The following is a 55845-nucleotide window of genomic DNA, read 5'->3' as shown; positions in this document are numbered from 1 at the left end:
CTTTGCCTTCCCTGGGCTCGAATTCTGAAAATAAAGATCGAGCGATCCATCGGCGTTATAGACGAACGGCATCCAACTGCTCACCGCGAAGCGATTGAGGTTGTTGCCGACCTGGAAGCCTTCGGAATCATAGAGCGTGATCGACCAGAATGCGCTGACGGGTGGCAGCTCCTCCTTCTCGAAGTGAAGCGTGTAATTGTTGGCGCCCGATAGCGGATTTCCCTTTTCGTCGCCCAGGTTCAACGGATAGATCGCATCCTCCGGCAGGTTGGCTCCCAAGCCCAACTGCGCCACGATGGCACGCTTGAGGTAGTAGTTGCCGTAGACGCCCATCGTGTCGGTGTTCATCGACCAGCCATCGACGACGCGCGCCAGCGTCGGCACCTTCCACTCCATGAGTTTCTGCGCCCCCTGCGGCGCACCCTGCACCGCCTTGGCGACAGCGGGTGAAAGCTTGGCGATATCGAAACTCTTACCCGGTTCGATACCGATCCGCTTCATCTGCGCGACGATCGGCTGGTCCGTTATATGCGGCGGATTGACTTTCAGGAGCTCGGCGGCATAAGCGAAAAATTCCTCCCCCGTCATGCCGTCCACCGTCTTCTTCGGCGGCGTCTTCATGTCGATCTTGGGATTGATGGTGACCTTTGCGGGCGCCGCGGCCTTGCCCCACTGCGATAGCGGCGTGATCGTGTATCCCGCCTGGATCTTGTGCACGGCGTCATAATCGTCAGGCCCGTCCGTCTTCGTGCGGCCGACGACCCATACGAACGGTGTCGGCGCATCGATGCGCTCCAGCCCCTCCGGCAGATCCTTTCCCTTCCACGAAGGCGGCACAACAACAAAGCTGATCTTTTCCGTGCCCGTCGTCCTCGAGCCGGGCGACGCGAAGACGTCTGACCACATGTCCAGCATGGGAAGCAGGTAGAAGCGGCCACTGGTATCGGGTGCGGAAACCACCATCGGCTCCTCGCTCATATCAAGCCAGGCGACCGAATAAAGCGTATCGAAATTCGGCCGCACGACATCGCGGAAATCCGCCGTCGGAAAGGCCGACACGTTGGTGAACTGGTTGGCCGGTCCACGGCCCGTAACCTTGCCCGCTTCGACATTGGTCGCCTGCGCGCGCGTCACGTCCATCGTGACGAGTGGATAAAGATAGACGTAGGCATCGGCACCGATCGCCGCTGCCGCTTCTTCCGTAAGATCATCCGCGGCCAGCAAACCTGTCGGCGAAGAGCCGGCCAGCAGCAAGGTTGTTGCCAGGATTTTCAATCGCATGTTCATGATCGCTCCCCCAAGAGGGTCGGCACAACAGGTGTCGGCCCTTCAACGCATGCCCTGCCGGCAACCTTGGTTCCGATGCTGATTGCGATCGCCTGGATGACGCGCCGGCGTCCCACCCCTGCGAGGCATGAAGCGTGAGCGCCGCTAATCCTTGACGACCTCCCATTTGTCGTCGGGATTGAACGTGCGGATTCCTTCCGCGATTTTCGTGGTGTCCTCACCGAGATCCGCCTGATAGGCGACCCCGTCGCGGCTGATGAGGAAGGTGTTGACCCCGGTCACGCCGTATTCGACGGGCCAAGCCACCGCCGCGAAGCCGGCGATCATGTTGCCGTTGATTATGTAATCGTATTTGCCGCCGGCGATGTTATCGCCCTGCCCGGTCAGCACCCGATAGTGATAGCCGAAATAGCCCTGCCCGGCCTTGGCCTTGGCCAGAACCGCACCGTCGGCAAGAGCGGCGCCGGCGGGGCTTTCCTCGCCGTCGCCCTGTTCGGTCGGCCAGTAGAGGCCGTCCTGCTTGCCTTCACTGCTGATGATCTTCTGCGCGAATTCCAGCACGCCGTCGCCGTCATGATCCTCCAGCGCGTAATCGTTCTGAGCATCGACATAGGCACGCATCGTATCGATGGTCTCGAGCTCGTTCTGTCCGATCAGCCGGTCCGCGATCTCATCCAGCCCTGCGAAAGTATCGAACGCCCATTTCCCGTCCTTGTCCTTGCTGATCGGAAACGGCAGCGGCCAGAGATCGTCGCCGATCTCCAGCACCTTGCTGCCGTCGACATCCTCGATCAGCAGCTTCTTCTTCAGTCCCGCCTGGATGTCGGCATAGGTATCCATCACACCGTCACTGGCCTTGGTAGTGGCCGCATCAAGACCAAGAAGATCGGCGAGCTTGTCGAAATCGCCCGTCGCGACCGTTGTCTTGAACGCCTCGATCGCCTGCTCGGCGGTGTCGAATGTGGGCGGCATCTTCTCCGACACATAAGCCTCGAGCGGCCGGTGGGTCTTGTCGGCGGCGGCGCCCGTTCCGGGCACCGCAATCGAAACGCTTGCCGAGAGCGCACCGAGCAGGAGCATTTTCGCAATGACGTTTGCCATGTCCGTTCTCCCTCTCGCCTCTCAACGCCGACCGCCGCCGCGATGACCACCACCGCGACCGCCGCCCCCGCCGCCGTGACGCGGCGGTGGGCGATGCATCTGCCTTCCACCACCGCCACGATTGCCACCCATGGACTGACGTCCGCGATTGGATTGCATATGCGTTACCTTGCCGCTCTGGACCCGGCCGAGCGCCGAGGGGTTCCTGCCGCCGCCGCGATCGATCTTGCCGCCGGGCTTGGGTTTGCCAGCTGGTCTGTTGGCGTTTGTGTTCCGGGCCTTGTTGGCGACATTGGCATTGCCCGCCTTCGGTCGCGCCTGCTGCCCGCCGCCGCGATTCCCTACATTGGCAGCCTGTCCCCTGTTGCCCGCTCCTGCCTGTGCTGGCCTGTCGCGTTTGGCGGCGGCATCGATCTTGCTCTTGCGCACATCGTCGACCGACACCTTGCCGGGACGATTTCCGCCGACACCGGCAGCCGGTCGGTCGGCGCGAATATCCTTCGCCCGGTTGGCGATGTTGTTGTCCTTGTTGGCGCGGAAATCGTTCTTGAACTTGTCGCGGTCGAGATTGGCGAACTGGTTCTTGTCGAACTTGATCTTGCTGCGGTCGACATTCTTCCAGTCGACGTCGTTCAGATTGATCTTGCCGTTGAAGTCGATGTTGTTGAAGCACTTGTTGCAGTCGATATCGACATCGCCGCCGTTCCAGCGTCCGCCCCAGACGCCCCAATCGTCCCAATCGACGGCCGCCGCCCAGATCGCGCCGGTCACCGCGCCGGCGAAGAAAGCAGCGGTCGGATAATAGTAGTAGGGATAGGGGTCCGGATAGTAGCTGATTGGCACCGGCTCATAGGCCGGATCATAGAGCATCTGCGGCTCGTATCTCGGCACATAGACAGTCTCGGTGCTCGCCGAGGAGATGACGATGTTGTCGTTCTTGGTCTCGACCTTCATCTTGTCGTCGGTCTTGATGACGCCATCGGCCACGGCCTTCTCGCGAAGCTCCTGGATGGCGATCAGCACATCCTTCTGCTGATAGGCGAGCGCGCTGCCGAGCTGTTGCGTCCAGTCCAGATCCTCGCTCATCATCTTGACGATATCCGGATAGTTCAGGAGCGAGATGACGCTGCCGTCCCAGCTGCTCTTCGGCTTGAGATCGGCATTCGTCTTCTGCTCTTCGAGGAAACGCGCCGCCTCGACGATCTGCAGCGGATAGAGAGACGCCGAGGTTACCACCGCCACCAGTTCATCAGGATAGAGCGCGATGCGGGCAACGAGGATTTGCAGCTCTTCCTCGCTGAGCGGCGCCGGCGTATCGTCGTCATCGGCCGTCGCATCGGCGGCCGGAGCGGCCTGTTGTGCAATGACGGAAAAAGGCTGCCCGACGGTGAACGGAATGATCAGGCTCATGGCCAACGCCACGGCACGCGCCTGCAAGAACGTCACCTTGCTCATCGCTCGCTCTCCCTGTCGGGCAAGGCGGCGCAAGCCGCTTCGCCCGTGACCTATCCGGTTCTTCTTGGTCTGGACCCGCCTTGGCGGGAGCGACCTAGGGAGACATAGCAACGCTGAAAATGTAAGTACTTTACGGTAACATACAGGTAGCCCGAGGCCGGCCGAAGCCAGCCTCTACGAAGGACGCACTGGTGAAACGGATCAGTTCTGCCCGGCCTTCAGGACGCGGTGCGTGCTGTCATCCAGCGCATTGCCCATCTGCCGGCCGTCGCGGGCTAGGCCGTTGGCGGTATTGGCGCAGGAGGAAAGCGCCAGCATCGATGTGAGCGCAATGGCGACGGCAAATCGTGTCATGAAAATCTCCAATATGATCGGCCGGAGCGGCACGCAGAGCCTTAAATAGCGCCGACCGCTCCCCATTCAACGGCGGTGAAATACGGCCGAAACAGAAAAACCCGGCACAGTCGCCTGCGCCGGGTCTCTTCACATCTTCCCTGGGAGGAAAGCTCAATCGACAGCAAATACGAGCGGCTTGGCCTGTCGGATTGCGGGGTTGGCCGTCAATTTTCCAAGCACGTCGTCACTGACAGGTCCGTCGACGTAAAGCAGCGCGATCGCGTCGCCGCCCTGCTCGCCGCGACCGAGCTGGAAGTTGGCGATGTTGACGCCAGCTGCACCCAGCGTCGTACCGATGAAGCCGATCATGCCGGGAACGTCGGTGTTGGAGATGTAGACCATGTTCGCGCCGACATCGCCGTCGAGATTGATACCCTTGATCTGGATGAAGCGCGGCTTGCCATCGGAGAAGACCGTGCCGGCAACCGAGCGCGTCTGCTTGTCGGTCGTCACCGTGAGCTTGATGTAGCCGTCGTAGACACCGGTCTTGTCGCGCTTGACCTCGGAGAGCACGATGCCCTTTTCCTTGATCATGATCGGCGCCGAAACCATGTTGACGTCGGCGACCTGGTTGCGGATGAGGCCCGCCAGCAGCGCAGACGTCAGCGCCTTGGTGTTCATCGTGGCCGTCGCGCCATCGTACAGGATCTCGATTTCCTTGATCGGATCTTCCGAAACCTGGCCGACGAAGGCGCCGAGAACGTCGGCGAGCTTGATGAACGGCTTCAGGATAGGCGCTTCTTCAGCGGTGATCGACGGCATGTTGATGGCGTTGGAGACGGCACCCTTGACGAGGTAGTCCGACATCTGCTCGGCAACCTGCAGGGCAACGTTTTCCTGGGCTTCCGTGGTCGATGCACCGAGATGCGGCGTGCAGACGACGTTGGGCAGGCCGAACAGCGGGCTTTCCTTGGCGGGCTCGACCTCGAACACGTCGAAGCCGGCGCCGGCAACGTGGCCGGACTTGATGGCTTCGGCGAGCGCTGCCTCGTCAACAAGGCCGCCACGGGCACAGTTGATGATGCGAACGCCGGGCTTGGTCTTGGCGAGGTTTTCCTTGCCGAGGATGCCGCGGGTCTTGTCGGTCATCGGCACGTGCAGCGTGATGAAATCCGCCTTCGCCAGCAGCTCTTCGAGCTCGACCTTGGTGACGCCCATTTCCTGGGCGCGCTCGGCCGAGAGGAAGGGATCGTAGGCCAGAACATGCATGCCGAGGCCGATGGCCTTCTTGCAGACGATGCCGCCGATATTGCCGGCGCCGATGACGCCGAGCGTCTTGCCGGTGATTTCTACACCCATGAACTTCGACTTTTCCCACTTGCCGGCCTGCGTCGAGGCATCGGCCTGCGGCAGCTGGCGGGCAACGGCGAACATCAGAGCGATCGCGTGTTCGGCTGTCGTGATCGAGTTGCCGAACGGGGTGTTCATGACGATGATGCCGCGCTTCGACGCAGCCGGGATATCAACGTTGTCGACGCCGATGCCGGCGCGGCCGATGACCTTGAGGTTGGTCGCGGCGGCGATCAGCTTTTCCGTCGCCTTGGTGGCCGAGCGGATGGCGAGACCATCATAGTTGCCGATGATTTCGGCAAGCTTGTCCTTGTCCTTGCCGAGCTGCGGCTGGAAATCGACTTCGACGCCGCGATCGCGAAAGATCTGGACGGCGGTTTCCGACAGTTCGTCGGATACGAGAACGCGAGGTGCCATTGGGGGCTTCCTTCAAAAGGTTCAACGATGGATGAAATCAGGGATGCGAGGCTCCGCCACCTGGGCGGAGCCGGATGCGATCAACTCAGGCAGCAGCCTGGGAAAGCGTTGCCTTCTGGGTCTCGAAAGCCCAGGAGAGCCACGGCATCAGCTTCTGCATGTCAGAAGTTTCGATGGTGGCACCTGCCCAGATGCGAAGGCCCGACGGCGCGTCGCGGTAGTGGCCGATGTCGTAGGCAACACCTTCCTTGTCGAGCAGGCTGACGATGCCCTTGGCGAAGTTCGCCTGGCCGTCGGCGTCGAGTGCCGCAACGTCCTTGTCCGTGATCTTCAGGCAGACCGAAGTATTCGAAGCCGTTTCTGCCTTCACCGCCAGGTTGGCGATCCAGTCATTGGCGGCGACGAAGTCGGCGATGACCTTGGCGTTGGCATCGGCGCGAGCCATCAGACCCTTGAGGCCGCCGACCTGCTTAGACCACAGCAGCGCATCGATATAGTCCTCGACGCAGAGCATCGACGGCGTGTTGATGGTTTCGCCGGTGAAGATGCCCTCGATTAGCTTGCCGCCCGAGGTCATGCGGAAGATTTTCGGCAGCGGCCAGGCCGGTGCGTAGGTCGTCAGACGCTCGACGGCGCGCGGCGACAGGATGATGACGCCATGAGCGCCCTCGCCGCCGAGAACCTTCTGCCAGGAAAAGGTGACGACATCGAGCTTGGCGAAATCGAGGTTCTGCGCGAAGGCGGCGGACGTCGCGTCGCAGATCGTCAGACCCTTGCGGTCGGCAGGAATGAAGTCGCCGTTCGGAACGCGAACGCCCGAGGTGGTGCCGTTCCAGGTGAAGACGACGTCACGGTCGAAATCGATGGTCGAGAGATCAGGCAGTTCGCCGTAACCGGCTTCGATCTTGCGGACGTCCTTCAGCTTCAGCTGCTTGACGACGTCGGTGACCCAACCGGCGCCAAAGCTTTCCCAGGCGACCATGTCGACGCCGCGCTCGCCGAGCAGCGACCAGAGCGCCATTTCGACGGCGCCGGTATCGGAAGCGGGCACGATACCGATGCGGTAATCCGCGGGCACTTCGAGAACTTCGCGAGTGAGATCAATGGCCTGCTTGAGCTTCGTCTTTCCGACTTTCGCGCGATGCGAGCGGCCGAGCGGCGCGTCGGAAAGGGCTTCGAGCGACCAACCGGGGCGCTTCGAGCAAGGGCCAGAAGAAAAATGGGTGTTCTGCGGACGTACGTCCGGCTTTGCGGTGGCATTGGCCATATCTATACCCTTCCAGGTAATTAGCCTCTCGTTGGGGAGAGGTGTCCCGCCGCCGTAAATACAGATGTGGCCTTTTGGCGTCAACGAACAAATGTCGCGACCGGAAGATTTTTTGACGCAGGTGCGACCCACTTGACGAATGACGATCGCCAGAAACGAGGAAAGCCGCCCTGACGGGCGGCTTTCCAATCTTTATGCAGTTTGCTTACTTGTAGACGATAGGCGCCGGAGGCGGCTCGTAGGGAGCCGTGGCGCAACCGCCGAAGAGGTAGCGGGCGCCGATGCGGGCTTCGTGGACGTTGAGCCCCTTGTCGCGGCCCGGACCACCGTTGCTGGCGTAGCCGAACATGTCGCCGCCATCGATATGCAGATAGCGATAGCCGATATCGGCCTTGACGTTGCAGGTGACGTCGATGGACGCGCCGGCCATCAGAGCGTAAGCGAAGCGCCAGCTGCCCTTGCCGCCATGCGAGACTTCACCGTCGCAGCCGCTGCCATCGTCGGCGCAGGAGAGGTTGTTGAGGTTCTTCCACTTCACGTAGCTGCCGCCGATACCGGCGCCGACGTAGGGCGTGAAGTAACCGTAGGTGCCGAGATCGACATAGGCGTTGGCGAGCAGCGTCCATGCGGTCAGCGAGGAGATATCGCGCGAGGTGCACGACAACGTGGGATCGAAGCCGCAATCGCCGCGCGTCGAGCCGCGGAAATCGGCCTTCGCGAGGTAATCGAGCGTCAGGTCGGTGCGAAGGTAGCTGTTGACCTGATAACCGACACCGCCACCGACGGTGAGGGCGTCGCGCAGGTCCGCGGTCGTGAAGTTCACTTCATCGGCGTTGCTACCCTGAAAATACTTGGCGCCGCGCAGATCGGTGAAGCCGTAGCCGACATCGCCGCGCAGGTACCAGCCGGTAGCCTCGGTCACGGTGACCTCTGGCGGCATTTCCGGAACCGGCTCCTGCGGCGCGAGATCCGCTGCATAAACGTTCGATGCGACAAGCAGTGCGGCAAAGATGCCGGACAGGCTTCTTTTCATGACCCTCTCCAAACTTCACGGGATCGGCCCGGCACAGTCGCCGCCAATCGGATAGCTTTGGACATGGATAATGAACCGGAAACGTTAAAACCTGCTTAACTACAAATGTTTACCACGTTCTGGCAGTTGTTCCTCGTGCACCACAGCAGCGCGCAAGCAAAAGCCGGCGCTTGTGACGCCGGCCTCTGGCTTGTTACTTGCAGTTTGCTCAGGCCGCCGAGCGGACGCTTGAAATCATGCCGATCAGATCGTTCACGATCCGCTCGATCTGGCTGCGGTCATCACCCTCCGCCATGACGCGGATCAGCGGCTCGGTGCCGGACGGGCGGATAACGAGACGACCGCTGTTGGCGAGCTCGGCTTCCGCTTCGGCGATCGCCTTCTGCACCTGGATATCCTCCAGCGGCTTGCCGCCGGAGATGCGCACGTTACGCAGCAGCTGTGGCACCGGCTCGAAGCGGCGGCAAATCTCGCTCACCGTCTTGCCGGTGCGCTTCACGGCAGCGAGGATCTGAAGCGCTGCGACAAGGCCGTCGCCCGTCGTGCCGTAATCGGACAGCACGATATGGCCGGACTGCTCGCCGCCGACATTGTAGTTGTTGTTGCGCATGTGTTCGACGACATAGCGGTCGCCGACGGCCGTGCGCACGAGATCGAGCCCCTTGTTCTGCAGGAAGCGTTCGAGGCCGAGGTTAGACATCACGGTGGCGACGATGCCGCCGCCGCGAAGCTGCTGGCTCTCGGCATAGCTTTCGGCGATGACAGCCATCAGCTGGTCGCCGTCCACCACGGCGCCGTTCTCGTCGACGATGATGACGCGGTCGGCGTCGCCATCGAGCGCAATGCCGATATCGGCGCGCACTTCGTCGACCTTCTTCTGCAGCGCGACAGGACTGGTGGAGCCGCAATTGAGGTTGATGTTGGTACCGTTGGGCTCGTTGCCGATCGTCACCACGTCCGCCCCGAGCTCCCAGAGAACGGCCGGAGCCACCTTGTAGGCAGCACCGTTGGCGCAATCGATGGCGATCCTCAGGCCCTGCAGCGTCACGTCGCGTGGCAGCGTACGCTTGGCGTGTTCGATATAGCGGTCGTGGACGCCGTCGACGCGCTTGGCGCGGCCGATGTCGTCGGACTTGGCAAGCTGCGTGGAAAGATCCCGGTCCAGGAGATCCTCGATCTGCGCTTCCAGATCGTCTGACAGCTTGTAGCCATCGGGGCCGAAAAGCTTGATGCCGTTGTCTTCATAAGGATTGTGCGAAGCCGAGATCATCACCCCGATATCGGCGCGTAGCGAGCGGGTCAGCATGGCGACGGCGGGTGTCGGGATCGGGCCGAGAACGAAGGCATCGACGCCGGCGGCGGTGAAACCGGCCACCATGGCGTTTTCAAGCATGTAACCGGACAGGCGCGTGTCCTTGCCGATGACGACCCGGTGACGGTGGCTTCCACGGCGGAAGATGGTTCCGACTGCGATACCGACCCGCATTGCGAGATCCGGTGTCATCGGGAATACGTTGGACTGACCGCGAATGCCATCCGTGCCGAAATAACGTCTTTTCATATGCACCCCTGTGCCTTGGGCGCGCCATCAGGCCGCGCAGTATCAAGTCTGCAAACCAACGCCGCCAAACGCGTTACTTCGCTACAAAAGCCCTCAATGAGGCCTGCTCATGTCAGCGGCATGCCATAAATCGGCGCCACCATCACTTAAATTACCGAGAAAACTGATTATATCCCGTTACCAACGAGAAAGGCCGGAACCCTTTGGTGGATTCCGGCCTTTTTGCTTACTCCTTAAGGAGATTAATGCGGCTGCGGCTCCAGGCCGCCCTCGGCTTCGTCGCCCTTGGAAGCCGGACGGGTGCCGGCCTTCGGCACGGCGGAGCCGCGCGTCGGGGTTGAATCGTCGCCGAGATCGCGCGAAGGCTTCTCACCACGAATCAGCGCCTTGATCTCGTCCCCGGTCAGCGTCTCGTATTCGAGCAGACCTTCCGCGATCGCCACGAAGGCATCGTGATGGTCGGTGAGGATGCGGCGCGCCTCCGTATAGGCTTCGTCGATCAGGCGGCGCACTTCGGTATCGATCTTTTGCGCGGTCGATTCCGAGACGTTCTTCGACTGCGAGACCGAGTGACCCAGGAACACTTCCTGCTGGTTCTCACCATAAGCGACCTGGCCGAGCACGTCGGAGAAGCCCCACTGCGTGACCATGGCACGGGCAAGCTTGGTGGCCTGCTCGATGTCGGAGGACGCACCCGAGGTGATGTTCTCCTTGCCGAAGGTCAGCTCTTCCGCGACGCGGCCACCCATCATGATTACGAGGCGCGAGACCATCCACTTGTAGCTCATCGAGTAGCGGTCGCCCTCGGGAAGCTGCATGACCATGCCGAGTGCACGGCCGCGCGGAATGATCGTTGCCTTGTGCAGCGGATCGGCCACCGGAACCTGCAGCGCCGTGATGGCGTGGCCGGCTTCGTGGTAGGCGGTCAGCTTCTTTTCAGCTTCGGTCATGGCGGACGAACGGCGTTCCGCGCCCATCATGATCTTGTCCTTGGCGTCTTCGAATTCCTGCATGGTGACGACGCGTTTGTTGCGACGCGCGGCCATGAGGGCTGCTTCGTTGACGAGGTTCATCAGATCGGCACCGGAGAAACCGGGCGTGCCGCGGGCCAGAACCTTGAGATCGACATTCGGCGCCAGCGGCACGTTGCGGGCGTGAACCTTGAGGATACGCTCGCGACCGACGATATCGGGGTTCGGAACGACGACCTGACGGTCGAAACGGCCCGGACGCAGCAGCGCCGGATCGAGAACGTCGGGACGGTTGGTGGCCGCGATCAGGATGATGCCTTCGTTCGCTTCGAAGCCGTCCATCTCGACCAGCAGCTGGTTCAGCGTCTGCTCGCGTTCGTCGTTACCGCCGCCGAGACCGGCGCCACGATGGCGGCCGACGGCGTCGATTTCGTCGATGAAGATGATGCAAGGCGCGTTCTTCTTGGCCTGCTCGAACATGTCGCGGACGCGGCTCGCGCCGACACCGACGAACATTTCAACGAAGTCGGAACCCGAGATCGTGAAGAACGGAACATTGGCTTCGCCTGCAACGGAGCGGGCGAGCAGCGTCTTGCCGGTGCCGGGAGGGCCGACCAGCAGCACGCCGCGCGGGATCTTGCCGCCGAGACGCTGGAACTTCTGCGGATCGCGGAGGAATTCGACGATCTCCTCGAGGTCCTGCTTGGCTTCGTCCACGCCGGCGACGTCGTCGAAGGTGACGCGGCCATGCGCTTCGGTCAAAAGCTTCGCCTTGGACTTGCCGAAGCCCATCGCGCCACGCGACCCACCCTGCATCTGCCGCATGAAGAACAGCCAGACGCCGAGGATGAGAAGCATCGGCAGCAGCGTGCCGAGATAGCTCAGGAAACCGGAAGAACCGTCGGTTTCGGGACGAGCCGAAACCAGGACGTTCTTGCTCTGCAGGCGATCGAGCAGGTTGTCGTCGACCACAGGCGTATAGGTTTGGAAGGTGGTGCCATTTTCAACATAGCTGCCGGAGACGCGGTTACCCGTGACGACGACTTCCTTGACGCGGCCCGCATCCACTTCACGCAGGAACTGCGAATAAGGGATATCGCGGGAGCTGGTCTGCGCCGGCGACGTCTGGAACATACTGAAGAGGGCAATCAGCAAAAGCGCTATGATTGCCCACAAGGCGAAATTACGTAAGTTAGGGTTCATCGAACTCCCCAGCACTGGAACGACCGCCTCATGGCGACCGTCTTTATTTGGCTTCTAACATAGGATTGCGTCCGGCGGTTGCCAAGGCAAACCCATCAGTTAGATGGTTTTTCCGTCAATAAGACCTAAAGGCGGTTTTGGATAGGGGCGTGTTCCAAAGGCTGCCGCGAGGCTGGCCGCGAACTTGACGTCCAATCGTGTCAAAAAACGGTCGAAGGGCGCGAAATAAGGCGCGATCTCAATCTGGTTTCCGCGATCGTCCGAAGCCTCGATCGAGACGATGCGCGGTTGCGCCGCAAGCGCCCGGGCGACAGCGCTTTTCAGCAGGCGTGTGTGGTCCGGCAGCACCTCAGCCGTGTCTCCACCTGCCCCCTGCGCGGACACGACGACTTCACTCCCGGTCCGGTTTTCAATGGCATATCGCCCGTCCCAGACGCCGCGCGCGCCGGCCGCAATCGTCAGCGGCAGCATGCCGCGGCTCTCGCGCGCCAGAAAAAGCCCGTCCCGCCTCAGATCGAACACCACCCGCCCCGCGGTCACGCGACCCGGCCTGCCCGCTGCAAGAAAATCGAGAACCCCGGCCATCGCCTTCGAACCAAGCGCAAAAGCCTGCCCCCCAAGCACCGCCGCCAGCCGCGCCAGCCCGTGGGCGAGCAGGGATCGGTCCGCCGTAAGCCCGGCAGTATCCACCTGCGCCAACATGCCGCCGTGTACGCGCACATGCGCGTCGAGCCATGCCGCGGCGTCTTCATCCAGTGCCTGCCGCGCCGCCGTCATTGCCTCGATCTCGTCGACCGAGACGCCCTCCCCCGCCAGAGACTGGCGCGTTCGCACCCGCTCGTATTTCGGATCCTCGTTGCTCGGATCGTCGGACCAGCCGACGCCACGCTGGTCAAGCATGACGCGAATATCCGCCCGCAGCGAAAGCAGCAGCGGCCGCGCGACCCAGATGCGCCGATCGAACAGCACCGCATCCGAGATGCCGGTGACATTGGCGGCCGAGCGCAACCCGCGCATCGCGAATGTCTCGCGCTGATCATCGAGCGTATGGGCGGTCACGATAATGTCAGCGCCGAACTCCCGGGCCGCCTCGGCCAGAAGCGCGTAGCGCGCGTCGCGGGCAGCCGCCATGATCCCGGCCTTGGGCTTTTCGCCGCGCCAGACCTTGGTGACATGTGCAAGGGAAAAGGTTGCACACAAAGCGGCGACCGCGCGCGCTTCATCCGCCGATTGAGGACGCAATGCGTGATCGATGGTTGCGGCGCAAAGAGAAATCTCGAGATGAGGTTCGGCCTTCAGCGCATCGGATAGCGCGACAAGCAGGCCGGTTGAATCGCTGCCGCCGGAGATCGCGACGAGAATGCGCGTGGGCTGGCCGAGCGAAAGGAGAAAGCGACGCGTCGCCGTCTCAAGAGAGAGAATGCCGTCCGGGCGCAAGACCGGAAGACCTTAGCAGGCCAGGCGCTTCTGCTCGCTGGCGACCTTGCTTATGACAGCACGCGAAGCCTTGGGATAGCGCTTCGTGACTTCCTTGAGCGTGGCACAGGCCGTATCCGTATTGTCGAGCGCGGCAAGCGACATGCCGAGCTTCAGAAGCATCTCAGGCGCCTTCTCCGAGCTGCCGTACTTCTGGTGCGCGTTCAGGAACGTCTTGGCGGCTTCGTTGTATTTTCCCTGCGAGTAATAGGCCTCGCCAAGCCAGAAGTTGGCATCGGCGGCGCGTGCGCTGCTCGGATACTGGGCGATATACTGCGTGAATTCCTGCTGCGCGGTCGAGTAGTCGCCGGAGAGCACATGGCCGTAGGCCGCCTTGTACTGGTCGGCCTCGCTGCCGAGGGAAGCCGTCTGCGACGAACTGCCGGCATCGACGCCGGGAAGCGGGGCGGAGCCGCGGCTGGCATTCTCGTTGACCGATCCACCGATCGGATTTCCGTTCTGGTCGAACTCCACCGAGCCGAGCTGCTGCGGCGGCTGGCCGAGGCCTTCGTTCGAAGGCACGTCGGGAGTGGGAGCCGTTTCGGCTCCCTGCGGTGCTTGGATCACACGGGCGACATCGTCTCCGCCCGACTGACCGGATGATGCCGGAGGCGTGGCCTCGCTCTTCTTCATCGGCTTCGACGCGCCGGCGCTGCCGCCGCCGCCGCCCTTTTCAAGCTCCTGGAAGCGGAATTCATTGTCTTCCTGGGCCTTGCGGATGGTTTCCTGCATCTGCAGAAGCTGGAAGCTCATCTCCTCGATACGGCCGTTCAGCTGGCGCAGCTGGTCCTCGAGCTGCTGGATGCGCACTTCCGCGCCGCCTGCCTGCACGTTGACGATGGGTGCCTGCTGCTGCGGCTGGCTTGTGGCCTTGTTGCCGAGATGCCAGCCGAATAGCGACGTCGCGTTCGCCGATTGGCCCGCCCCGGCCACCGTTGCGAGGCAGAGCATGCCCGCCACGACAAATTTCTTCATATGGTTCGTCCTGTCCCAGTGATTCTTCGCACCTCGATGGCACGAACAGGAGATTTTTCCAATTGCTTTCAAAAAGCAACGGAGTTCGGCCAAAGTGTGTTCAAAAAGAAAAGGCGGCCCGCGATGGAGCCGCCTTTCCAATTTGTAATAAAACCCGGCAAATTCGCTGCCGGATCGGCAATTACATGCCGGCGCCGCCGAGAACGGTAACGGCGCGGCGGTTCTGCGACCAGCAGGAGATGTCGTCGCAAACGGCGACCGGACGTTCCTTGCCGTAGGAGATCGTCTTCATGCGCTGGGCCGGAACGCCGCGCGAAGCGAGGTAGTCCTTGGCGGCAGCCGCACGGCGTGCGCCGAGAGCGAGGTTGTATTCGCGCGTGCCGCGTTCGTCGGCATGGCCTTCGACGGTGATTGCATACTTCGGATAACGGGCAAGCCACTGAGCCTGACGGTCGAGCGTCTGCTGGGCGTCCGCACGGATCGAGGTGCTGTCGGTGTCGAAGAAGATGCGGTCGCCAACGTTGACGGTGAAGTCCTGGGCCGAACCCGGCGTTGCGGCGCCGGCGCCGAGGCCTAAGTCACCGGCGCTGTTGGCCATGTTCTTCTTGTTGGCGCAGCCGGCGAGTGCCAGACCGGCGACGAGCGCGATCATGACCGGGTTGCGGGCGAAGTTCTGCATGCGGCTCATTGCCGGGGTATGAATTCGGCTCATGGCCGGTCTCCTTGCGACTTGATTAAGGTTGCCGGACTGTAACCGTTCTCGGTTAATCGGCTTTCAAGAACTATGGTTAACGAATGGTTGATTTGGCCCTCTGTCGCCCCATTCGTAGATTTTTGAGGCGACAAGAAGGCAGGCTTGTGGACTTCCCTACTCCAGAAGCGGCGACCAGGCCGGGTCCGAAGCGTATGCGGGGGTCTTGATCATCTGCTCGTTATAGCCGCTCAGATCGATCGAATAGAGCTGCGGGCCACCTGCACCCGCCGCCTGGCGGAAGAACATGATGACGCGACCGTTCGGTGCCCAGGTCGGGCCTTCATTGTGGAAGCCCGTGGTCAGGATGCGCTCGCCCGAACCATCCGGCTTCATCACGCCGATCGAGAACTTGCCGCCCGACTGTTTGGTGAAGGCGATGAGATCGCCACGCGGAGACCAGACCGGCGTGGAGTAGGAACCGTCGCCGAAGGAGATACGCGTCTGGCCGGAACCATCGGCGCTCATCTTGTAGAGCTGCTGGCGTCCGCCACGGTCGCTTTCGAACACGATCTGGCTGCCATCAGGCGAATAGGACGGCGAAGTGTCGATGGCGGCCGTGGACGTCAGGCGGGTCGTCGTGCGCGAACGCAGGTCCATCGTGTAGATGTTGGCGTTGCCTTCCTGCTGCAGGCTCATCACCACTTTCTGGCCGTCAGGCGAGAAGCGCGGCGAGAACGTCATGCCCGGGAAGTTGCCGACCACCTCGCGCTGTCCGGTCTCCAGCTGCAGCAGGTAGACGCGCGGCTGCTGGTTGGCGAAGGACATGTAGGTGACTTCCTGCCGGTTCGGCGAGAAGCGCGGCGTCAGCACGAGGTCGCTGCCGTTGGTCAGCATGCGCACATTGAAACCGTCCTGGTCCATGATCGCCAGCTGGCGCTTGCGCTGCTGCTTGGTGCCGGATTCAGACACGAAGACGACGCGCGTATCGAAGTAGCCTTCTTCACCGGTGATCTGCTTGTAGATCGCATCGGCGATGATGTGGGCGACGCGGCGCCAGTTTTCCGGCTGCGTGTAGAACTGCTGGCCGGTCATCTGGCTGCCGGCGAACGTGTCCCAAAGACGGAACTCGGCGCGCAGACGGCCGTCGGCCTCCTGCGTGACGCGACCGGTGACCAGCGCCTGCGCGTTGATGACCTTCCAGTCCTCGAAGCGCGGAGCGGCATCGGGGTTGGAGATCTTCTCGATGAAGGCGTTCTTGGCGATCGGCTTGAACAGGCCCGAGCGCTGGAGGTCGGCCGCGATCACCTGCGATACCTGCGCACCCATGTCTCCCTGAAGGAAATCGGTGACGGCGATCGGTAGGGGCTCGACATTGCCCTTGTTGATGTTGATTTCAACGAGCGCGTTCGCGGGCGTCGCGATCACGGCGGTTGCTATCATGCCGACCGCAACCATAAGGCTGCGGAAAAGAGAACACTTGGACATAGAGGACAAGCCTTTCAGCATTTTAAAGGGCTAGATCGCTGGGGTCGAAATTGACGATGACTTCGCCCCAAGCGTCGTATTTGTCTTTCGGAAGGGTCGTGAACGGCGCCGACTTCATCACCGCGCGCTTGGCGCCGCTGGTGAGTGCTATGCGCGTTGCCTCGTTCGTGCCGCCGATCGCTTCGACTTCGGGCGAGCCGATGATATTGCCATCGGGATCAAGCTTCATGTGCACCTTGATGCGGACTTCGCTGGCGCCTTCCATGCCCGGAATAACCGACCAGTTGCCGGCGATCGCACTGCGCAGCGCATCCATCTCGCTCATCGACAGCTTGGAACCGCCGGTTGCCTTCTTGGCGCCGAGCGAGGCCACTTCCTGCGAGCTCTTGGCGCCGCCGTTCGACGGATCCTGCTTGTTGAGCAGGGCCGCGATGTCGTCGGCGTTGAAATCGCTCTTCTGAGAGGACGAGGCCTTGGCCTTTTCCTGCTTCTTGTCGGATTTCTTCTTGTCCGAAGGCTTCTCGTCGTTCTGCGCTTTGTCTTCGGTCTTCTTCTCAGGCGGCTTTTCGGCCGGCTTCTGTTCCGGAGGCTTCGGCTGGGGCTTCACGACTGGAGTCGGCACCTTGTCCGGCAGCGCTTCGGCGTCCGGCTTCGGCGGTTCGGGCATGTCCTGCGGTTTTTCCTCGGCCTTGGGGGGCGTCGGAGTCGGCTGGATTTCCGGCTTCGGCGGCGTGATCGACGCCACCTGGCTGGGCTCGACCACCGTGTCCTCCTTCATGATCTCCTTCACCTCGTTGGGCACGGGATCATTCTCGGGAAGCGGCTTTTCGGATGCCTTGGGGGCCGCGGCCGACTCGTTGTTGTTGGGCTTGGCGTTCGGGATCGGCGGCGTCTTCAGGTCGACCTTGTTCTCGCCCATGTTCTCGGCATTGGCCACATTGGTCGGCTTGGTCGTCGGCTTGGGGGCCGGCTTTTCGCTCGGCTTGGCCGTCTTGTCGCCCTGTTGCATCTGCGTCATTTCTTCAACAGGGACGAGGTCGACCGGCATCGCTTCGAAATCTTCCACCTTGAACTGCTCCGGGGAGCCGATCGAAATCAGCGCCCAGGCGAGCAGTGCACAGTGCAGAGCAGCAGATGAGACGATACTGGCCTTCATAGGGTCTACTACGGGCCCTTCTTCTCTTGCGTGACGAGACCGATGTTCTTGAAGCCCGCACCCTGGATGCGCGCCATGACGTCGGCGATCACGCCGTAAGGCGAGGTCGCGTCGCCGCGAACGAAGATGCGTTCATTGTAGCCGGTGGTGGCGATCGCCTCGAGCTTGGCCGCGATTTCCTCGACCGGGATCGGCGTCTCCTGCAGGAACACTTCGCCGTCGTTCTTGACGGAGATCGTGATCGGCTGCGTTTCGGAATTCAGCGCCTTGGCCTGCGTTTCCGGCAGGTCGATCGGCACGCCGACGGTCATCATCGGTGCGGCGACCATGAAGATGATCAGAAGCACCAGCATGACGTCGACGAGCGGCGTCACGTTGATTTCGGAGATCGCACCGCCTCGATGGCCGCCGCGACGACGACGCCGGTTTCCACCGCCGCCTCCGCCACCGCTTGGAGCACCCATACCCATATCGTCTACTCCGTTTCCGTCGATTACTGCGCGGCCTGGCGCGGCTGCAGCTTCTCGTCAATTTGGCGCGAAAGGATGGCGGAGAATTCGTCCGCGAAGCCTTCCATGCGACCCGAGAGCTTGCCGGCGTCAGCGGAGAACTTGTTGTATGCGATAACCGCCGGGATAGCGGCGACAAGGCCGATCGCGGTGGCGAGCAGCGCTTCGGCGATACCGGGTGCCACGACCGCGAGGTTGGTGGACTTCGAACCGGCGATCGCCTGGAACGAGGTCATGATACCGACGACCGTGCCGAACAAACCGATGAACGGACCGGCGGAACCGATCGTCGCCAGCGAGCCGAGGCGGGCCGAGAGATATTCGGATTCACGGGCAAGCGTGACGTCCATGGCGCGATCGATACGCATCTGCAGGCCGATCGGCGAACGAGCGCCGCGCTCGAAGGACTTCTTCCACTCGCGCATGGCGGCGACGAAGATCGAGGCAAGGCCGGTGTTGTTGCGTTCCGACAGCGAGCGGTAGAGCTCTTCCAGCGACTGGCCCGACCAGAACACCTGCTCGAACTTGTCGAACTGGCGCCGCGCGCGGCCGAAGGCCAGATATTTGTCGATGACGATCGCCCAGGTCCAGACCGAGGCCGCGATAAGCCCGAGCATGACCAGTTTGACGACGAGACCCGCCTGCATGAAGAGCGACCAGAGACTGACGTCCGTGTGAGCCGCTGCCAATCCTACTTGTTCCATTGATCCAAAATCCCCGAATCCAAACGCCCGGCACTTGACCGGGCGGCACAAAGTGATCTCGCAAGAAGTGTCTGGCGGCCGCCGCCCAAAGCCCTGGTCAAGCTTCCAAGCTCTATCCGCCTTCCTTGCCGTCAAATTTGGTCAAAGGAAGGCGTGCACCGCACAAACTCTGACAATCCGAGTAAGACACTATTATCGTTAATAGTTGGTTAGCATCGGACGATGACGGCGCGTCAAGCCGGAATAATTATCCCTTGGATTACTTGGTCAGAGCTAACTTCGATGACCAAAACAGCGCTCATCTTGCGCGCGGCAATTCCTTCACACGAAAGTCATGTTTTTGCAAGGGGCGTTTTCACAAGGCAGCTATGTCCTCGGGCGACATGAATGGAACGCCCAATGGCGCGAAATGCCGTATGTTCAGCGTCACGACGGTCAGATCGTTCGTCGATGCCGTCGCGGCAATCAGGACGTCTGCCAGCCCGGGCCGTTGGCCCCGGCTTTCCGCGTCCTCCTCGATCGAGCCCGCGGCCATCGCGACTGCCGCATCGACGGGAAGTATCCGGCTGTCGAACTGCGCAACGAGCCCGGAAAGCCACTGCGTCAGTTTCCTCGCCTTTTCAGTGGAGCCCTTGCGCGCGAGCTTGCTGATGCCCCGTTGAATTTCGCCTGCCGTGATGGCCGAGATATAAAGCGCATCATTGGCGCTCTCCTGGCGTATCCATTCCTGCAATGGCAGGGAGACTGGTTGCTTGTCCGGCGCGAACATCGAAATGACATTGGTGTCGAGCAGGTAGCCGCTCAAAGGTCGATGTCTCGCATCGGAGATTCATTGCGCTCAAGATCCAGGCCACCCGGAAACGACATCAGATAGTCACCGAAATCGGATCTGGATTTGTTGAGTGCCTTCTTCGCTTCTTCCGCGGCCTCAAGCGAAACGATGGCCGCCACCGGCTTGCCGTGACGCGTAATCGTCACGAACTCGCCGCTCATCGCCTCATCGACCAGCGAGGAGAAGGTTGCCTTTGCATCGCGAAGTGTAACTGTCGTCATGAAAGCCTCGCTGTGACCACATGTGACTACATAGCAGTTCGCTTGCGAAAATTCAACGAACGCGCCTCACACCTCGATCATCATCTGCTTCGCCAGCCCCTCCGGCAGGCGCCGCGGCCGGCCGCTGGCATTGATGACGGCGATGATGACCTTGGCGGCGATCAAAAGCGTCTCGTCACGGCGGATCTCCTGCGTCAGCACCATCTTTGCGCCACCGGCCTTTTCGGTGCGGGTGGTCACGGTCAGGATATCGTCCATGCGCGCCGGCGACTTGAAATCGATCTCCATGCGGTGGACGACGAAGACCAGTCCCTCCTCGTCGGCACTGATCAGTTCCCGCTGCTCGACGCCGAGGCAGCGCAGGTAGTCGGTGCGTCCGCGCTCGAGGAAGTGAAGGTAGCGGGCGTGGTAGACGAGGCCGGAAAAATCGGTGTCCTCGTAGTAGACGCGCTGCAGCAGCCGGTGGCCGGCTTCCGTGAGCTCACCCGAAATCGAAAAAACGCTATCCGCCATCACAGTCTCCAAGGTCAAGCGCCCTCTTTGGCCGAAGACATTCCGCCTTGCAAGCATTGAACAATTGTCACGGTTCCTAAGTAATCCTCGGAGATACGCACGCGAGCAGGAGATGACGCCATGAAGATAGCAGTGATGGGCGGGGATGGATTTATCGGCTGGCCAACATCACTGCATCTCTCTGACGTCGGACACGAGATCCACATCCTCGACAACCTCTCAAGGCGCTGGATCGATACCGAACTCGGCGTGCAATCGCTGACACCAATGGATTCGATCCAGGAGCGCACCCGCATCTGGCACGCCGAGACCGGCCGCCGCATCCATTTCAATCTGATCGATCTCGCCAAGGACTACGAGCTCCTGAAGAAATGGCTCGCCGAGAACCGGCCCGACGCCATCATCCATTTCGCCGAGCAGCGCGCCGCGCCCTATTCGATGAAGAGCGACCGGCACAAGAACTACACCGTCAACAACAACATCAACGCCACGCACAACCTCTTGAATGCGCTCGTCGAGCTGCAGCTCGATGCGCACCTCATCCATCTCGGCACCATGGGCGTCTATGGCTATTCCACCGTCGGCGCCGCCATCCCCGAGGGCTACCTGCCCGTCGGCATCGAGACGACCTCAGGCGAAACAGTCAGCCAGGAAATCCTCTACCCGGCCAATCCCGGCTCGATCTACCATATGACGAAGTGCCTGGATCAGACGCTCTTCCATTTCTACGCCAAGAACGATGGTGTGAGAATCACCGACCTTCACCAGGGCATCGTCTGGGGCACCCATACCGAACAGACGCGACGGCACGAGCAACTGGTGAACCGTTTCGATTATGACGGCGACTACGGCACGGTCTTGAACCGTTTCCTCATCCAGGCAGCGATCGGCTACCCGCTGACCGTCCACGGCACCGGCGGCCAGACCCGCGCCTTCATCCACATCCAGGATTCCGTCCGCTGCATCGAGCTGGCGCTGAAAAACCCGCCGGCCCGCGGCGCCCGCGTCGAAATCTTCAACCAGATGACGGAAACCCATCGCGTCCGCGATCTGGCCGAAATGATCTCGAAGATATCAGGAGCCGAGATCGCCTGGTTGCCCAATCCCCGCAAGGAAGCGCCGGAAAACGAGCTGATCGTGAAGAACGAAAAGTTCCTGAAGCTCGGCCTCGATCCCATCACGCTGAAAACGGGACTGATGAGCGAGATCGTCGATGTCGCGAAGAAATTCGCCTATCGCGTCGACCGCAACCGCGTCCCGGCCGTCTCGGCTTGGACCCGGGACATCGCCCCCATGATCAACCACGATCCAGAGGGCAAGCGGCTGAAATCGGTTTCGTGAGGGACTTGTCGCGGCCATGCCCTCCCCTCACGCCTACGTCACGCTTGTCACCAATGCCGATTACGCGATGGGCGCCACGGCGCTTGTCCGCTCGCTGAGACTGACGAAGACGGCCGCCGACATCGTCGTTCTCCACACCGGCGGCGTCGAACTGCCCGCCCTGCAGCCGCTACTCGATCTCGACTGCCGCCTCGTAGCCGTCCATCACCTGCCGTTGTCGGATGCCTTCAACGAGCGCCATGCCCGCAGGAGGCTGCACGCGGCAGCCCCCTTCACCAAGGGACGCAAGCCGGAGTTCCACTCACCGCTCGACAATTTCTGCAAGCTGCGGCTCTGGGAACTGACAGAATACGAAAGCTGCGTCTTCCTCGATGCCGATACGGTCGTGCTGCGCAACATTGACCGGCTATTCGCCTATCCGGAGTTCTCGGCTGCGCCGAATGTCTACGAGACGCTTGCCGATTTCCATCGCATGAACTCCGGCGTTTTCGTCGCTAGGCCGTCGGCTGATACGTTCCGGCGCATGCTGGAGCGGCTCGACCAACCGGATGTGTTCTGGAAACGCACGGATCAGACTTTTCTGGAAAGCTTCTTCCCGGATTGGCACGGCCTGCCTGTCTATTTCAACATGCTGCAGTATGTATGGTTCACCATGCCCGATCTTTGGGACTGGAAGAGCATTTCCGTCCTGCACTACCAGTACGAAAAGCCGTGGGAGCCGAATCATCCCAAGGCCGCCAAATTGCGGCCTCTGATCGACCTGTGGCATGCATTCTATTCCGGCGATGACGTGCCGGATATCGCGGCGATGGCCAATCCGGAAGAGGCGGCATGAAGGTACTGGTATCGGGCGGGACGGGCCTCGTCGGCCGCTACATCGTCGAGGAACTGCTTGATGCCGGCTATTCCGTGATCATCGGCGGCAGGCATGCGCCGCTGCCACGCGCCTTTTCCCGCCCCGTCGATTTCGCGCCGCTGTCGCTCGATCCCGCGCGCGACCACATAGAAGCCTTCGACGACGCCTATTTCTTCGTTCACGCCGCCTTTCATCACCTGCCTGGCAAATATCGCGGCGGTGAAGGCGACGATCCAGAAACCTTCAGCCGCCTCAATCTCGACGGCACCATCAGGCTCTTCGAAGCTGCCAAGCGCGCCGGCACCCGCCGTGCGATCTTCATCTCCAGCCGCGCCGCCTACGGCGAGCATCCGCCCGGCACCGTGCTCAGCGAAACCATGCCGGAAAAGCCCGAGACGCTGTACGGCCAGGTAAAGCTCGACGCCGAGCGCGGCATCGCGCATCTGGCAGCGCCGGGATTTGCTACCGCGAGCCTGCGCCTCACAGGCGTCTACGGTGACCTCAGCCCCAACAAGTGGGACAGGTTGATCGACGACTACATGACCGGCCGGCCGCTACCGTCGCGCGCCGGAACAGAGGTACACGGCCGCGATGTCGGCCAGGCTGTGCGCCTGATGCTGGAAGCCGAGACCGCGCGCATATCGGGCGAGGTCTTCAACGTCTCCGACGTCGCGCTCGACACCTGGGACATTCTGGAGCCGGTGCGCTGGGAACGCGACTGCGCCAACCGATTGCCGCTCGCATCAGACAAATCGCAGCTGACGCCGATGGATACGGCAAAGATCCAGGCGCTTGGCTGGACACCTGGCGGCATGCCGCTGTTCCAGGAGACGATCCACGCGCTTGCCATTGCCGGCTTGGCCAAAAGGTCGGGGCAAGCCTGACGTTGCAAAATCCCTCCATGCGCAATCCTGGAGGATCCCATGCAGGCGATCGCAAGCTCGGCATTCAACATTCTGCGCGGCACCTACACCGCGAGTAGCCTGAACACGTCGACAGACAATGCGGGGACGGCGCGGCTGCGCCTGCTGCAGAACTCGACCAAGGCCCTGGAGACGTTGCGCGAGCAGATGACGACATCGGCCGAGGCCGCCAAGGAGCGTGCCGCGCGCAAGCTGGAGGAAGCCAAGCAGGAACTGCAGATGCTGAAAAGCGGCAGCTACCCGCCCGAAGTCGTGGCGCGCCTTGCAGCCGAACTCGCCCACAAGATCGGCGCCGCCGCCGCCGAATTCGCATCCGCGGTCGCCTTGAGCGCCGGCAACGTCGCGCCCGCGACGTCAACGGATGCAACCGCGACCGCTGCGGCCACCGGCGGCACCAATACGACGGCTGCCGCCACGAATGAAACCGCGACAGAAGACGCAAACACCTCGACAGCAGACGCAAGCGCCGACACCAGCGAGGATACGGATGATGCGACGGTAGCGCGGAACGCCTACCAAAGCGTGATGGACGACGGTAAGCAGGCGTCGCAGGGTATCTCCGCCGACGACCGCGACATGCTTCGCCAGTTCCAGGAACTCCTGCAGGAAGTCCGCCAGGTCATGGACAAGGCAATGCGCGACCTGCGGGCGGGCCGCAATTCGAACGGTGCTGCGGCTCCGCTTTCCGCGCAAACGGCAGCCGCGCCGATCCCGACGAGCCTCACCATCTGATCTTCCGGGCCATCGGATGCCGCATTCCCACGTTGCAAAGAACGGTCGGCCCTTTATGGTTTGGCCGAAGGCAAGGTGATGAACGGCATGACATCGAGAGAATTGAAGGCACAACTGCGCGCCGAACGGCTGGCGCTTCGCGATGCCATCCCTGAGGAAGCGCGGATCGAGATGAGCCTCGCCATGGCCGAGCATGCCGGCGAAGCCATTGCGTTTGATCCCGGCACGATCATCTCAGGCTTCCTGCCGATCCGCTCCGAGGCCGACCTTCGCCCGCTGATGGCGCGATTTCAGGCGCGCGGCGCGCGGCTCTGCGTGCCCGCCATCCTCGACCGCCAGACCATCGTCTTTCGCGAACTCGTGCGCGGCGCACCTCTCGTATCCACCGGTTTCGGCACCTCCGGTCCAGGGCCAGACGCCCCGATCCTCGATCCCGAGATCCTGCTCGTCCCGCTCTCCGTCTTCGACAAGCGCGGCCACCGGATCGGCTACGGCGCCGGCCATTACGACCGCGCGATCGATCGCCTGAAGCAAAAAGGCATGCATCCGAAACTCATCGGCATTGCATTCGACTGCCAGGAAGTGGCACATGTGCCCGACGAGCCGCACGATGTAAGCCTGGATGCCATCCTGACAGAAAGCGGCCTGCGCTTTTTTGCCTCTTGGATTGGATAGCAATGCGACTGCTTTTTTTGGGTGACATGGTCGGCAAGACGGGACGCACGGCGGTGTGGGATCGCCTCCCCGGCCTGATATCGGACCTGAAGCTCGATTTCGTCGTCGTCAACGGCGAGAACGCCGCTGGCGGCTTCGGCATCACCGAGGACATCTTTCTCGAGACCATCAATGCCGGCGCCGATGTCGTCACGACAGGCAACCACGTCTGGGACCAGAAGGAAGCCGTCGCCTTTGCCGGTCGTCACGACCAATTTTTGCGCCCAGCCAATTATCCGCAGGGCACGCCCGGCCGCGGCTCGGGCATCTTCTACGCCCGCAACGGCGCCCGCGTTCTGGTGGCCAACGTCATGGGCCGCGTCTTCATGCACCCGGAACTCGACGACCCCTTCAAGTCGGCCGAGGCCATCCTTGCCGCCTGCCCGCTAAAGGAGCAGGCCGATGCGATCATCTTCGACTTCCACGCGGAAGCCACCAGCGAGAAGCAGTGTTTCGGCCATTTCGTTGATGGCCGCGCCTCCTTCGTCGTTGGCACCCATACCCATGTGCCCACCGCCGACCACCAGATCCTGAACGGCGGCACCGCCTATCTCTCCGATGCCGGCATGTGCGGCGACTACGACAGTTCGCTCGGCATGGACAAGGAAGAGCCGCTCAACCGCTTCATCTCCAAGATGCCGAAAGGCCGCATGGAGGCCGCCACCGGCCCCGCCACCATCTGCGGCGTCGGCGTGGAGATCTCGGATGCGACGGGTCTTGCCGAAAAGATCGCACCGCTGCGTCTCGGCCCGCGACTGTCGGAAACCATCCCGGAATTCTGGCGCTAAACCGGGCAATCCGGCGCCATGACATAATTGTGAGCAGCGCGTCCGGATTTCGTCTGGACCGTCACAAACCCTTGCCGCATCCTTGCCGCCGGTGAACGCACCGGGGGACGTGGCATGAAGCTGCATTTTCTTGTCTTCGCAATGATTGGCCTGATGCCGGGCTGGCTCATCGCCGAACGCGCGCAGGCGCAGCAAGCACGCCGAAACGTCAGCCAGTGCCAGGCCATCGCCCAATCCATTCCCAAGGCGACATTCGCCAGTTTTTCCGGGCGGGCTCCGGTTCTAAAGACGGCGGCGACCGACGAGACCGTCAAGCTCACCTATATCGGCCACTCGACCTTTCTCATCGAAACACCCGGCGGCGTCAGCATCGCTACCGATTACAGTGGCTGGTACACACCGCCACGCATGCCCATGGTGGCGACGATGAACCGCGCTCACTCCTCGCACTATACGTCTGCGCCCGACCCGGCGATCAAGTATGTGCTGCACGGCTGGAGCGACGTGCCCGGCGAGAAACCCAAGGTCGACATGGTGGTTGGCGACACCTACATCCGCAACGTCACCACCGACATCCGCGGCGGCTTCGGCGCGCCGCAGCAGGACGGCAACTCGATCTTCATCTTCGAGGTCGCCGGCCTCTGCATCGGCCATCTCGGCCACTTGCATTACGAACTGACCGACGCTCACTATACGGAAATCGGCCGGCTCGACATCGTCATGGTTCCCGTCGACGGCGGTCTCACCATGGGCGCCGACAGCATGAGCCGCATCATCAAGCGCCTGCGCTCCTCGCTGATCCTGCCGATGCACCAGCCAAGACCGCTGGCAAGCTTCCTCTCGATGTTCGGCCCCGACTTCGACATCGTCTACGCGCCGACGGATAGCATCGACGTGTCGCTGCGAACGCTGCCGAAGAAGCCGCAGATTTATGTGGCGCGGGGGATGCAGTAGCTACAGCTGTCACGGCACCTCAGGCGCGTCACGGTCTGCAAGCTCCTCAATGTCGAAGTCATCCTCAAGCGTCACTCCCGGCGGTCGCTCGCGACCGTGACGGACTGCGAAGATGACAATCTCGTCAGCCCTGATTTCATAATCCACAAGATAGGCGCCCATCACGAACCGCAAGGCGCGCGGGGTGGGCAGTTCCTCCGAGCTTCGCCCCATACGAGGAAAATCGGCGAGTTCCCGGCGCAGCCGCTTGAGTTCATCGGCAAGGCTTGCGCGGCGCCAGTACTCTTGGATTTAAGATAACGCGTTTCGGATGTTACATACTCTCTGGCCTTCGGCGAGAGGGTGACCTTCACGCAACGGCACCCTTCACGATCGCATCGACCTCATCGACCACATCGTCAAGGTCATGCCCTAGACCAGCATCAACCTCCCTGCGCGCCCGCTCCAGCTCGATGATTTCTCGGCCTTCTGCCACGAGGTAGGACTTCAACGCCCGCACGAAAACCCAGCTTCTGCTGCGATCGCAAATACCGGCAATTTCCTCGATTTCCGCCAGGACATCGAGTGGCAACCGCATGGTGATAGGGTCTGAAAGCTCACGATCCGACATCGCTTTTACCTCCATTTGTAATACAATGATATGAGAATGAGGCCGCACGGTCAAATCCATGATAGAGCCCGACCCATAAAACAGAAAAGACCCGAGAGCTCACGCCCCCGGGCCTATGTCCCCAGCCGTAAAAGGCTCAGGCGAACTGCAGATGCTGCTTGATGCCGACGTCGGGCATTTTCTCGTCGTCCAGGTTCGCCTTGGCGATCTCCCATCCGAATTTCAGTTTGCTGCCGGTCGAGACCCAGATGTCGGCGTCGTCGACATGCAGCGCCAGCATCGTCAGCTTCGGGTCCTTCTTCCCGTCTTCATACCAGGCGGCGACGATGGAACTCCAGTACTCGTCGATTTTCGAGACATCCGGCCGCACCTCGATCATGCCGGCGAGGCAAGCGTGATAATCATGGTTCTTGCCGACCACGCAGAAATGGGCCCGGGCACCGGCCTTGATCGATCGCGTGATATCCGCATCAGACTTGGTGTAGAACCAGATCGTGTTGGTCTTCGGGTCCGCATGCGGCGCCATCGGCTGCATGTGCATGTTCATGCCATCGATGCCGAGCATGCCGGCATGGATGTCGTTGACCTGATCCCACAGCTGGCGTGCCGGCTGTTCTTGTGCCTCGTTGAAACTAGCCATAGAACTTCCTTCCTTCTCGATCTCTCGTGCTTGAGAACGCCAGCCCCCCTCGTTTGTTCCGTCATTTCCGCAAGCCCAATACTGGCCGCGCCGATAGCCGTTTTCCCTTGAACGCAGCCCGTTTCGCTCTTATAAGGCGGCCCATTCCGAACAATGAGACGTGAACAGGGGTGCCATGGCTGGCCATTCACAGTTTAAAAACATCATGCATCGCAAGGGCCGTCAGGATGCCGTGCGGTCGAAAATGTTCTCGAAGCTCGCGCGCGAAATCACCGTTGCCGCCAAGGCCGGTCTGCCCGACCCGTCGATGAACGCCCGCCTGCGCCTGGCGATCCAGAACGCCAAGGCACAGTCCATGCCGAAGGACAACATCGACCGCGCCATCAAGAAGGCTGCCGGTGCTGACGGCGAGAACTACGATGAAGTGCGCTACGAAGGCTACGGCCCGGGCGGCACCGCGATCATCGTCGAAGCCCTGACCGACAACCGCAACCGCACCGCCTCCAACGTCCGCTCGATCTTCACCAAGGCCGGCGGCGCATTGGGCGAAACCGGCTCGGTTTCCTTCTCCTTCGATCATGTCGGCGAGATCACCTACAAGCTCTCGGCCGGCGATGCCGATAAGATGATGGAAGCGGCGATCGAAGCCGGCGCCGACGACGTCGAGACCGACGAAGACGGCCACTACATCACCTGCGGTTTCGAAGCCCTCGGCGAAGTCGCCAAGGCGCTGGAAGCCTCGCTCGGCGAAGCCGAAACCGTCAAGGCCGTCTGGCGCGCCCAGAACAACGTGCCTGTCGACGAGGAACGCGCCCAGTCGCTGCTGAAGCTGATCGACAGCCTCGAAGATGATGACGACGTCCAGAACGTCTATTCGAACTTCGAAGTCTCCGAAGAAGTCCTGGCCAAACTCTCGGCCTGATCTTCGCGAACCATCGCTAAAACCGGCCCGGAAACGCGGCCGGTTTTTTTGTGCCTGTGGATAGATCGGTCGGCATTGTCACATCATCCGATGGATCGGTAACACGTCCGTGATCCGGTGAACCGAATTAAGACTCCGCTAACCCCGTCGAACTTCAATGCCCCGGATTCATTGAGCCGGTCTGTTTCAGGGCCAGCCTCCTTCACACAAAAGGCGGGGAAACATGCCATGAAAAGAACCACCCTCTCCCTCTCCCTCTCCCTCTCCCTCTCCCTCTCGTTCCTGCTTCTCGGCACGCTCGCGGCCCACGCGCAGCCGACCATCGTCAAGCAGTTCGACGACTGGGGCGTCTGTTCCTACCAGTCCGGCGGCAGCAAATCCTGCTATGTGCTGACCATTCCGAAGACGCAGCAGCCGGCATCCGTCGACCACGGCAGCAACTTCTTCATCGTCGGCAGCACCAAGGGCGCCGGCCTGGAGCCACAGGCGATCATGGGCTACGAGCTCAAGGCCGGGTCGCGTATCAACGTCACCATCGGCGACAACAAGTTCTTGATGTTCGTGAAGGACAAGTCGGCCTGGCTGGCGGAGGAAGCGCGCGAGCCAGCCTTCATCAACGCCATGCGTTCGGGTGCCGATCTGAAACTCGAGGCAGTCTCCAAGCGCGGAACGGCCACCAGCTACACCTACTCGCTGAGCGGTGTCACCGCCGCCCTGAAGCGCATGAGCAGCTGCGACTGAGGATGCGACACTCCTCGCATACCCGGACCAACGGTCGTCATTCCCTGACCGGCTGGAAAAGTCAGGCGTGCCTCAGCGCTCTGGCAACAGCCCTCGTCCTTTTCGCCGCGCCGCTGTCGGCCAATCCGGTGCAGCCGCAGGCAATACTCGTCAGCCAGGCCAAGGGCCGCGAGACCGGGCTGCCGGTACCGCGTTTCGTTTCGCTGAGATCGAGGGAGGCGCGCATGCGCGTCGGCCCTTCGACCGACTACGGTACGGAGTGGATCTACAAGGTCACGGGCCTACCCTTCGAGATCACCGCCGAATATGGAAATTGGCGTCAGGTCCGGGACAGCGACGGCATCTCTGGCTGGATGCACCGAGCTTTGCTATCAAGCAAGCGCACCGCGCTGATCGGCCCGTGGATCGCATCGCCGGTTGCTTTGCGAACGGAACCGGCGAGCTCGGCCAGAGCGTTGGCCATGCTGGGCGCCCGCGTCAGGCTCGGCATCCGCTCCTGCGATGGCGCATGGTGCAATGTCGAGGTTACCAATCACCAGGTCGACGGCTTCATCAGGCAATCAGCGCTATGGGGCGTCTACCCGACCGAAACGATCAAGTAGATCCCCATCCTCGCGCAACGGCCGCCTATGCGGCAACGCGCATGAAATTGCCAAGGCCGGCGAACAGTTCGACCGATTTCAGCCGCGCCTCGATATCGTGGATCGGCATGGAGATGATCACCTCGTCGGCGCCGGTATCCTTGATGAACGCGCCGAGCTTGGCCTCCGCCGCCCGCTGCGAGCCGACCACGGCATAGCGCAACGTATGCTCCACCGTCATCTTCTCCATCGGCGACCAGAAGCTCTCCATGTCCTTCACCGGCCGCGGGAACTGTCCGCGCACATTGCGTCGCAGGTTGACGAACTGCTGCTGGGCGGACGTGAAGTGATACTGCGCCTCCTCGTCGGTCTCCGCCACCGACCCCATCACGCCGACCATGGCATAGGGCTTGTCGAGCACCGCCGAAGGCTGGAAACGGTCGCGATAGATATCGAGCGCGTCGAGCAGCGAATCCGGCGCGAAGTGCGAGGCAAACGCGTAGGGAAGCCCCAGCATGCCCGCAAGCTGGGCGCTGTAGAGACTGGAGCCTAGCAACCAGATCGGCACATTGGTGTTCATGCCCGGGACGGCGAGGATCGCCTGGTTTTCGATCGGAGCGCCGAGAAGCTGCTGCAGTTCGACCACATCGTTCGGGAAGTTGCTGGCATCCAGATTGCGACGCAACGCCTGCGCCGTGCGCATGTCGGTGCCGGGAGCCCGCCCGAGCCCGAGATCGACACGACCGGGAAACAGCGCTTCCAGCGTTCCGAACTGCTCGGCGATGACGAGCGGCGAATGGTTCGGCAGCATGATGCCGCCGGACCCGATCCGGATCCGCTTCGTGGCCGCGCCGACATGCGCGATCACGATCGAGGTCGCAGCACTCGCGATCCCAGGCATCCCGTGGTGCTCGGCCAGCCAGAAGCGCTTGTAGCCGAACTCCTCGGCCTTCTGCGCCATTCGCGCCGAACCCTCCAGCGACTGACGGATCGTGCTGCCCTCGGCAACGGGTGAGAGATCGAGGATGGAAAAGGGAACCATGGCGCAGCCTGTCGGTGATTGGAATGAGACGTCTATGTAGGTGCTCGGATCGGCGGACCAAAGGGCAGTGACCGAAAATCGACACCATGCCCGATGGCTTGCACTGCCGGCAGGCTACTCGGCCGGATCGGGCGACCGACGCTCGCGAAGATGGCGCACCGCCACGCCTTCACGGAGATCGCTGGCAATCGTCTTCGGCACGCCGATGCGTTGCGCCAGATAGATGCTGGAATGGCCGCTGAAGAGATAGGAGACGAAACAGGCGACGGCGAGATAGACCGCATGCGTCGTGCCGAACAGTTCCATGCCCATGATCAGGCAGGCGAGCGGCGTGTTGGTCGCGCCCGCGAACACCGCGACGAAGCCCAGCGCTGCGAAGAGATCAGCAGGCGCGCCGAGCACGCCGGCCAGCGCGCTTCCGAGTGCCGAGCCGATAAAGAACAGCGGCGTCACCTCGCCGCCCTTGAAGCCGGCACTCAGGGTCACGACCGTAAACAGCGCTTTCCAGAACCAGCTCCAGTAATCGACATGGCCGGGCTGGAAGAAGCCGACGATGGTCGCATCGCCGGGATTGGCCGACCAGACGCCGAGCCCCAGATACTCACGTGTGCCCAGCAGATAGACCAGCACCAGCAGCACCGCGCCGGCCAATACCGGACGCAGCGGCGCGTAGCCGATCGCGCCCTTCAGTAGAGCCGACAACCGATGCGACACCTCCGCGAAGAGATGCGCCATGATCCCGAAGGCGACGGCCGCGATGACGATCTTGAGGAGCAGCATCGGCTGCAGGTGAAAGCCCGCGGCAGCCCCTTCAAGAAAGCTGATGTGATATTGGGTATGTTCGATGTCCCAGGCATGGCACGTCCAGTCGGCAACGATCGCCGCGAGCAGCGCCGGCAGCAAGGCCTCATACTGGATACGGCCGATCGTCAACACCTCGAGCGCGAACACCGCACCCGCGATCGGCGTGCCGAACACGGCGCCGAAGCCGGCAGCGATGCCGGCCATCAAGAGGATGCGCGTCTCGGCCGGGCTCAACCGGAACATCCGCCCGAAGGAGCTCGCCAGGCTCCCGCCCATCTGCACCGCGGTGCCCTCACGGCCTGCCGAGCCGCCAACGAGATGCGTGACGACCGTCGAGACCAGGATGAACGGCGCCATCCGCAAGGGCACACCACCGCCGGGTTCGTGGATCTGATCGACGATAAGGTTGTTTCCGCCCTCGGCGGCGCCGCCGAAACGACCGTAGACGAAGACCATCACGAAACCGGCGACAGGCATTAGATAGATCAGCCAGGGATAGTCGAAGCGGAGCGCGGTGGCTTGATCGAGCGCCCAGAGAAACAAGGCCACGAGCGAACCGGCCACAATTGCCATCGGCGTGACGACGGCCGCCCATTTCAACAAGGCGCGGACCTGCCGCAGGCGCAGACCGACAACATCGGAGAAACCCATCAGAAGTTTCCTCCGGCGCAGGGCACAAAACGGCAAGACAGGGGTGACTTATTTCCAGGCACGACTCTACTCCTTCGCGTCAGCGCGTTGAGTAGGAGTCATCAGCTTCATCAGGGAAGCGGTTCGACCGTTATTGGTCCGGCAGAATCCATTACCGTGAACATTGGATAGGCGAACAGACCTTCGCCTGTCAACAGCGCGGGAAGCGCCGGCCCGAGGCCGGCGCCCCATCTTATCCGTGGCGGCGCAGCTGATGCACTTCGGCGCCGTGGCGGTCGTTCTCAGCCAGCGTGAAGTTCGCGAGTTGCCGGTCCATCTCCATGGCCTCGTTGGCCAGGCGGTGGATCGCCGCCGTGGTCTCTTCCACCATTGCCGCGTTCTGCTGCGTCATCTGATCCAGCCCGGATACTGCGGAATTGATCTGCCGCAGCGTATCGGCTTCCTCTCGGGTCGATTCCATGATCTCGCTGATCTGGCCGTTGATCGCCTCGACGTGACCGCCGATCCCCGTCAGCGCCTCGCCGGCACGCTCGACCAGCGAAACCCCGGTCTCCACTTCATGTGTGGATTTCTTCAGGAGATCGGCGATTTCCTTGGCAGCACCCGAAGAACGCTGCGCCAGTTCTCGCACCTCCATGGCGACCACCGCAAAGCCCTTGCCAGCTTCGCCCGCGCGCGCCGCCTCGACCCCCGCATTCAGGGCCAGCAGGTTGGTCTGGAAGGCGATCCCGTCGATGACCGTGATGATCGAATTGATCTGGCGCGAGGACGTCTGAATCGCCTCCATCGCATCGATTGCGTCGCGCATGATCTGGGCGGAGCCGGTCGTCTCGCGCTTGGTATCGCGGGCAATACGCTCGGCCTGTTCGGCGCGCTCGATCTGGACGCGGACCGACTGGGTGATCGCATCGATCGCATGCGCCGTCTCGGTGATCGAAGACGCCTGTCGCTCGGTGCGGCCGGCAAGCTCGTCCGCGCTGGCGCGCATTTCCTCGGAGCCGGCGCGCACGGCATTGGAATTGCCGCCGATCGCGGTCATCGTCTCGCTGAGCGCCGCCAGCGCCTGATTGAAGTTCACCCGCAGGCCTTCCAGTTCGCCAGGGAAACGGGTGTCGATCTGATAGGCGAGATCGCCGCTTGCGAGGTGGCGCAGGCCGTCGTCCAGCGCCTCGACCACCTGCTGCAGCGTTCTCGCCTCGCTTTCGCGCTCGGCGAGATTCTGCTGCCGCTCGCGCTCGGCTTGTGCCCGCGTCTCCGCGCCCGCGGCTTCAAGTTCGCGGCCTTCGATCAGCGACTGCCTGAAGCGGGCTAGAGCTTTCGCCATGGTCCCGATCTCGTCGCCACGATTCTGGCTGCCGATCTCGGCATCGAGCTTGCCGTCCGCGACATCGCGCGTCACGCCGGCCAGACGGGCGAGCGGCGCGAACAGCAACTTCATGATAACGCCGATGGCGGCCGCCATGACGACGAGAACGCCGATCGCGATCATCGTCAGCAACGTGGCGAGCTCGATCGAACCGGCGTTGAGCTCGCTGATCAGGACGCTCTCGACAACAAGGAAGCGGGATCCCGAATAGGAGATACCCCTGACATAGGCGCGGGCAGCACCATCGCCACGGGAGAAATCCGCGACCGTCATCGCCGATCCGGCAAAGGCATCCTTGACGAATGTGAATGGCGCGGCATCAAGCGCGGTGAGCTGCCCGGCCGCATTGACCGAGACTGCCGAGCCATCTTCGGAAACGACCGCGGCCTGCGCCGTACTGCCGGCAACGATGCCCTTGGCCAGGATGCTGCTGATGATGTCGTCGCGGACTTTGAAGAGAATGATGCCCTTCGGCGCCCCAAGCTTGACGATCGGCACCGCGTAGAAGATCGCCGATTTGCCGTTCGTCGCATCGACACGGAGACCCGAGAAGCCGGTCGGAGCGAAATCGTCGGTTGCCTTAGCCGTATTCTCGACTGCTTTGGCGAAGGCGACGCCGGCACCGGTCGTCTTCCAGCCATCGGCCTTCAGATTCTCGGCGAAGTCGTCACCCTTCTTGTAGGAATACATGATGTTGCCATCGAGATCGGCGATCAGCAGGTCGCTGAAGGCAGTATTCTCGAGGTCACGGGCCACTTCGCCCTGTGTTTTCTCGTGATTGGAATAATAAAAGCCGCTCGGCGCCTCCGGCTTCAGCAGCTTTTCGCGCTGGTCGGCCGGATTGGGATTGTCGGTGACGAAGACCTTCTTCAGTTCTGCCCGCGCATCGCCGGAGGTCTTTTCGATCGTCTTCCAGCCGCTTTTCAGGCTGGTGATCGACATCTGCAAAGCCTCGATGCGTGCGATCGAATTGGCCTGGTTTTCCAGTTGTTCCAGTTGATCCTGCAGCATGTCGCCACGAAAGATCAGGACGCTTTCCTTGGCCTTAAGCGCCTGTTCGTCGGAGATACGGCTGCTCGCGAAATAAGCCAATACGTTGATGACGGCGATCGAAAGTGCGGTAAGCAGGATGAATGTCGCGATCACTTTGAACGACAGCGACTGGAATCTCTTGGTCATGGACACGAACCCTCTGGACGGCAAAGGCCGGCGGCACGCGAACGCCCCGTCGGCCAGCTGTAAGCAGTACCTGGGAAACCTTGACCCCTAAAATGGACAGGCTCCTCTCATTGATGTGATGACCGTCACGCACGGAATTTAAAACGACGTAAACGCGGCCCGTGAAATTCCGTAGTGTTTTCGGTTTGTTCACTTATCGATGGCACTTATCGTCCATCTGAAATAGGGTACCGCCATGCACAACGCGATTCGTATCATCGGCATCGACCCGGGCCTGCGCCGCACCGGCTGGGGCGTGATCGAAACATTGGGCAACTCGCTCCGCTTCGTCGCATCCGGGACAGTCACGTCGGACGGCGACATGGACCTCGCCTCGCGTCTCTGCCAGTTGCATGACGGCCTTGCCGACGTGGTCCATATACACCAGCCGGATGAGGCGGCAGTCGAGCAGACCTTCGTCAACAAGGACGCAGTGGCAACCTTGAAGCTCGGGCAGGCTCGCGGCATCGCCATGCTGGTCCCGGCTCGCGCGGGACTTCAGGTTTCGGAATACGCGCCGAACGCGGTGAAGAAAGCCGTCATCGGCGTCGGCCATGCCGAGAAGAAGCAGATCCACATGATGCTGAAGATCCTGATGCCGAAAGCCGAGTTCAAGGGTGACGACGCCGCCGACGCACTCGCCATCGCCATATGCCACGCTCACAACCGCGGCGGCGCCCGCATGCGCATGGCAGCACTTGCAAGGTAGCTTGTTCTTGACTTGTTCTCTCGGTAATGATAATCATTACCGACATTGAGGGAATAAGACAATGCGCGTTACCTCCAAAGGCCAAGTCACAATCCCCCGTGACCTGCGTGAACTTGCTGGCATAGAGCTGAACAGCGAAGTGATCTTTTCGGTCGAAGGCGGAAAATTGGTGATCGCGCCCAAGAATGGCAAGCAGGAGCTTGCGGACCGTGGTCGGCTGGATCGGTTCATGAATGCGCTTGATCGCTTTGAGGGCACTGGCGACCAGACAATTGACGCCGAGGCCCTGATGTCGATGACACGGGATCGTTGATGCCTACCTTGATAGACACCAACGTTCTGGTCGATCTATCGGTGCCGACGTCCGATTGGCATGGTTGGTCTCGCCAACGTGTATTTGCGGCTTTCAAAAGCGGACCGGTGTTGATTAACCCGATCATCTATGCCGAATTTTCTGTCCGCTATCGCGACATCGACGAGGTCGACCGTCTCTTGCCGCAGGACGAATTCCGTCGCGAGAACCTGCCCTGGCCTGCCGCGTTCGCAGCCGCCGCGGCTTTTCGCGTCTACCGTAAGTCGGGCGGCGGGCGCGACCGGATTCTACCCGATTTTCTGATTGGCGCGCATGCGGCTATCCGCGGTTATGCCATCCTCACTCGAGATCCGAAGGGATACCGCACCTACTTCCCTTCGCTCGACCTGATCACCCCTGAAACCCATCCTCTCTAGCATCAAATCGCGGACACCAAACATGATCGGCAAGCTCAAAGGCACCATCGACGAAATCGGCGACGACTATGTGCTCGTCGACGTGCACGGCGTCTGCTACGTCGCCCATTGCTCGGCGCGCACGCTGTCGCGCATCGGCTCGGTGGGCGAAGCCTGCATTCTCTTCATCGAGACCTATGTGCGCGAGGACCAACTGAAGCTCTTCGGCTTCATGACCGCGCTCGAGCGCGAATGGTTTAATCTGCTGCAGAGCGTCCAGGGCGTCGGTGCAAAGGTGGCGCTCGCCGTTCTCTCGACACTGACACCGGGCGAACTCGCAAACGCCATCGCCTTGCAGGACAAGACATCAGTCTCCCGCGCCAATGGCGTCGGCCCCAAGGTCGCTGTCCGCATCGTTACCGAGCTGAAGAACAAGGCCCCGGCCTTCGCCGGCGAGGCATCGGCCAATATCGGGCTGAAGCAGGAACTCGGCGAAGGCGTCGCATCGGCACCTGTCGCCGACGCAGTCTCGGCGCTGACCAACCTCGGCTACAGCAGAGACCAGGCCGCCAACGCCGTTGCCGCCGCAATGAAGACGGCGGGAGAAGGCGCCGATAGCGCCAAGCTTATCCGGCTAGGGTTGAAGGAGTTGTCGCGGTGAATTCCGACGATTTTGAATTCGTCGGAAATTTCTGCTATTGTCCGACAGCAAGATAAGGAGCGATCGATGACTGTTTGGGAAGCAACATTGTCTGCCAAGGGACAGGTCACGATCCCGAAGGAGATGCGGGAAACCCTTAATCTGCGCCCAGGAGATCAGCTCGTTTACAGCATGGTCGACGGCGAGGTGATCGTAACGCCGAAGAACATCAATCTCAAGGACCTTGCCGGTCTGCTGGGAGCCTCGCCGAATGGCCCCGCGACCCTCGCGGAGATAGATGCAGCGGTCACAGCCGCCGCTGGCGCCAACGCGCTAAACACGGCAGACGACGGTAAGCCTGACGTCGCTGCATGAAAATGATCGGTCTGGACACCAACGTTGTCATCCGCCTGTTGACCGACGATGATCCTCGGCAGCGGCGCGCCGCCTTGCAATTCGCGGAGCGATTGGGTCGCGACTACATCGCATTTCTTCCGTTGGTCGCAGTCCTTGAGCTCAACTGGGCGCTTTGGGCAAAGCTCGGCTTCTCCAAGCAAGACACCATCAGGGCAATTGAAAGCCTCCTCAGGACACGCGGACTTGTCGTGGAGCATCATGATCTGGTTGTGAAAGCGCTCCGGCTCGTGTTGACTGAGAATGCCGACTTTGCCGACGCGCTGATTGCCGCCCGTTCGCTGCAGGAAGGATGTGCAGCGATCAAAACATTCGATAGAAAAGCCGCATCCTGCGTCCCCGGAATGGAACTTCTCGCATGACCGACACCGCCCGCCTGATCACCCCGGAAAAACGCGGCGAGGATTTCGACGCCACGCTGCGGCCGCAGTCGCTCGACGAGTTCACTGGCCAGGCCGAGGCGCGCGCTAACTTGAAGATCTTCATCGAGGCCGCGAAAAACCGTGGCGAGGCGCTCGATCACGTCCTTTTCGTCGGCCCGCCCGGTCTCGGCAAGACGACGCTGGCGCAGATCATGGCCAAGGAACTCGGCGTCAACTTCCGCTCGACATCCGGCCCTGTTATCGCCAAGGCCGGCGATCTCGCAGCACTGCTCACCAATCTCGAAGAGCGCGACGTGCTCTTCATCGACGAAATCCATCGTTTGAGCCCCGCCGTCGAGGAAATTCTCTATCCTGCGATGGAGGACTTCCAGCTCGATCTCATCATCGGTGAAGGCCCGGCCGCGCGCTCGGTGAAGATCGACCTGTCGAAGTTCACGCTGGTCGCCGCCACCACCCGCCTCGGCCTTTTGACGACGCCGTTGCGCGACCGCTTCGGCATCCCGGTGCGCCTGTCCTTCTACACCGTCGATGAACTGGAACTGATCGTGCGTCGCGGCGCCCGGCTGATGAACCTACCGATGACGGACGAAGGCGCCCGCGAGATCGCGCGCCGCGCCCGCGGTACCCCCCGCATCGCTGGCCGCCTGCTGCGCCGTGTGCGCGATTTCGCCGAGGTCGCGAGAGCCGAAGCCGTCACCCGCGAGATCGCCGACGAAGCGCTGACCCGGCTCTTGGTCGACAATCTCGGCCTCGACCAGCTCGACAAGCGCTACCTCAACATGATCGCGGTGAATTTCGGCGGCGGCCCCGTCGGTATCGAGACCATCGCCGCCGGCCTGTCGGAGCCGCGCGACGCAATCGAGGACATCATCGAGCCCTACATGATCCAGCAGGGCTTCATCCAGCGCACCCCGCGCGGCCGCGTCTTGACCGCCACCGCCTGGAAGCACCTCGGCATGCAGCCGCCGAAGGATCTCGAAGCCGCCCAGTTCCGCCTGTTTCAGCAGGACGATTGAAGAAGGCCGAAGCCGCGCGAGGAGGAGACGCATCATGCCTGATTTCGATCCCTGCCGATCCTTCCGCAAGCTCGCCTATAACAACGCGCTCGCCAACCATCGCCTGCACATGGCCTGCGCGCTTTTGCAGCCGGGCGAATTCGACGCGCCGCGCGTCAGTTTCTTCCCGTCGATCAAGGCGACGCTGAACCATATTCTCACGGTCGACTGGTTCTATGTCGATGCGCTGGAGGGTGGCACGCTGGGGCCGCGGGCCTGGGCGGTCGAGGAACCCTGCCCCGATATCGCAACCCTTGCCGCGGCACAGAAGTCCGTCGATGCACGACTGGTAACGCTTGCAGATGCGCTCTCGCCACAGAAACTGGCCTCGACCGTCGAGATCCATCGCGGCGAGCGTATTCAGCGGGAACGGATGGAAGATGCGTTCAACCACCTCTTCCAGCACCAGACGCATCACCGCGGCCAGGTGCATGCCATGCTGGCGGGCACCAGCGTGAAGCCGCCGCAGCTGGACGAATTCATCGTCGCGGACGATGCCAGGTTCCGGGGCGACGAGATCGCCGCCCTCGGCTGGAGCGAAGAGAAGTTGATGCTTTAATCCTGCAGTCGCGCCTTCAGCCCGTCGATGATCGTCTTGCTGAGCAGCGCGTAGTTTTCGTCGAAGTGGTGATCGCCTGATAGCGCGATGACGTCGACGCCGGTATCCTTCAGATCGGGGCAGGCAACCTCGTCGTCGTCTTCCTTGCCGTAGACGCACTGCACGAGCTTCGGATCGACGGTCTTGAGGTCATTCGCCGGGTCGCCGCCAGCGCCTTCGGTCTTGGCGCCGAGCCAGCCCATGACGGAGATCTGATAGTCCACCTCGTGCGACAGCGACAGCAGCGATATCTGCGCCACGGTGCTCTTGGCTGCCGGCTTCAGCCGCGAAAAAGCGGCCGGCACGACGTCCGCGCCGAAGGAATAGCCGGCCAAGAGCACATGCTTGACCTTCCACTGCTTGCGGTAGAGCTCGATGATCTTGCCGAGATCGTCGGCGGTTTCCTGGGGTTTACGCTCGGACCAGAAGTAATGCAGCGAATCCACACCGACCACGGGAATGCCCTGCTTCTGCAGCGCCGCACCCACTTCCTTGTCGATATCGCGCCAACCACCGTCACCCGAGTAGATCACCGCCATCGTGTCGAAAGCGGGCGTGGCATCGAGAATGGTCAGCGGTAGCCCGAGCGGATTGTCGGCATTGCCGGATGCGGCGATCAGGTCGTCCAGCGTATCGCTGAGCGTCGTCTGCGCATCATCCTCGGAATCGCGGATATCGATGTCGGGATGCGCCTTCTTGAGCTCCTCAGCATGCGCGCGGCCATCCTTGTTGGCGGCCGAAGTGAAGGCGGCGATCACAGGATCCGGCAGCGCGATATCGCTGAGACCGTAGATCATGCGATCCCCGACCGTCTCCTTCTTCGCTGGCGTGCAGAGCTGCTGCGTCAGCGGGATACCCGCCAGCGGATCGATCGCCAGCGTCTGGCCGATGGTCGCATCCGGTGTCTGCGCGGCAATCGCCAGCGCCAGCGCCCCGCCCTCGCCGATACCGGCGATAACAGGAAGATGGTACGGGCTGTTGCCCGCGGCGCGCTGCACCTGCTGGCTGAGCGACTCGATATCGGAGACCAGATAGACGCAGCCGTCATTGTCGCTGACGTCGTATTTACGGAGAGCATCGATATAGGAAGGGAAATCGACGCCGATGACCACGGCGCCCTCGCCCACCAGTCGATCGGCTTCCGTCTTCTCCTTGTCGCCCCAGCCGGCCGCGTCCGAGATCAGCATCACGGCGCCCTTGACGTCTCCGTCAGGCAGGAAGATGTGCGGCGAAGGGATCAGCCCGGTCTCGAAGCTCTGCGTGGTCTCGTCGGCCGCCCGTGCGGCGGGAATGGAGAGCGCCAGCGCGCATGCGGCGGCCAGAATGTGTCTTTTCATCATTTCCTCACGACCCCTTTCAATCCGCCGCCGATCAGGAGCGTCGCGTCCATCAAGGCGATGACAGGATTGCCTCCTCCGGACACCGCAAGATAGCGCGGATGCCATTGAGGGTGAAATTTGGACTTGAAGGCCCTGAGGCCCTTGAAGTTGTAGAAGCGCTCGCCGTGCTCGAACACGGTGCTTCCGATGCGGTCCCAGACCGGCGCCGTCTCGCGCTTTGACATGCCCGATAGCGGCGCCATGCCGAGGTTGAAGTGCGAAAAGCCCTCGGCGCGCAGATATTCCATGATCTGCACGAACAGGAAGTCCATGGAACCCTTCGGCGCATCCGGCGAGAAACGCATCAGGTCGATCGTCCCCTCGTCCTTGGCGCCGGTGATCAGGATATTGGCGAAGGCGACGATCTTGCCCTCGAGTTTCAGGATGCCAACCGGTTGCGCCAGAATATATTCAGGCGTGAACGCGCCAAGCGAGAAGCCCTTCTCCTTGGCATTGTGGTCGGCCAGCCACGCGTTGGAAACGGCCGCCAGCTCGTCCATCACGTCAGGAACGTCCTCGGGCTTGATCACCTCGAAGGAGAGCCCGTCGCGCTGGGCGCGGCTCGCGGTCTGGCGCAGGTTCGCCCACTTGCCGCCCTTCATCTCGAAGGCCGTCAAGTCGGAGACGGCGAGCTCACCGAGCTTGAAGGCTCTGAGCCCCGCATCGGCGCAATGCGAAAGCAGCGCCGGCGAGATCTGGTAGAACACCGCGCGGCAGCCGGCGGCGCGGGCCGTTTCGACGAAGCGCCAGACGAGTTCGGGTATGGCGCTACGTTCGCCGATCGGATCGAACAGAGCGATCCACGAGCGCCCCTGCCGCCCGTACATGATGAAGGCATCGCCCTTTTCCGAGAACATCACGCTCTTGTCGCCCATGCGCACCAGATTGGCGTCGGCGTAGCGCTGTTTCTCGACGATGGCGACGGCATTCTCGAGTGCCTCGTCGCTAGCCGGCTCCGGTTTCGTCGTCGCCGGACGCAACAGGCTGAAGACAGCGATGAAAGAGGAGATAATGGTGATACCGAGCGTGGCGCGCAGGCTGCGTGGTGCTTCGCCGGTGAATTCGAACTGCCACCAGAGTTGGTTGCTGTAATCGACGTCGCGGTAGACGAAAAGCAGGATGACGATCGCGCCGACGCAGACCACCGCAATCGCCGTAAGCCATGATGCCGTCAGCGTCTGGTGGAACAACGACGCGCGACGGCGGAAGAGCCGCCGGCTCACGAACAGTCCGAAGATCAGGAAGGCGAGGAAGCAGGCTTCGACCAGCGCAATCGCCTTGAGCAGCGACAGCGTCAGCGCCGCGGCGGCCGAAAGGATCGTCACCCACCAGGCGCCGTCGAGACGCTGGCCAAGGCCGCGCGCCGCGACCACCAGCGCAAGCCCGAGCACGCTGGAGAGGAAATGCGCGCCTTCGACGATCGGCAAAGGCAGATAATCGGACAGCAGCGCAAGGTTCTCGTCCGGTGTCGGCGTCACGCTCGAGAAGATCAGCATGACACCGAGAAGCAGCGCGAGCGCTGAAAGCAGCTGCGGCATCAGGCGGATACCGATACGCCGGATGCCCGAGGCCACAGGATGATCGGCAAAGCGCCGAAGCTCCGTGGCGGAGACGGCAAGCACGGCGATCAGCAATGGCACGACGTGATAGATCAGGCGATAGAGCACCAGCGAGCCGAGCACGGCATCGATATTCACGGCGCTGCCGAGAGCGGCAATGATCACGGTCTCGAACACGCCGAGTCCCGCCGGAACATGGCTGAGCACGCCGAGGCCGACGGCGATCGCGTAGACCGCCAGGAACACCGGCCAGCCGATGGCCGTCTGCGGCAGGAGAACGTAGAGAACGGTCGCGGAAGCCGCGATATCGAAGGCGGCGACAAGGAACTGTCGCGACCATGTGGCGGAATCGGGAAGCCGGATGGAGAAGCGGCCGATCTCCAGCGCCCGCCCGCCACGCCCGAGCACGACGCCTGCCGCCAGCACCAGTACGATGGCGCCGCCGATCAATCGCAGCAATATGCTGCTGACGCCGATCAACGGTGCGATCTCGTCGGCGATGGCCAGAAGCGCGATGGAGCCGACACCGGCAAGGCCGAGACCGAAAGCGACCGTCACGAAAGCGATGACCCGCCCGATCTCTTCGGGCGTCAGCCCGAGCCTGGAATAGGCCCGATAGCGGATCGCGCCGCCGCTAAGCGCGCCGAAACCCGCCGTGTTTCCAACCGCATAGGCGCTGAACGCGGTCAGCGCCACCTGCGGAAAAGGCAGCCTCTTGCCGACATACTCGATGGCGTTCACGTCATAGAACACCAGCGCCAGGAAGCTTAGGGCAGTGAAGAAGAGCGCAAGCAGGATCGAGCTCACGGTCGTGTCGGCGAGCGCCTGAACGACATCGTCGTAGCGCACCTCGGTGGTAAGCTGTTCGATGGCGAAGCCGACCATGCAGAACACGATCAGCGTCGCTACGGCCGCGAGATGTGTCCGGTATCGCCGAAAAAAGCCGGCGAAGGTGGATTCTTCCGTTACTTCAATCTCTTCCAAATCGGCGTGCTTCGACATCATTTACCGTCGCGAACTTACACATCAGCGGGAGTCATGTTTCGAACACCTAACACAGCCAGCATGCAAGTTCTTGGGCTCAAGCCCGCGAATACATGGCAACGCCACCCCAGCGCCCGCAATAAGCGTCTGCTTCTTCTTCAATTGGGGCATTTTTGGCGCAAGAAGAGCACTTGCACATTGCATTTTGGTAAGATCCCCGACGCAGCCGCGCCATCATCGTATGGCACCGGCACGACTAAGCGGCTGGCTCCTCTCCAGGTGCCGATTTCTGCGCGGCATAGAGGGCGGCCGCGGCATTCGCATCGGCGTCGTGCGTCTCGCTCGAGACCTGCAGCGTCGGGACTGCAAACTCGATGCCGTTTTCCTTGAAGGCGGTTCGGATCATCGCCAGCGCGTTGCGGCGAATGACGAACTGCTCGCCCGGCTTCGTCATCATTGCCAGACGGATGACGATCGCGAATTCGCCGAACTGCTCGACGCCCTTCATCTTCAGCGTTTCGATGATATGAGGCGCGTAGTCGGGGTTTTCGAGCAGCTTCTGGCCGATCTGCTTGATCACCTTCTTCGCCAGCACCAGATCGGTGTCGTAGGTGACGTTGAGCGTTATCTTGTCGATCGTCCAATCGCGGTTCAGGTTCTTGACTGCGCCGAGTTCACCGAACGGCACCGTGGTCAGCGGCCCGCGGTGATGGCGCAGCCTGACGGACCGCAGGCTGAAGGCCTCGACGACGCCCTTGTGGCTACCGCTCTCGATATACTCGCCCACACGGAATGCATCGTCCCAGAGATAGAACATGCCGCTGATGACATCCTTGACGATGGTCTGCGCCCCGAAGCCGACCGCGACACCGACGACGCCTGCACCGGCAATCAAAGGCCCGATCTCGACGCCGAGGCCGGAAAGCACCATCAGCACAGCGATAACGGCGATCACGACGGCGAGGATATTGCGGAAGATCGGCAGCAGCGTCTGCAACCGCGCCCGCCGTGCCTTCTCATCGTCATTGATCGACCCTTCCAGAGGCGAATCCTCGAGCCTGCCGTTGATATAGGCGCGCGCAAGGTGCCAGAGCAGATCGGCGGCAAGCAGGATGACGATGCCGCCGACCGAGCCGCGCACGATCCGGTCGATCATCGTCTCGCCGGCAGCCATCCGATCGGCCGCGAAGCCAAGAATGCGGCCGAGCCAGATGGCGGCGATGGTAATGATGATCGCTCGCACGCCGCGATCGAGCAGCACCGCGGCAATCCGCTTTTTGGCAAGAAAGCCGGCCTCCGCCTTGTGGAGGGATCGCACGGCAAGCGTCGAGACCCGTAGCGCTCGCGGCAACAGCACGAGATAGATGCCAAGCCACAGGATGAAGTTGAAGCCCGCCACCCACAGCAGCCAGAGCGCCACGAAATAGATCGTCAGCAGCCAGGAGACCGTCGTGCTCTTGTGCCCCTCCTCCACCGGGCGCGACCAGACCGCCTCGACGGCGATGGCAAGCAATCCAAGCCCGAGCGTGTAGCCGACGAGATACCGCGACCCAGGGGAGAAGCCCAGCGGCGCCATCAATTGGATCAGCACCCAGCCGAACACGAAATAGATGATGAACACGCAGCTGCGCTCGAACCAGAACATCGCAGTCGCCCGCGAAACGTCGCGCTCGCCGCCAGCCTGAGGCAGCGTCACCAGCGCCACCAGCAGCCGGCCGATCGAGATCGTGACGCGCGATACGATCAGCGCGATGGCCACGGCGATCGCCAGCGATTGCGTGATCGGCGGCCAATCGAAGAGCACGAGCGGAACGAGCGTCGCGATGCAGAACACCAGCGCCGGCACCACGCGATAGCTCAGGTTGGCTGCGGCGTGATGGGCGACTGTGACCACCTCGCCATCCTCTTGTCTGATGCGCGGTCGCGGCACGATCACCCGAAACAGCATTTCGGCGACAGCACCGGCGAGAAACAGAGCCAGGAGTTCGAACGTCACGACAGCCCAGCCGCTCGGTTGAACCTCGCGCTCGACGATCTCGGAGGCATTCTCGACCTCCTCGGGCAGCGTCATCGCCGCACCGGACACCAGATCGAAATGCGTGCGGGCATGACCGAGGAATTCGGAAAGCACCGACATCTGCTCTCCGGACATCTCGCCGGGCATTGCCGATGGCGCGGTCGGCGCTTGCACGGGTGCTTGTGTCGGGGCGGCCTGCGTGGCCATCCACTGCTTGACGGCGGGCTTCTCCATGAGCTCGAAGATTTGCCGCACTTCGGCGGGCGGCGGCGTTGCCGGCGCGGCGGGCGGTGTCTGCGCCAACGCTCCCCATGCGGCCATCGTCAAAGCAATCAGCGGCAGAAGCCGCCTTACAACGCGCGCGCCAAACCCCAGACCCATCGCCCAGCCCCTCCAATATATATAGCGTAGCTTATATTGAAGCGCGCGAAAGAAAAGCCCGCGCGGCATGCGGCTGCGCGGGCTCCGATAACCATTATTGCCGAATGGTTTATGCCTTCGGCTTTTCGACGTGGCCGCCGAAGCCGGCGCGCATGGCTGACAGCACCTTGTTGGCGAATTCGTCGTTGTCGCGCGACGAGAAGCGGCTGTAGAGCGCGGCACTCAGAACCGGCGTCGGAACGCTTTCGTCGATGGCGGCCATGATCGTCCAGCGGCCTTCGCCGGAATCCGAAACGCGACCTGCATAGGCGCCGAGGGCCGGATCCGCATGCAGCGCATCCGAGGTCAGGTCGAGCAGCCAGGAGGTGATGACGCTGCCGCGGCGCCAGACTTCGGCGACGTCCTGCAGGTTGAAGTCGTACTGGTAGTGCTCAGGATGCGCGATCGGCGCTGTCTCGGCATCGACTTCATGCGTATCGGCGCCGATATTCGCACGCTTCAGGATGTTGAAGCCTTCGGCATAGGCAGCCATCAGGCCGTATTCGATCCCGTTGTGTACCATCTTCACGAAGTGGCCGGCGCCGTGCGGGCCGCAATGCAGATAGCCCTGTTCGGCCGTGCTGCCGGCCTGATCGGGACGATGCGCCGAAGGCACGACGTCGCCGACGCCAGGTGCCAGCGACTTGAAGATCGGCGAAAGCGACTCGACCACGGCCTTTTCGCCGCCGATCATCAGGCAATAGCCACGCTCGAGACCGAAGACGCCGCCGCTGGTGCCGACGTCGACATAGTGCAGACCCTTGGTGATCAGCTCGCCGCCGCGACGAATGTCGTCATGATAGTAGGAATTGCCGCCGTCGATGATGATATCGTCGCTGTCGAGCAGCGGCGCGATCTGCGCGATCACCTTGTCGGTGATGGCGGCAGGCAGCATCAGCCATACGGCGCGCGGGCGCGACAGCTTCGAGACGAACTCTTCCAGCGACGAACTGCCGACGGCACCCTTGCCGACGAGATCGTTCACACTTTCGGTTTTCGCATCATACACGACGCACTCATGGCCATCGCGCATCAAGCGCTGGACCATGAAGCTTCCCATCCGGCCCAAACCAACCATGCCAAGTTGCATCTCAAGTCTCCTGGTAATTTAAATCGATATAATGCGGCGAAACTATCACTCAAATCGCGTCAGGCAAGCGAAGTCTCTGTCATATGACGCCTCTGACGGCATAGCTGATACGCCATGACGTCATGGCTGGAAAGTCATAATGACGCGCCCGCTCGTCGCGTCGGCGATGCTGCGCGCGACCTCCCGTGATATCGCCTCCGGTATAGCCAACGTCAATTCCGCCCCATCGTCAAGAAAGGCTTCGCTGGCGACGCGAACGCCCGGCGCGGCCGCAAGTCTCGCTTTGACCAGGGCAAGATCGGAAAAACCGACGCGAATGACCACATCGACCATAGCGACCAGTTCCACGGTGCCGGCGGCACGCAGGCAAATCGCGGCCGTCCCGCCATAGGCTCGGATCAGCCCGCCGGTGCCGAGCAGCACGCCGCCGAACCAGCGCGTCACCACCACGATCACATTGTCGAGAGATTGCCCGTCGATCGCCTGCAGGATCGGCTTGCCTGCCGTGCCGCTCGGCTCGCCGTCGTCGCTGAAGCGATAGTTCTGGCCGATCCGCCATGCCCAGCAATTGTGGTTGGCATCGGGATCGGAATGCGTCGCCAGGAGATCCCTGACATCCTGCTCGCCGGATATCGGCGCCGCCACCGCGCGAAACCGGCTCTTTTTGACGATCTGCTCGCAGGTCTCGGTACGTTCCAGTGAAAACATGAACTCGCCATACCCGCTGGACGGGCAGCCCGGCAAGCAAAACCGGAGGCTATCGGCAACATGGAAGCCTGGACGCGAAAACGCCCGCTGCGAGGAGCGGGCGTTTTGGGATACCGGCCGGCCCGAAGGCAGGAGGATCGAAAGGTCTTAGCGAGCGACGGCCGCGCGGGCGACGCGCTGGATGTCGGCGCGGTCGATGCCGAGGTCGTGCAGGTCGCGGTTCGACATGCGGCCGAGTTCGGAAACGGTCTGACGATACTTGCGCCAGTTATTGAAGGAGCGTGCTACGTTCATGATGGTCCCCTTTCTAGGGCTTGTCAGTGCTCGGCAGCGTTCTTGCCGCCGGTGTCTTTCTGTTGATGCGAATATACGCAGGAAGGCCGGGACCGAACAGCGCTAAAGCATCAGATCACCAATGCACAAAACGCATAGCTTGACGAAAATATGCCCAATGATTTTGCCTCATAAATGACCGTAAACGTTTCAGGCAAAAGCTTGCGCAAGCGCCATCGGCTTACTGCGGTTTTGACGCTTAACAGCCATGGCCGGCAATTAACGTACGTTTAACCGTTTTAATTAGGAAACGCAGGACGATTATCACTCCTGCATCCGCGAATTCTGCGTGAAACGCCAAAATCCACCAAATTGCGCTCAGCGCATAGGTCATTTGCAGAAATCGGCACCCGGCCGTCACGAGCATTGAAAACGTGGCTCACCTGCGAAAACGCTGCACGACGATGCATCGAACGGCATCTACCGCAGGCAATAACTCAACGATCCAGGGAAGGAGAAAGTGCGATCCGCGGCAACCGATGGAGGTTTACGATCCTGGGTGCCTACAAACGTAGGTGGGCGCCATATGTCCAAGCCCACGGGCCTGGCCAGGGACAGCTCCCTTTGGATCGAGTATGGCCCCAGGGATTGTGGTTCCTGTCGAGAGGCGCAGATCGCAGCTGTTATATAAGACTGATTTTCGGACCGCGCCAGAGGCTGGCACATGGCCTGGCGATTTAATTGAGCTCGGCCGGCGCGCGGCCGCTCAGCTTGTCGGCAAGCCCCTGGATGCGCATGGTAACCTCGCCAAGCGCCACCGCGAGGCTTTCTTCCGTCCGCGCCGTCGCGGCCATTGCCGTCTCGCGGGAGCCGCGCAGGGCTTCCAGCTCGGTTTCGAGCCCGGCGACGCGGCGCGTCAGCTCCGAGATCTCGTCCATGACCATGATGCCGGCCATGACGGTGATCCTGAGATCGCCGATTTCGCCGAACTGTCCCTTGAGATGGCCGACGTAGCGGTCGAAGCGGGTCGCGAGATCGGTCAGGTGATCTTCCTGCCCCTCCTCGCAGGCCATCCTATAGGCCTTGCCGTCGATCGTTACCGTTACCTGCGCCATCTCATCTGCCCTTCATTATCGATCGAGGACCGCGCGGATCGTTTCCATCGCCGTCACCAGCCGCCTGGAAACCTCGCGATTGACCTCTTCCAGTCGGTTCGCGCGGAACTCGGCCTGGTCCAGCTCCTGCGCGAGCTTGGAGCGATCGGCGTGCACGCGGCGAACTTCGCCTTCGATCTCTCCGCTCTCGCGCTGCCGCTCGAGCCGGGCGTCGACAGCGTTGTCAAGAGCCGAAACGGCTTGCCTGAGCTCCGCGAGCGCTGCGTCGATGCTGTTGCCTGTGGATGTCATGTCTCTTCCGCTTCCCCGCGCAAGACCCGCGAATCGGCAATCGGGGCCGAGCGATGTTTCCAAGAGGATATGCAACTCGCCAACTGTGCGTCAATAAAGGTCACAGGCCGGCAGGTACGCTAATCTGTGGATGACCGAAATCGTTGACACCGTCACAAGGCTGTCAACTTTTGTTAAAATCGATGGTCAAATGTCAAAAATCGTCATTCGGGGTCCTCTATTGGGGCTCGGATTTATTGACTTGGCCGTTCCAACTGCTATTTGTGCACCCGCTCTCATTGATGGTCTCCGCAGGCTTGAGGCCATCCCCCGACACCCCGGAACAAGCGGAATAGCGATGATTTCTCCTGAACAACACGACCGGATGGCGAATGCGATCCGTTTCCTCGCAATGGATGCAGTCGAGAAGGCGAATTCCGGCCATCCTGGCATGCCGATGGGCATGGCCGACGTCGCCACCGTCCTGTTCTCGAAGTATCTGAAGTTCGACCCGACCAAGCCGCATTGGCCCGACCGCGACCGCTTCGTGCTGTCGGCCGGCCACGGCTCGATGCTGCTCTACTCGCTGCTCTATCTGACCGGCTATCCGGACATGTCGGTTGATGATCTGAAAGCTTTCCGCCAGCTCGGCTCCAAGACCGCCGGTCACCCGGAATACGGCCACGCCACGGGCATCGAAACCACCACCGGCCCGCTCGGCCAGGGCATTGCCAACGCGGTTGGCATGGCGATCGCCGAACGTAAGCTGCGCGAGGAATTCGGCGCCGACCTGCAGGATCACTACACCTACGTGATCAACGGCGACGGCTGCCTGATGGAAGGCATCAGCCATGAAGCCATCGCGCTCGCCGGCCACCTGAAGCTCAACAAGCTCATCCTCTTCTGGGACAACAACTCGATCACCATCGACGGCGCTGTCTCCCTGTCGGATTCCACCGACCAGATCATGCGCTTCAAGGCTGTTCACTGGCACACGATCGAAGTCGACGGCCACGATCAGGCTGCGATTGCAGCTGCCATCGAGGAAGCCCACAAGTCCGACAAGCCGACCTTCATTGCCTGCAAGACCGTCATCGGCTTCGGCGCCCCCAACAAGCAGGGCAGCCACAAGGTTCACGGTTCGCCGCTCGGCGCCGATGAAATCGCCGCGACCCGCAAGGCGCTGAACTGGGACTACGAGCCCTTCGTCATCCCGAACGACGTTCTCTCCGATTGGCGCGCCGCCGGCGTCCGTTCGACCGAAACCGTCAAGGCATGGGAAGGCCGCTTGGCCAAGTCCGCCGACAAGGCCGAGTTCGACCGCCGCTTCGCCGGTGATCTGCCTGCGGGCTTCGACGCTGCGATTGCCGACCTGAAGAAGAAGATCGTCGAGACCAAGCCGACAGTTGCTACGCGTAAGGCTTCCGAGGACGTTCTCGAAGTCATCAACGGCATCCTGCCGGAAACGCTCGGCGGTTCGGCCGACCTGACGCCGTCGAACAACACCAAGACCAGCCAGATGACGTCGATCACGCCGACGGACTTCTCCGGCCGCTATATGCACTGGGGTATCCGCGAGCATGGCATGGCATCTGCCATGAACGGCGTCTCGCTGCATGGCGGCCTGATGCCTTATGGCGGCGGCTTCATGATCTTCTCGGACTATTGCCGCCCTCCGATCCGCCTCGCTGCGCTGATGGGTATCCGCCTCGTCCACGTCCTGACGCATGATTCCATCGGCGTCGGCGAAGACGGCCCGACGCACCAGCCGGTCGAACAGGTGGCGAGCCTGCGTGCTGTCCCGAACCTGATGGTCTTCCGTCCGGCCGACGTCACGGAAACGGCCGAGGCGTGGCAGATCGCGCTGAAGACCAAGGATCGCCCGACCGCGCTCGCCCTAACCCGCCAGAACCTGACGACCGTTCGTACGGAATACTCGGAAGAGAACCTCACGACCAAGGGCGCCTATACCCTGGCCGGCAACGCCGATGCCAAGGCGACGATCTTCGCTTCGGGCTCCGAAGTCGAACTCGCCATCGCCGCACGCAAGACGCTCGAGGAAAAGGGCGTGTCCGTCCGCGTCGTCTCGGTCCCCTGCACCGAACTGTTCTTCGAGCAGCCGGATGCCTACCGCAAGGAAATCATCGGCAACTCGCCGATCAAGATCGCCGTCGAAGCCGCCGTCCGCGAAGGCTGGGATGCGTTCATCGGTCCGGAAGGCACCTTCATCGGCATGAAGAGCTTCGGCGCTTCCGGCCCAGCCAAGGAAGTCTTCAAGAAGTTCGGCATCACGGCGGAAGCTGTGGTCGCTGCCGTTGAAGCCAAGCTTTGATCTGATAAAGGAGCGCCCGAGGGCGCTCCTCATTCCACAACGCAAGCCCTACTCTCGGGAGAGAAACACATGACTGTAAAGGTTGCCATCAACGGCTTCGGCCGTATCGGCCGCAATGTTCTCCGCGCCATCGTCGAATCCGGCCGTACCGACATCGAAGTCGTCGCCATCAACGATCTCGGCCCGGTCGAAACCAACGCGCACCTGCTGCGCTATGACAGCATCCACGGCAAGTTCCCGGCCGAAGTGAAGGTCGAAGGTGACACGATCACCGTCGGCGGCGGCAAGCCGATCAAGGTCACCGCTGTCCGTGATCCGGCGCAGCTGCCGCACGGCGAACTCGGCATCGACATCGCGCTCGAGTGCACCGGCATCTTCACCTCGCGTGACAAGGCCGCCGCTCACCTGACGGCTGGCGCCAAGCGCGTCATCGTTTCGGCTCCTGCCGATGGCGCCGACCTGACCGTCGTCTTCGGCGTCAACCACGACCAGCTGACCAAGGACCACCTGGTCATCTCCAACGCGTCGTGCACCACGAATTGCCTGGTACCGGTCGTCAAGATTCTCGACGACGCCGTCGGCATCGACCACGGCTTCATGACCACGATCCACTCCTACACGGGTGACCAGCCGACGCTCGACACGATGCACAAGGATCTGTACCGCGCCCGCGCCGCGGCCCTGTCCATGATCCCGACCTCGACCGGTGCCGCCAAGGCTGTCGGCCTCGTTCTGCCGCACCTCAAGGGCAAGCTCGACGGCACGTCGATCCGCGTTCCGACCCCGAACGTCTCGGTCGTCGACTTCAAGTTCGTCGCCAAGAAGGCCACCACGGTTGGCGAAATCAACGAAGCCATCAAGGCTGCCGCCAATGGCAAGCTCAAGGGCATCCTCGGCTTCACCGACGAGCCGCTGGTTTCGCGCGACTTCAACCACGACAGCCACTCCTCGATCTTCGCCACCGACCAGACCAAGGTCATGGAAGGCAACTTCGTGCGCGTTCTGTCCTGGTACGACAATGAGTGGGGCTTCTCGAGCCGCATGTCGGACACGGCCGTCGCCTTCGCCAAGACCATCTAAGGTTTTCGCGACACGACTTTCTGAAGAGCGGCTCGGGCAACCGGGCCGCTTTTTCTTTTACTGGCCCGACGACTGTCGCGCAGGCGATTTGGCTGGTGTCCCGCTGCCGATCGCCGTACTGTCAAAACCCGGATGACCGCTCAAGCGAAAGAGAATGCCATGGACTATTTTACGATCGAGATCGGCGGCAGTGCGATTGCCTGTTTTCGTTCCGAGAACGACGAAGACGCGAAGCATTTCTTCGAAGCCGAAGACTTTCGCGAGGACCTGACCATCCTGGAATCACAGGGCAAGCCCGTGTGGGATGGCGTTACGGCAATCACCTTGCGCAAGGCGACGTCGGAAGAGGCGAGCGAAGTCGAACATGCCTACGAGTTCGATGACGATCCCTCGCGCACCATCGACGATGAGTTTGTCGTCTTCCTCATCCCGATCTCCGACATGGACGACGAGGACGAGACCGAAGCTTGACGCGGTTTCGCATCTTTCATTCCTCGCCGGGGAATATGCAAGAAAAAGACAGGGCATTGCTTTTTGCCCTGCTCTCGCCCGATTTGACTTTACTGTTTGAACAGGCTCAGTCTCGAACCGTTCATCCGATTTGCCTGTAGGCAGACCATTCAGCAGCATGACGCCGCGCAAGCAGGGTTAGTCCTTCGGGTCTGCCCTCCGCTATGACCTTGTCCTTGGGTGGCAACGTCGGATTCCGATACGCAAAGAGATGAGGCTGTTTTAATATTGCAGCGATCGGCGGGAGGCGGTGCTGCGGCTTTGATTGATGCATAGGGGATCGCCATGGAAGCATTTTATATCGTCGTACTCGTATCGACGGCGCTTGTGCTTCTCGCGGCATTCTCCAGCCTGCTCGCCTTCCGCTTCGGCGCTCCCCTCCTTCTGCTCTTCCTGGGGATCGGGCTGATCGCCGGCACCGACGGCTTCGGCATCGAATTCACCAACAACTATCTGGCCTATATTCTCGGATCAATCGCGCTCGCCGTCATTCTCTTCGATTCAGGCTTCGGCACACCTGTCCAGGCTTTCAAGCTCGCGGCGATCCCTTCAATCACGCTGGCCTCCGTCGGCGTCCTCATGACGGCCGCGCTGTTCGGTCTTGCGGCCATGTGGCTGCTGAACTTTAGCTGGCTGGAGGGCACCCTGCTCGGCTCCATCGTCGCCTCGACCGACGCGGCCGCTGTTTTCTTCCTGTTGCGCATTGGCGGCATCAACATCCGCGACAAGGTGCGCTCGACGCTGGAAGTGGAATCCGGCACCAACGACCCGATGGCAATTTTCCTCACCATCGCGCTGGTCGAGGTGCTCGCCAGCGGCGAACGCTATCACGGCATCAATATCGGCATGCTTGCCATGTTCGTCCAGCAGATGGGCCTCGGCGTCATTCTCGGCCTGCTCGGCGGCATGATGATCGTGCTGATCGTCGGCAAGCTTGAAACCGATCGCGGCCTCACCCCGATCTTCGTGCTGGCGCTCGCTCTTCTTGTCTTTTCCTTCACCGGCGCGCTTGGCGGCAGCGGCTTCCTGGCCGTCTATGTCGCCGGCATCTATGCCGGCAATCGCAAGCTGCCGGGCTATGCCTCGATCAAGCGCTTCCAGGACGGCATGACTTGGCTGGCGCAGATCATCATGTTCCTGGTGCTCGGCCTGCTCGCAACACCCTCGCAATTCCCTCAGATTGCCATCCCGGCCGTGTTGCTCGCCCTCTTCCTGATCTTCGTCGCCCGCCCGCTGGCCGTCTGGCTGTCGCTGCTGCCCTATGACTACACGCAGCAGGAGATCGGCTTCGTCGCCTGGGTCGGCCTGCGCGGCGCCGTGTCGATCCTGCTCGCTATCATGCCGATCCTCGGCGGGCTGGAAAGCAGCCAGGTTTATTTCAACACCGCCTTCATCATCGTTCTCGTCTCGCTCCTGGTGCAGGGGTGGACCATCAAGCCGGTGGCAAAGAAGCTCGGGCTGATCATTCCTCCGCGTATGGGCGCGGTCGACAAGGTCGAGGTGGATCTGCCGGGTGCCGCCAACCACGAGCTTCTCTCCTACCGCGTGATCAAGGATAGCCCGATCCTGCGCGGCGAGCGCATTCCGCGCTGGGCGACACCGTCGCTCGTCATCCGCGACGGAAAGTCGATGCGCTACCAATATGCCGGCCGCCTGCGGGAGAACGATCTCGTCTATCTCTTCATCGTTCCGTCCTACTCCCGCCTGCTCGACAAGCTCTTCGCCAGCCGCGCGCCTGTCGATGAGGACGATGCGGATTTCTTTGGCGCCTTCGCGCTGTCGCCGGCAAGGCCCGCAGCCGATCTAGACGCCGCCTACGGCCCCGGCCTGCTCAACGAAAACGAGAAGGGCCTGACCATCGGCGAACTGATGAAGCAGCGGCTCGGGGGCAAGGCCGATTACGCCGACCGCGTCCGTCTCGGCTCCATCATTCTTATCGTCCGCGACCTTGACGATCACGATCATATCAGTTCCGTCGGCATGTCGCTGGAAGCCGTCGAGCCGGCCGTGACCCTGCCGATCTTCATCAATATGCGCGATATCATCGACCGCATCCGCGACCGGCTGAAAGGCCGCAGGGACAAGGAAGCGGCTGCCGCCGCCGCGGCATCCAAAGGCGATGAAAACCCGCGCTGAATACCTTGCGTCTCGGATGATCCTTGCTATGGTCCC

54 protein-coding genes, 1 other RNA gene, 1 pseudogene and 1 riboswitch (1 of these 57 cut by a window edge) are annotated in these 55845 nt (G+C 61.8%); of the genes and pseudogenes, 22 read left to right on the top strand and 34 right to left on the bottom strand.

Annotated features, from left to right (window positions below; genetic code table 11):
- From QTL95_RS08625 to ybgC, 19 genes are all read right to left on the bottom strand, one after another.
- Window positions 1-1281, bottom strand: the 5' portion of a protein-coding gene (locus QTL95_RS08625; protein ID WP_289719597.1) for a DUF1254 domain-containing protein. 144 nt of this gene lie to the left of the window's left edge; only the first 1281 of its 1425 coding nucleotides appear in the window; it begins with the start codon at window positions 1279-1281; the stop codon falls past the left edge of the window.
- A gap of 150 nt (window positions 1282-1431) precedes the next feature.
- Window positions 1432-2388: a DUF2950 domain-containing protein gene (locus tag QTL95_RS08620; RefSeq protein ID WP_289719553.1), complete on the bottom strand. Its 957-nt coding sequence runs from the start codon at window positions 2386-2388 to the stop codon at window positions 1432-1434.
- A 21-nt stretch (window positions 2389-2409) separates the two neighbouring features.
- Window positions 2410-3843, bottom strand: a complete 1434-nt coding sequence (locus tag QTL95_RS08615) for a DUF3300 domain-containing protein (RefSeq protein ID WP_289719552.1) — start codon at window positions 3841-3843, stop codon at window positions 2410-2412.
- A gap of 201 nt (window positions 3844-4044) precedes the next feature.
- On the bottom strand, window positions 4045-4197 hold the full coding sequence (locus QTL95_RS08610) for a hypothetical protein (protein ID WP_037182567.1): 153 nt from the start codon (window positions 4195-4197) through the stop codon (window positions 4045-4047).
- 153 nt (window positions 4198-4350) lie between these two features.
- On the bottom strand, window positions 4351-5946 hold the full coding sequence (serA, locus tag QTL95_RS08605) for a phosphoglycerate dehydrogenase (RefSeq protein WP_289719551.1): 1596 nt from the start codon (window positions 5944-5946) through the stop codon (window positions 4351-4353).
- A gap of 85 nt (window positions 5947-6031) precedes the next feature.
- Window positions 6032-7213 (bottom strand): phosphoserine transaminase, encoded by a 1182-nt coding sequence (locus QTL95_RS08600; RefSeq protein ID WP_289719550.1) that lies wholly within the window; start codon window positions 7211-7213, stop codon window positions 6032-6034.
- A 205-nt stretch (window positions 7214-7418) separates the two neighbouring features.
- Complete coding sequence (locus tag QTL95_RS08595) at window positions 7419-8246, bottom strand: outer membrane protein (protein ID WP_289719549.1); 828 nt, start codon at window positions 8244-8246, stop codon at window positions 7419-7421.
- A 208-nt stretch (window positions 8247-8454) separates the two neighbouring features.
- The gene (gene glmM, locus QTL95_RS08590; RefSeq protein ID WP_289719548.1) at window positions 8455-9807 is read right to left on the bottom strand and encodes a phosphoglucosamine mutase; all 1353 of its coding nucleotides are present in this window, start codon (window positions 9805-9807) and stop codon (window positions 8455-8457) included.
- A 242-nt stretch (window positions 9808-10049) separates the two neighbouring features.
- Window positions 10050-11981, bottom strand: coding sequence for an ATP-dependent zinc metalloprotease FtsH (gene ftsH, locus QTL95_RS08585; RefSeq protein ID WP_037182578.1), 1932 nt, complete (start codon window positions 11979-11981; stop codon window positions 10050-10052).
- Window positions 11982-12080: 99 nt separating this feature from the next.
- The gene (gene tilS / locus QTL95_RS08580) at window positions 12081-13418 is read right to left on the bottom strand and encodes a tRNA lysidine(34) synthetase TilS (protein ID WP_289719547.1); all 1338 of its coding nucleotides are present in this window, start codon (window positions 13416-13418) and stop codon (window positions 12081-12083) included.
- 12 nt (window positions 13419-13430) lie between these two features.
- Window positions 13431-14432, bottom strand: coding sequence for a tol-pal system protein YbgF (ybgF, locus tag QTL95_RS08575; protein WP_289719546.1), 1002 nt, complete (start codon window positions 14430-14432; stop codon window positions 13431-13433).
- Window positions 14433-14613: 181 nt separating this feature from the next.
- Window positions 14614-15144 (bottom strand): peptidoglycan-associated lipoprotein Pal, encoded by a 531-nt coding sequence (gene pal, locus QTL95_RS08570; RefSeq protein ID WP_037182582.1) that lies wholly within the window; start codon window positions 15142-15144, stop codon window positions 14614-14616.
- A 156-nt stretch (window positions 15145-15300) separates the two neighbouring features.
- The gene (tolB, locus tag QTL95_RS08565) at window positions 15301-16611 is read right to left on the bottom strand and encodes a Tol-Pal system beta propeller repeat protein TolB (protein ID WP_289719545.1); all 1311 of its coding nucleotides are present in this window, start codon (window positions 16609-16611) and stop codon (window positions 15301-15303) included.
- 22 nt (window positions 16612-16633) lie between these two features.
- Window positions 16634-17767 carry a hypothetical protein gene (locus tag QTL95_RS08560; protein ID WP_289719544.1) on the bottom strand — a complete coding sequence of 378 codons (1134 nt, stop codon included), beginning with the start codon at window positions 17765-17767 and terminating at the stop codon, window positions 16634-16636.
- An 8-nt stretch (window positions 17768-17775) separates the two neighbouring features.
- A complete protein-coding gene (gene tolR / locus QTL95_RS08555) occupies window positions 17776-18231 on the bottom strand; it encodes a protein TolR (protein ID WP_037182590.1) in 456 nt (151 codons plus the stop codon).
- Window positions 18232-18260: 29 nt separating this feature from the next.
- Window positions 18261-18980 (bottom strand): protein TolQ, encoded by a 720-nt coding sequence (gene tolQ, locus QTL95_RS08550; RefSeq protein WP_289719543.1) that lies wholly within the window; start codon window positions 18978-18980, stop codon window positions 18261-18263.
- 355 nt (window positions 18981-19335) lie between these two features.
- Window positions 19336-19785, bottom strand: coding sequence for a type II toxin-antitoxin system VapC family toxin (locus QTL95_RS08545; protein WP_289719542.1), 450 nt, complete (start codon window positions 19783-19785; stop codon window positions 19336-19338).
- A complete protein-coding gene (locus QTL95_RS08540; RefSeq protein ID WP_289719541.1) occupies window positions 19782-20033 on the bottom strand; it encodes a type II toxin-antitoxin system Phd/YefM family antitoxin in 252 nt (83 codons plus the stop codon). Before QTL95_RS08540 ends, QTL95_RS08545 begins: the two co-directional genes overlap by 4 nt.
- Window positions 20034-20099: 66 nt before the next feature.
- On the bottom strand, window positions 20100-20546 hold the full coding sequence (gene ybgC, locus QTL95_RS08535) for a tol-pal system-associated acyl-CoA thioesterase (RefSeq protein ID WP_289719540.1): 447 nt from the start codon (window positions 20544-20546) through the stop codon (window positions 20100-20102).
- A 120-nt stretch (window positions 20547-20666) separates the two neighbouring features.
- Here ybgC and QTL95_RS08530 point away from each other — a divergent pair, with 120 nt between their 5' ends.
- From QTL95_RS08530 to QTL95_RS08500, 7 genes are all read left to right on the top strand, one after another.
- The gene (locus QTL95_RS08530) at window positions 20667-21887 is read left to right on the top strand and encodes an NAD-dependent epimerase/dehydratase family protein (RefSeq protein WP_289719539.1); all 1221 of its coding nucleotides are present in this window, start codon (window positions 20667-20669) and stop codon (window positions 21885-21887) included.
- A 16-nt stretch (window positions 21888-21903) separates the two neighbouring features.
- On the top strand, window positions 21904-22722 hold the full coding sequence (locus QTL95_RS08525; protein ID WP_289719538.1) for a glycosyltransferase: 819 nt from the start codon (window positions 21904-21906) through the stop codon (window positions 22720-22722).
- Window positions 22719-23627 carry an NAD-dependent epimerase/dehydratase family protein gene (locus tag QTL95_RS08520; RefSeq protein WP_289719537.1) on the top strand — a complete coding sequence of 303 codons (909 nt, stop codon included), beginning with the start codon at window positions 22719-22721 and terminating at the stop codon, window positions 23625-23627. Before QTL95_RS08525 ends, QTL95_RS08520 begins: the two co-directional genes overlap by 4 nt.
- A gap of 39 nt (window positions 23628-23666) precedes the next feature.
- Window positions 23667-24398, top strand: a complete 732-nt coding sequence (locus QTL95_RS08515; protein ID WP_289719536.1) for a hypothetical protein — start codon at window positions 23667-23669, stop codon at window positions 24396-24398.
- Between the two features lie 87 nt (window positions 24399-24485).
- On the top strand, window positions 24486-25073 hold the full coding sequence (locus QTL95_RS08510; RefSeq protein WP_289719535.1) for a 5-formyltetrahydrofolate cyclo-ligase: 588 nt from the start codon (window positions 24486-24488) through the stop codon (window positions 25071-25073).
- A 2-nt stretch (window positions 25074-25075) separates the two neighbouring features.
- Entirely contained in the window at window positions 25076-25900 is an 825-nt protein-coding gene (locus tag QTL95_RS08505) for a TIGR00282 family metallophosphoesterase (RefSeq protein ID WP_037182615.1), read from the top strand.
- A gap of 114 nt (window positions 25901-26014) precedes the next feature.
- Window positions 26015-26854: an MBL fold metallo-hydrolase gene (locus QTL95_RS08500; protein WP_289719534.1), complete on the top strand. Its 840-nt coding sequence runs from the start codon at window positions 26015-26017 to the stop codon at window positions 26852-26854.
- A gap of 9 nt (window positions 26855-26863) precedes the next feature.
- On the opposite strand, the pseudogene QTL95_RS28560 reads toward QTL95_RS08500, so the two are convergent.
- From QTL95_RS28560 to QTL95_RS08485, 3 genes and pseudogenes are all read right to left on the bottom strand, one after another.
- A pseudogene (locus QTL95_RS28560) lies at window positions 26864-27207 on the bottom strand (type II toxin-antitoxin system RelE/ParE family toxin).
- Window positions 27204-27464, bottom strand: a complete 261-nt coding sequence (locus QTL95_RS08490) for a CopG family ribbon-helix-helix protein (protein ID WP_289719596.1) — start codon at window positions 27462-27464, stop codon at window positions 27204-27206. Before QTL95_RS08490 ends, QTL95_RS28560 begins: the two are co-directional and overlap by 4 nt.
- A 136-nt stretch (window positions 27465-27600) precedes the next feature.
- Window positions 27601-28104, bottom strand: coding sequence for a pyridoxamine 5'-phosphate oxidase family protein (locus QTL95_RS08485; RefSeq protein WP_289719532.1), 504 nt, complete (start codon window positions 28102-28104; stop codon window positions 27601-27603).
- A gap of 175 nt (window positions 28105-28279) precedes the next feature.
- Here QTL95_RS08485 and QTL95_RS08480 point away from each other — a divergent pair, with 175 nt between their 5' ends.
- The 3 genes from QTL95_RS08480 to QTL95_RS08470 all read left to right on the top strand — a co-directional run bounded on the left by QTL95_RS08480 (window position 28280) and on the right by QTL95_RS08470 (window position 30369).
- Window positions 28280-29026, top strand: coding sequence for a YebC/PmpR family DNA-binding transcriptional regulator (locus QTL95_RS08480; RefSeq protein ID WP_289719531.1), 747 nt, complete (start codon window positions 28280-28282; stop codon window positions 29024-29026).
- A gap of 228 nt (window positions 29027-29254) precedes the next feature.
- Window positions 29255-29767, top strand: a complete 513-nt coding sequence (locus tag QTL95_RS08475; protein WP_289719530.1) for an invasion associated locus B family protein — start codon at window positions 29255-29257, stop codon at window positions 29765-29767.
- Window positions 29768-29769: 2 nt separating this feature from the next.
- Window positions 29770-30369 carry an SH3 domain-containing protein gene (locus tag QTL95_RS08470; protein ID WP_289719529.1) on the top strand — a complete coding sequence of 200 codons (600 nt, stop codon included), beginning with the start codon at window positions 29770-29772 and terminating at the stop codon, window positions 30367-30369.
- A gap of 25 nt (window positions 30370-30394) precedes the next feature.
- On the opposite strand, the gene QTL95_RS08465 is transcribed toward QTL95_RS08470, so the two are convergent.
- From QTL95_RS08465 to QTL95_RS08455, 3 genes are all read right to left on the bottom strand, one after another.
- A complete protein-coding gene (locus QTL95_RS08465) occupies window positions 30395-31390 on the bottom strand; it encodes an LLM class flavin-dependent oxidoreductase (protein ID WP_289719528.1) in 996 nt (331 codons plus the stop codon).
- A gap of 114 nt (window positions 31391-31504) precedes the next feature.
- On the bottom strand, window positions 31505-32845 hold the full coding sequence (locus QTL95_RS08460) for a voltage-gated chloride channel family protein (RefSeq protein ID WP_289719527.1): 1341 nt from the start codon (window positions 32843-32845) through the stop codon (window positions 31505-31507).
- Between the two features lie 85 nt (window positions 32846-32930).
- Window positions 32931-33010, bottom strand: a riboswitch (Fluoride riboswitch).
- A 67-nt stretch (window positions 33011-33077) separates the two neighbouring features.
- Window positions 33078-35390: a methyl-accepting chemotaxis protein gene (locus QTL95_RS08455; RefSeq protein WP_289719526.1), complete on the bottom strand. Its 2313-nt coding sequence runs from the start codon at window positions 35388-35390 to the stop codon at window positions 33078-33080.
- A gap of 235 nt (window positions 35391-35625) precedes the next feature.
- Here QTL95_RS08455 and ruvC point away from each other — a divergent pair, with 235 nt between their 5' ends.
- The 8 genes from ruvC to QTL95_RS08415 all read left to right on the top strand — a co-directional run bounded on the left by ruvC (window position 35626) and on the right by QTL95_RS08415 (window position 39897).
- Window positions 35626-36138 (top strand): crossover junction endodeoxyribonuclease RuvC, encoded by a 513-nt coding sequence (gene ruvC / locus QTL95_RS08450; protein WP_289719525.1) that lies wholly within the window; start codon window positions 35626-35628, stop codon window positions 36136-36138.
- A gap of 61 nt (window positions 36139-36199) precedes the next feature.
- Window positions 36200-36451 carry an AbrB/MazE/SpoVT family DNA-binding domain-containing protein gene (locus QTL95_RS08445; RefSeq protein ID WP_289719524.1) on the top strand — a complete coding sequence of 84 codons (252 nt, stop codon included), beginning with the start codon at window positions 36200-36202 and terminating at the stop codon, window positions 36449-36451.
- On the top strand, window positions 36451-36867 hold the full coding sequence (locus QTL95_RS08440; RefSeq protein ID WP_289719595.1) for a type II toxin-antitoxin system VapC family toxin: 417 nt from the start codon (window positions 36451-36453) through the stop codon (window positions 36865-36867). Before QTL95_RS08445 ends, QTL95_RS08440 begins: the two co-directional genes overlap by 1 nt.
- A 22-nt stretch (window positions 36868-36889) precedes the next feature.
- Window positions 36890-37507, top strand: coding sequence for a Holliday junction branch migration protein RuvA (gene ruvA / locus QTL95_RS08435; protein WP_183900461.1), 618 nt, complete (start codon window positions 36890-36892; stop codon window positions 37505-37507).
- Window positions 37508-37573: 66 nt separating this feature from the next.
- Window positions 37574-37861 carry an AbrB/MazE/SpoVT family DNA-binding domain-containing protein gene (locus tag QTL95_RS08430; RefSeq protein ID WP_289719523.1) on the top strand — a complete coding sequence of 96 codons (288 nt, stop codon included), beginning with the start codon at window positions 37574-37576 and terminating at the stop codon, window positions 37859-37861.
- On the top strand, window positions 37858-38262 hold the full coding sequence (locus QTL95_RS08425; protein ID WP_289719522.1) for a PIN domain-containing protein: 405 nt from the start codon (window positions 37858-37860) through the stop codon (window positions 38260-38262). The genes QTL95_RS08430 and QTL95_RS08425 overlap by 4 nt, the downstream gene beginning before the upstream one ends.
- Entirely contained in the window at window positions 38259-39299 is a 1041-nt protein-coding gene (gene ruvB, locus QTL95_RS08420; protein WP_018899653.1) for a Holliday junction branch migration DNA helicase RuvB, read from the top strand. Before QTL95_RS08425 ends, ruvB begins: the two co-directional genes overlap by 4 nt.
- A 34-nt stretch (window positions 39300-39333) precedes the next feature.
- Window positions 39334-39897, top strand: a complete 564-nt coding sequence (locus QTL95_RS08415; protein ID WP_289719521.1) for a DinB family protein — start codon at window positions 39334-39336, stop codon at window positions 39895-39897.
- Here QTL95_RS08415 and QTL95_RS08410 read toward each other — a convergent pair.
- From QTL95_RS08410 to QTL95_RS08370, 9 genes are all read right to left on the bottom strand, one after another.
- Complete coding sequence (locus QTL95_RS08410; protein ID WP_289719520.1) at window positions 39894-41276, bottom strand: virulence factor family protein; 1383 nt, start codon at window positions 41274-41276, stop codon at window positions 39894-39896. The genes QTL95_RS08415 and QTL95_RS08410 overlap by 4 nt on opposite strands.
- Complete coding sequence (mprF, locus tag QTL95_RS08405) at window positions 41273-43876, bottom strand: bifunctional lysylphosphatidylglycerol flippase/synthetase MprF (RefSeq protein WP_289719594.1); 2604 nt, start codon at window positions 43874-43876, stop codon at window positions 41273-41275. Before mprF ends, QTL95_RS08410 begins: the two co-directional genes overlap by 4 nt.
- 238 nt (window positions 43877-44114) lie before the next feature.
- Window positions 44115-46256, bottom strand: coding sequence for a mechanosensitive ion channel family protein (locus QTL95_RS08400; protein WP_442981270.1), 2142 nt, complete (start codon window positions 46254-46256; stop codon window positions 44115-44117).
- A gap of 109 nt (window positions 46257-46365) precedes the next feature.
- Window positions 46366-47385 carry a phosphogluconate dehydrogenase (NAD(+)-dependent, decarboxylating) gene (gene gnd / locus QTL95_RS08395; RefSeq protein ID WP_289719519.1) on the bottom strand — a complete coding sequence of 340 codons (1020 nt, stop codon included), beginning with the start codon at window positions 47383-47385 and terminating at the stop codon, window positions 46366-46368.
- A gap of 120 nt (window positions 47386-47505) precedes the next feature.
- Window positions 47506-48093 (bottom strand): IMPACT family protein, encoded by a 588-nt coding sequence (locus tag QTL95_RS08390; protein ID WP_289719518.1) that lies wholly within the window; start codon window positions 48091-48093, stop codon window positions 47506-47508.
- 147 nt (window positions 48094-48240) lie between these two features.
- Window positions 48241-48387, bottom strand: coding sequence for a DUF1127 domain-containing protein (locus tag QTL95_RS08385; RefSeq protein ID WP_289719517.1), 147 nt, complete (start codon window positions 48385-48387; stop codon window positions 48241-48243).
- Between the two features lie 499 nt (window positions 48388-48886).
- Window positions 48887-49045, bottom strand: a non-coding RNA gene (gene ssrS / locus QTL95_RS08380) — 6S RNA.
- A gap of 58 nt (window positions 49046-49103) precedes the next feature.
- Window positions 49104-49481, bottom strand: a complete 378-nt coding sequence (locus QTL95_RS08375) for a cell division protein ZapA (protein WP_289719516.1) — start codon at window positions 49479-49481, stop codon at window positions 49104-49106.
- 15 nt (window positions 49482-49496) lie between these two features.
- Window positions 49497-49772 carry a DUF4164 domain-containing protein gene (locus QTL95_RS08370; protein WP_289719515.1) on the bottom strand — a complete coding sequence of 92 codons (276 nt, stop codon included), beginning with the start codon at window positions 49770-49772 and terminating at the stop codon, window positions 49497-49499.
- Window positions 49773-50109: 337 nt separating this feature from the next.
- Here QTL95_RS08370 and tkt point away from each other — a divergent pair, with 337 nt between their 5' ends.
- The 4 genes from tkt to QTL95_RS08350 all read left to right on the top strand — a co-directional run bounded on the left by tkt (window position 50110) and on the right by QTL95_RS08350 (window position 55809).
- The gene (tkt, locus tag QTL95_RS08365; RefSeq protein WP_289719514.1) at window positions 50110-52083 is read left to right on the top strand and encodes a transketolase; all 1974 of its coding nucleotides are present in this window, start codon (window positions 50110-50112) and stop codon (window positions 52081-52083) included.
- A 69-nt stretch (window positions 52084-52152) separates the two neighbouring features.
- Window positions 52153-53163 carry a type I glyceraldehyde-3-phosphate dehydrogenase gene (gene gap / locus QTL95_RS08360; RefSeq protein WP_289719513.1) on the top strand — a complete coding sequence of 337 codons (1011 nt, stop codon included), beginning with the start codon at window positions 52153-52155 and terminating at the stop codon, window positions 53161-53163.
- A gap of 159 nt (window positions 53164-53322) precedes the next feature.
- Window positions 53323-53634, top strand: a complete 312-nt coding sequence (locus tag QTL95_RS08355) for a hypothetical protein (protein WP_289719512.1) — start codon at window positions 53323-53325, stop codon at window positions 53632-53634.
- Window positions 53635-53958: 324 nt separating this feature from the next.
- Window positions 53959-55809 carry a potassium/proton antiporter gene (locus QTL95_RS08350; RefSeq protein WP_289719511.1) on the top strand — a complete coding sequence of 617 codons (1851 nt, stop codon included), beginning with the start codon at window positions 53959-53961 and terminating at the stop codon, window positions 55807-55809.
- Window positions 55810-55845: the final 36 nt, after the last annotated feature.

This window comes from Rhizobium sp. S152, from assembly GCF_030380735.1.
In the GTDB taxonomy this organism is placed as follows: domain Bacteria; phylum Pseudomonadota; class Alphaproteobacteria; order Rhizobiales; family Rhizobiaceae; genus Rhizobium.
This window is presented reverse-complemented; position numbering and strand designations above follow the sequence as displayed.

Excerpts from the sequence above, each read along its gene's own strand:
- QTL95_RS08620 (WP_289719553.1), bottom strand. The coding sequence starts at position 2,388 with ATGGCAAACGTCATTGCGAAAATGCTCCTGCTCGGTGCGCTCTCGGCA.
- QTL95_RS08615 (WP_289719552.1), bottom strand. The coding sequence starts at position 3,843 with ATGAGCAAGGTGACGTTCTTGCAGGCGCGTGCCGTGGCGTTGGCCATG.
- QTL95_RS08610 (WP_037182567.1), bottom strand. The coding sequence starts at position 4,197 with ATGACACGATTTGCCGTCGCCATTGCGCTCACATCGATGCTGGCGCTT.
- serA (WP_289719551.1), bottom strand. The coding sequence starts at position 5,946 with ATGGCACCTCGCGTTCTCGTATCCGACGAACTGTCGGAAACCGCCGTC.
- QTL95_RS08600 (WP_289719550.1), bottom strand. The coding sequence starts at position 7,213 with ATGGCCAATGCCACCGCAAAGCCGGACGTACGTCCGCAGAACACCCAT.
- QTL95_RS08595 (WP_289719549.1), bottom strand. The coding sequence starts at position 8,246 with ATGAAAAGAAGCCTGTCCGGCATCTTTGCCGCACTGCTTGTCGCATCG.
- glmM (WP_289719548.1), bottom strand. The coding sequence starts at position 9,807 with ATGAAAAGACGTTATTTCGGCACGGATGGCATTCGCGGTCAGTCCAAC.
- ftsH (WP_037182578.1), bottom strand. The coding sequence starts at position 11,981 with ATGAACCCTAACTTACGTAATTTCGCCTTGTGGGCAATCATAGCGCTT.
- ybgF (WP_289719546.1), bottom strand. The coding sequence starts at position 14,432 with ATGAAGAAATTTGTCGTGGCGGGCATGCTCTGCCTCGCAACGGTGGCC.
- pal (WP_037182582.1), bottom strand. The coding sequence starts at position 15,144 with ATGAGCCGAATTCATACCCCGGCAATGAGCCGCATGCAGAACTTCGCC.
- tolB (WP_289719545.1), bottom strand. The coding sequence starts at position 16,611 with ATGTCCAAGTGTTCTCTTTTCCGCAGCCTTATGGTTGCGGTCGGCATG.
- QTL95_RS08560 (WP_289719544.1), bottom strand. The coding sequence starts at position 17,767 with ATGAAGGCCAGTATCGTCTCATCTGCTGCTCTGCACTGTGCACTGCTC.
- tolR (WP_037182590.1), bottom strand. The coding sequence starts at position 18,231 with ATGGGTGCTCCAAGCGGTGGCGGAGGCGGCGGTGGAAACCGGCGTCGT.
- tolQ (WP_289719543.1), bottom strand. The coding sequence starts at position 18,980 with ATGGAACAAGTAGGATTGGCAGCGGCTCACACGGACGTCAGTCTCTGG.
- QTL95_RS08540 (WP_289719541.1), bottom strand. The coding sequence starts at position 20,033 with ATGACGACAGTTACACTTCGCGATGCAAAGGCAACCTTCTCCTCGCTG.
- ybgC (WP_289719540.1), bottom strand. The coding sequence starts at position 20,546 with ATGGCGGATAGCGTTTTTTCGATTTCGGGTGAGCTCACGGAAGCCGGC.
- QTL95_RS08530 (WP_289719539.1), top strand. The coding sequence starts at position 20,667 with ATGAAGATAGCAGTGATGGGCGGGGATGGATTTATCGGCTGGCCAACA.
- QTL95_RS08525 (WP_289719538.1), top strand. The coding sequence starts at position 21,904 with ATGCCCTCCCCTCACGCCTACGTCACGCTTGTCACCAATGCCGATTAC.
- QTL95_RS08520 (WP_289719537.1), top strand. The coding sequence starts at position 22,719 with ATGAAGGTACTGGTATCGGGCGGGACGGGCCTCGTCGGCCGCTACATC.
- QTL95_RS08515 (WP_289719536.1), top strand. The coding sequence starts at position 23,667 with ATGCAGGCGATCGCAAGCTCGGCATTCAACATTCTGCGCGGCACCTAC.
- QTL95_RS08510 (WP_289719535.1), top strand. The coding sequence starts at position 24,486 with ATGACATCGAGAGAATTGAAGGCACAACTGCGCGCCGAACGGCTGGCG.
- QTL95_RS08505 (WP_037182615.1), top strand. The coding sequence starts at position 25,076 with ATGCGACTGCTTTTTTTGGGTGACATGGTCGGCAAGACGGGACGCACG.
- QTL95_RS08500 (WP_289719534.1), top strand. The coding sequence starts at position 26,015 with ATGAAGCTGCATTTTCTTGTCTTCGCAATGATTGGCCTGATGCCGGGC.
- QTL95_RS08490 (WP_289719596.1), bottom strand. The coding sequence starts at position 27,464 with ATGTCGGATCGTGAGCTTTCAGACCCTATCACCATGCGGTTGCCACTC.
- QTL95_RS08485 (WP_289719532.1), bottom strand. The coding sequence starts at position 28,104 with ATGGCTAGTTTCAACGAGGCACAAGAACAGCCGGCACGCCAGCTGTGG.
- QTL95_RS08480 (WP_289719531.1), top strand. The coding sequence starts at position 28,280 with ATGGCTGGCCATTCACAGTTTAAAAACATCATGCATCGCAAGGGCCGT.
- QTL95_RS08475 (WP_289719530.1), top strand. The coding sequence starts at position 29,255 with ATGAAAAGAACCACCCTCTCCCTCTCCCTCTCCCTCTCCCTCTCCCTC.
- QTL95_RS08470 (WP_289719529.1), top strand. The coding sequence starts at position 29,770 with ATGCGACACTCCTCGCATACCCGGACCAACGGTCGTCATTCCCTGACC.
- QTL95_RS08465 (WP_289719528.1), bottom strand. The coding sequence starts at position 31,390 with ATGGTTCCCTTTTCCATCCTCGATCTCTCACCCGTTGCCGAGGGCAGC.
- QTL95_RS08460 (WP_289719527.1), bottom strand. The coding sequence starts at position 32,845 with ATGGGTTTCTCCGATGTTGTCGGTCTGCGCCTGCGGCAGGTCCGCGCC.
- QTL95_RS08455 (WP_289719526.1), bottom strand. The coding sequence starts at position 35,390 with ATGACCAAGAGATTCCAGTCGCTGTCGTTCAAAGTGATCGCGACATTC.
- ruvC (WP_289719525.1), top strand. The coding sequence starts at position 35,626 with ATGCACAACGCGATTCGTATCATCGGCATCGACCCGGGCCTGCGCCGC.
- QTL95_RS08445 (WP_289719524.1), top strand. The coding sequence starts at position 36,200 with ATGCGCGTTACCTCCAAAGGCCAAGTCACAATCCCCCGTGACCTGCGT.
- QTL95_RS08440 (WP_289719595.1), top strand. The coding sequence starts at position 36,451 with ATGCCTACCTTGATAGACACCAACGTTCTGGTCGATCTATCGGTGCCG.
- ruvA (WP_183900461.1), top strand. The coding sequence starts at position 36,890 with ATGATCGGCAAGCTCAAAGGCACCATCGACGAAATCGGCGACGACTAT.
- QTL95_RS08430 (WP_289719523.1), top strand. The coding sequence starts at position 37,574 with ATGACTGTTTGGGAAGCAACATTGTCTGCCAAGGGACAGGTCACGATC.
- QTL95_RS08425 (WP_289719522.1), top strand. The coding sequence starts at position 37,858 with ATGAAAATGATCGGTCTGGACACCAACGTTGTCATCCGCCTGTTGACC.
- ruvB (WP_018899653.1), top strand. The coding sequence starts at position 38,259 with ATGACCGACACCGCCCGCCTGATCACCCCGGAAAAACGCGGCGAGGAT.
- QTL95_RS08415 (WP_289719521.1), top strand. The coding sequence starts at position 39,334 with ATGCCTGATTTCGATCCCTGCCGATCCTTCCGCAAGCTCGCCTATAAC.
- QTL95_RS08410 (WP_289719520.1), bottom strand. The coding sequence starts at position 41,276 with ATGATGAAAAGACACATTCTGGCCGCCGCATGCGCGCTGGCGCTCTCC.
- mprF (WP_289719594.1), bottom strand. The coding sequence starts at position 43,876 with ATGTCGAAGCACGCCGATTTGGAAGAGATTGAAGTAACGGAAGAATCC.
- QTL95_RS08400 (WP_442981270.1), bottom strand. The coding sequence starts at position 46,256 with ATGGGTCTGGGGTTTGGCGCGCGCGTTGTAAGGCGGCTTCTGCCGCTG.
- gnd (WP_289719519.1), bottom strand. The coding sequence starts at position 47,385 with ATGCAACTTGGCATGGTTGGTTTGGGCCGGATGGGAAGCTTCATGGTC.
- QTL95_RS08390 (WP_289719518.1), bottom strand. The coding sequence starts at position 48,093 with ATGTTTTCACTGGAACGTACCGAGACCTGCGAGCAGATCGTCAAAAAG.
- QTL95_RS08385 (WP_289719517.1), bottom strand. The coding sequence starts at position 48,387 with ATGAACGTAGCACGCTCCTTCAATAACTGGCGCAAGTATCGTCAGACC.
- QTL95_RS08375 (WP_289719516.1), bottom strand. The coding sequence starts at position 49,481 with ATGGCGCAGGTAACGGTAACGATCGACGGCAAGGCCTATAGGATGGCC.
- QTL95_RS08370 (WP_289719515.1), bottom strand. The coding sequence starts at position 49,772 with ATGACATCCACAGGCAACAGCATCGACGCAGCGCTCGCGGAGCTCAGG.
- tkt (WP_289719514.1), top strand. The coding sequence starts at position 50,110 with ATGATTTCTCCTGAACAACACGACCGGATGGCGAATGCGATCCGTTTC.
- gap (WP_289719513.1), top strand. The coding sequence starts at position 52,153 with ATGACTGTAAAGGTTGCCATCAACGGCTTCGGCCGTATCGGCCGCAAT.
- QTL95_RS08355 (WP_289719512.1), top strand. The coding sequence starts at position 53,323 with ATGGACTATTTTACGATCGAGATCGGCGGCAGTGCGATTGCCTGTTTT.
- QTL95_RS08350 (WP_289719511.1), top strand. The coding sequence starts at position 53,959 with ATGGAAGCATTTTATATCGTCGTACTCGTATCGACGGCGCTTGTGCTT.